Origin of the sequence: Stenotrophomonas sp. LMG 10879, from assembly GCF_002750935.1 — a bacterium.
In the GTDB taxonomy this organism is placed as follows: Bacteria; Pseudomonadota; Gammaproteobacteria; order Xanthomonadales; family Xanthomonadaceae; genus Stenotrophomonas; species Stenotrophomonas lactitubi_B.
Genome location: NZ_PEJT01000009.1, coordinates 107,896 through 165,566, shown reverse-complemented (window position 1 = coordinate 165,566; position 57,671 = coordinate 107,896). Strand labels below are relative to the sequence as shown.

Genomic DNA, 57,671 nt, shown 5'->3' with positions numbered 1-57,671 from the left:
CCGCCGATGCGCGGCCCCGGTACAATCGGGGCACCTGGGCGCGCGCTGCGCGCCCATAACATCATGTACCCGGGAGGGTGTTGTGGATTTCAGCTTTACCGAAGAGCAGTTGATGCTGCAGGACGTGGCGCGTCGCATCGCGCAGGAGAAGATCGCCCCGAGTGCGGAGCACCATGACCGTACGGGCGAGTTCCCGCTGGACAACATCCGCCTGCTGGGCGAGAACGGCCTGATGGGCATCGAAGTGCCGACCGAATACGGTGGCGCGGGCATGGACCCGATCGCGTACGTGCTGGCGATGGTGGAGGTCGCCGCCGGTGATGCTGCGCATTCGACCATCATGTCGGTCAACAATTCGCTGTTCTGCAACGGCATCCTGACCCATGGCAGCGAAGCGCAGAAGCAGAAGTACGTGCGTGCCATCGCCGAAGGCGAGGCCATCGGTGCATTCGCGCTGACCGAGCCGCAGTCGGGCTCGGATGCCACCGCGATGCGTTGTCGTGCGATCAAACAGGCCGATGGCAGCTATGTCATCAACGGCAAGAAGAGCTGGATCACCTCCGGCCCGGTGGCCAAGTACATCGTCCTGTTCGCGATGAGCGAGCCGGACAAGGGCGCGCGCGGCATCACCGCCTTCATGATCGACACCGACAAGGCCGGTTTCGGCCGCGGCAAGACCGAACCGAAGCTGGGCATCCGTGCCTCGGCCACCTGCGAGATCGAGTTCAACGACTACGTGGCGCAGCCGGAAGACGTGCTGGGCCAGGAAGGCGAGGGCTTCAAGATCGCCATGGGCGTGCTCGACGCCGGCCGCATCGGTATCGCCTCGCAGGCGATCGGCATTGCGCGTGCCGCCTATGAAGCGACCCTGGAGTACGTGAAGGACCGCAAGGCCTTCGGTGCGGCCATCGGTACCTTCCAGATGACCCAGGCCAAGATCGCCGACATGAAGTGCAAGCTGGACGCGGCGCTGCTGCTGACCCTGCGTGCGGCCTGGGTGAAGGGCGAGGGCAAGCGCTTCAGCAACGAGGCGGCCATCGCCAAGCTGACTGCTTCGGAAGCGGCGATGTGGATCACCCACCAGGCCGTGCAGATCCATGGCGGCATGGGCTATTCCAAGGAAATGCCGCTGGAGCGCTACTTCCGTGATGCCAAGATCACCGAGATCTACGAAGGCACATCGGAGATCCAGCGCCTGGTGATCGCCCGCAGCGAGACCGGGCTGCGCTGATCACCAACGGCCGCGCCGCTGCAATGGCGGCGCGGCAGTAGATCCACGCCATGCGTGGATGGTGTTCTGCCCGGATCGCGTACCTGCCTCTGGCCTCCCAGAATTCCTGCTGCTCTAATGCGTATCGTTTTTCTGGAGGTACCGCATGATCTACCGCGGCTGGGGCTTCATGACGCTGGTGACGCCGATCGCAGGCATCCTGTTGCTGGCGTATTTCTTCCCGCACGACGGCCCCAGGGGCAACATTCCGCTGCAGCAGGTGCTGCTGGGTGCGGGCATCGGCGCTGCCGTCAACGTGCTGCTGGGCCTGTGGCTGAACCGTGCGCCCCGGCAGAAGGGCGAGGCCGCGCCCCATCATTTCTTCTTCGCGCCGATGCAGTGGGTCGGATTGGTGATCGTTGCAGTGTGCGTGGTGACCGCCTTGCTGCGCTGACACGTCGCCTTGGCAAGCGCCAACCAAGGTTGGCGACTACCGGGCATGCCGCTGCTTTGGTAGATGCCAACCTTGGTTGGCATGAATTCAAAAGCAGCAAAAAAAAGGCCCCGGATCGCTCCGGGGCTTTTTTCATTTCAGCAACTCACCGCCGGATCAACGATCCGGGCGGTGGGCGCTTTCCGCATCACGCTGGCGGCCGAGGAATTCCTTCGACGGTTCATCCAGCTTGTCGCCCAGCATGCGGCGCACGACCACGAAGAACACCGGGATCATCAGCAGGCCGAGCAGGGTGGCGAACAGCATGCCGCCGATCACGCCGGTGCCGATGGCGTGACGCGAGTTGGCGCCGGCACCGGTGGAGATCGCCATCGGGATGACGCCCATGATGAACGCGAAGGACGTCATCAGGATCGGGCGGAATCGCAGGCGCGCCGCTTCGATGGTGGCATCGCGCAGGGTCTTGCCCGCCGCACGCTGCTCCACCGCGAACTCCACGATCAGGATCGCGTTCTTCGCGGCCAGGCCGATCACGGTGATCAGGCCGATCTTGAAGAACAGATCGTTCGGCAGGCCGCGCATCATCGACAGGGCGAGTGCACCCAGCACGCCGAGCGGTACCACCAGCAGCACCGCCACCGGAATCGACCAGCTTTCATACAGCGCGGCCAGGCACAGGAACACCACCACGATGGACAGCACCAGCAGCAGCGTCGCGGCGTTGCCGGCCAGGATTTCCTGGTAGGACAGGCCGGACCAGTCGTAGCCGAAGCCCGCCGGCAGGTCGTCGTTGACGATGCCTTCCATGGTCTGCATCGCTTCACCCGAGCTGGTGCCCGGTGCCTGCGAACCGACGATGTTGATCGCCGAGTAGCCGTTGTAGCGGCTCAGCGACGGCGGTGCCGAGACCCATTCGGACTTGACCACCGTGCTCAACGGGATCATCGCGTTGGTGCCATCGGCATTGGTGGTCAGGCTGGACGGGCTGTAGAAGCTCTTCAGCGATTCCTGGCCGGTGCGGTACGGACCATCGGCCTGCATGGTCACGCGCTTGATGCGGCCTTCGTAGAAGAAGTCGTTGACGTACACCGGGGCCAGCATCAGCTGGATGGTGCTGTACACGTCCGACACCGACATGCCCATCGATTGCGCCTGCACGCGGTCCACGTGCAACTGCAGCTGCGGGGCGTTTTCCAGGCCGTTCGGGCGTACACCCACCAGATGGTCCGGCTTCTGCGCGGCCTGGCCGAGCAGGATGTTGCGGGCCTGGGTCAGCTGCTCGTAACCAGCACCACTACGGTCCTGCAGCCACATGTCGAAGCCACCGAACTGGCCAAGGCCCTGCACGGTCGGCAGGTTGACCACGAAGATCTGCGCTTCCTTGATGCCGTAGAACGCGCCGTTCATGTTCTGGATGAATTCCGGAGCAGTGAACTTGCGCTCTTCCCACGGCTTCAGGCGGATGAAGCCCATGCCCACGTTCTCGCCGGAGCCGACGAAGCTGAAGCCGGCCACCTGCAGCATGCCTTCATAGCCATCCTGCTTTTCCAGGATGCCGCGCATCTGTGCGAACGCTTCGTTGGTCTGGCTCTTGGTCGAGCCCGGCGGCAACTGCACGATCGCCAGTGCATAGCCCTGGTCTTCTTCAGGCAGGAAACTGCCCGGCATGCGGGTGAACAGGAAGCCGCACAGCGCGGTCAGCACCACGAACAGGATCATCCAGCGTGGGGCATGGCGCACCGCGGAGGTGATGTGGCCCACGTAGGTGTGGCTGATCTTGTCGTAGTACTTGTTGAAGGTGCGGTAGACGATGTTCGGGTTGTCGTTGTGCGTCGGCTTGAGGAACGTCGCGCACAGCGCCGGGGTGAAGCCCAGTGCCAGGAACGCCGAGAACGCCATCGAGATGGCGATGGTCAGGGCGAACTGCTTGTAGATCTCACCGGCCGCACCGCCCTGCAGGGCCGAGGGGATGAACACCGCCGCCAGCACCACGGTGATCGCCACCACCGCGCCGGTGATCTGGGTCATCGCCTTCTGCGTGGCCGGCTTCGGCGCGAGGCCTTCCTCGGTCATGATGCGTTCGACGTTCTCGATCACCACGATCGCGTCATCGACCACGATGCCGATCGCCAGCACCATCGCGAACAGGGTCAGCTGGTTGATCGTGAAGCCGATCATCCACATGCCCAGGAACGTACCCAGCAGGGCCACCGGGATGACCAGGGTCGGGATCAGGGTGGCGCGGAAGTTCTGCAGGAAGATCAGCATCACCAGGAACACCAGCAACACTGCTTCGAACAGGGTCTTGACCACTTCCTGGATCGAGATCTTGACGAAGGTGGTGCTGTCGTACGGCGAGAACCAGGTGACGCCAGCCGGGAAGCTGGGCTGCAGCTCGTCCATCTTGCCGCGCACGGCCTCGGCCACGTTCAGGGCGTTGGCGCCCGGCAGCAGCTGGATCGCGAAGGCGCCGGTGGGCTTGCCGTTGTACTGGGTATCGAAGCCATAGTTGTTGGCACCGAAGGCAACGCGGGCGATGTCCTTCAGCAGTACGCGCGAGCCGTCAGCATTGGCGCGCAGGATGATGTTCTCGAACTCCTGCGGCGAGCTGAAGCGGCCTTCGGCCGATACCGTGGCAGTGAAGTGCTGGCCTTCCGGCGACGGGTCGGAGCCCAGCGCACCGGCAGCGAACTGCACGTTCTGCGCGCGTACCGCCGCCAGCACCTGGCTGGCCGACAGGCCATAGCCCTGCATCTTTTCCGGGTTGAGCCAGATGTTCATGGCGTACTCGGAGCCGAACTGCTGGGTGCTGCCGACGCCGGGGATGCGCGAGACCTGGTCGAGCACGCGCGAACCGACGATGTCGTTCAGCGCGTCACGGTTGATGGTCGGCGTATCGGACTGCAGCGCCACCACCATCAGGAAGCCTGCGTTGGCCTTGGCCACCACCACGCCCTGCTGGGTGACTTCCGAAGGCAGTCGCGGCGTGGCCAGCGAGACCTTGTTCTGCACCTGCACCTGGGCGATGTCCGGATCGGTACCGGTCTCGAAGGTCAGGGTGATCGAGGCGCGGCCGTTGGACGCGGACGAGGAGCTGAAGTACAGCAGGTGATCGATACCGGTCAGCTGCTGCTCGATCACCTGGGTGACCGACTTCTCCGTGGTGTCCGCGCTCGCGCCCGGGTAGGTGGCCGAGACGGTCACCTGCGGCGGGGCGATGTTGGGGTAGGACTCCACGCCGAGGTTGAGGATCGCGATCACGCCGCTGAGCGAGATCAGGATCGCCACCACCCAGGCGAAGACTGGATGTTCAATGAAAAATTTAGGCATGACGGAAGGTCCCGTTACTGCTTGTTCGATTCGGTGGCGGCCGGCTCGGCCTTGTCGGCCTGGTCAGCCTTGGCCGGTGCCTTGGCGTCGGCCGGAGCCGCGGCAGCCGCGCCCTGAGCAGCAGCGCCGGCGGCAGGCTTGCCGTTGGCATCCTGGCCCGGGGTCCACGGCTTGGCCGTGGCCGGCGTACCCTCCTTGACCTTCTGTACGCCGGCGACGACCACCTTGTCACCGGCGGCCAGGCCTTCGCTGACCAGCCAGTTGCCGTTCTGCGCGCCGTCGGTCTTTACGTTCTTGCGTGCGACCTTGCCGTCGGCGCCGACCACCATCACATAGCCGCCGGTGGTGTCACGCAGCAGCGCCTGCTGCGGCACCAGATAGGCGTTGTTGCGCTCGCCCAGGTTGGCCTGGAAGCTGACGAAGGCGCCCGGCAGCAGGATCTTCTGCGGGTTCGGCAGCACCGCACGCAGCGATACCGCGCCGGTGGCCGGGTCGACCGTGGTCGAGGAGAAGTCCAGCGTGCCCGGTTCGCTGTAGGTGCTGCCGTCGGCCAGCTTGACGTTGACCGTGGCCTTGCCGTCGCCGGACAGGGCCAGCGTGCCCTTGGCCTGCTGCGCACGCAGCTGGGTCAGTTCATCCACGCTCAGCGAGAAGTTCACGTACAGCGGGTCGAGCTGGTCCACGGTGGTCAGCAGGGTCACATCGCCCTGGCCGACCAGCGCGCCTTCGGTGACCTGCTGCTTGTTGGCCACGCCGCTGATCGGGGCGGTGACGTTGGTGTAGCCCAGGCTGATGCGGCTGCTGGTCACCGAGGCTTCGGCCTGCTTGACTGCGGCCAGCGCGGTGCGCTCGGCCGACTCGGCGTTGTCCAGGTCGGCCTTGGACACGAACTTCTGCGGTGCCAGCGAACGGGCGCGGTCAGCGGCGACCTTGGCGTTGGCGTAGGTCGCGCGGGCCGAAGCCAGCTGGGCTTCGGAGGCGCTGAGCGAGGCGCGCAGCGGTGCCGGATCGATCAGGAACAGGGTCTGGCCCTGCTTGACCTCGCTGCCTTCCTGATAGACGCGCTTGAGCAGCACGCCAGGTACGCGGGCGCGCACATCGGCGCTGCGGAACGGCGACAGGCGACCGACCAGCTCGCGCTGCAGCGGCAGGGTCTGCGGCTTGGCGTCGATCACGCCCACCTCCGGCGGTGGGGGCGTCGGCTGTTCCGGCTTCTTGCAGGCAGCTACGGCGACAGCAACGGCGCACGTCAAGGCAAGGGTGCGGAGTGGGGCGGTCATCAGGAGGAACTCCGGGGTTGGTTTGAAGACGGGGCCGGCGAGGGCTGCGGCGCGAACGCGCGCAGGAAGCCATCGACGGAGAACTCTGCCCAGCGCCGACGCAACGCAGCGTCATCACGATGGGGGGTATGGAAGCGCTGTTTGTCGAAATCCTGACCGGCGATCATGCTCAGCAGCAGTTCGGCCATGAAGTGCGGGTCGTCATGCCGCAGCAGACCGCGACTGCAAACGGTTTCAATCCATTCAGCAAGATGAAGCGTCAGCGCGCCGGCGCCATGCCGGTACAGCGTACGCGCCTCTTCGGGAAACTGTGCTGCATCGGCGGCGATCAGGCGGCAGGCCTGACCGACGTGGGGCTGGTTGAAGTGCTCCAGGAAGTCGGTGGCGAACTGCAGCAGGCTGCCACGCAGGTCGTCACCGCGGAGTGCACGCAGCATGGCCCCGGTCGCGTGACCGACGTGGCGCTGCATCACCCGCCGCAGCAGGGCCTGCTTGTTGCCGTAGCGCGAGTACAGCGTCTGCTTTGAACACCCGGCGTGCTGGGCGACCGCGTCCATGCTCATCTGCATGCCCTGCTGGGCAAGCAGTTCGCGCACGGCATCGAACACGCGCTCATCACGCGCGTCGAGGGCGACAGGAAGGTAGGCCGGATTCACGCGGTGGACTATACCGTCCAGTTCAGGATTGTGGAATCGCGCCGATGTTGCCGCATGTGTCTTCCGGTAACACGTTTTGCCGATCCTGTCGGCAACGCTGTGCGACCGCGATGCCCATACCGGTGCGAACTGAATAGGGCGTCTAAACCGCAGCAAACCCGAATCTGGTTATTCCGTCCTGCAGCAAGGCCTTTTCGTGCGGTAGGGCTACAATTTCATTTTCCCAACTGAGCAAGCGCGCCGCTCTGCCATGAAACCGCAAAAAACCGCAGCCAAGACCGTGAAAAACAAAAGCAAACCAGTTGAGTCGGAGGTCGCAGTGACCGCTGGTTTCTCCCTGGAGCCGGTGTACACGGCCTTGCGCAAGCGTTACCCCGCGGCCGCTCAGGCCGAGGCAGTGGCATTTGCCTCCAGCTTCTACAAGCGCATGGAGGCCGACGAGTTCCCCCATCACAGCGCTGAGGAATGGGCCGCGCTTGCCGCCGAAACGCTGGAATTCGCCCGCGCCCGCAAGTCCGGCAAGGCCAACGTCCGTGTCTTCAACCCGACGGTGAAGGCCAACGGTTGGGAATCGCCGCACACCGTGCTGCAGATCATCAACGACGACATGCCGTTCCTGGTCGACACCGTGACCATGTCGCTGGCCGAGCATGGCGTTGGCGTGCATGTGCTGGGTCACCCGGTGCTGCATTTCACCCGTGACAAGGCCGGCAAGCTGACCAAGGTCGGCGAGGGCCCGCTGGAATCGGTGATGCTGCTGGAGATCGACCGCCAGCCGGCCGAAGCCATGGCAGACATCGAGCAGGCCATCAACAAGGCGCTGGATGAAGTGCGTGCCATCGTGCGCGACTGGCAGCCGATGCAGGACAAGGCGCTGGCGCTGGCCGACGACCTCGGCAGCCGCCAGCTGCCGGTCGACGCTGCCTCGCGCAAGGAAGCACAGGAATTCCTGCGCTGGGCCGCCGACAACCACTTCACCTTCTTCGGCTACCGCGAGTACCGCGTCGAGAAGCAGGGCAAGGAAGACGTACTGGCACCGCTGAACGACACCGGCCTGGGCCTGATGCGCGGCAAGGACAAGTCGGCCGCACGTCCGGTCAAGACCCTGGCCGCCCAAGGCCTGAACACCACGTCCGGGTTGAAGGACGCGCTGATCCTGACCAAGACCAATGCCCGTTCGCGCGTGCACCGCGCCGGCTACATGGACTACATCGGCGTGCTGGAATTCGACGCCAAGGGCAAGATCATCGGCGAACAGCGCTTCCTCGGCCTGTTCACCTCCAGCGCCTACAACCGCCGCCCGTGGGAAATCCCGCTGGTGCGGCAGCGCTACGAACACGTGATGAAGCAGTCCGGCCTGGCCGGCTCCAGCCATAGCGGCAAGGCCCTGCGTCACATCCTGGAAACCCTGCCGCGCGAAGAACTGTTCCAGTCCAGCGAGGACGAACTGTTCCGCACCGCGATGGGCGTGCTGGGCCTGCAGGAGCGCGTGCGCAGCCGCCTGTTCCTGCGTCGCGACAAGTACAGCCGTTTCATTTCCGCGCTGGTCTACCTGCCGCGCGAGCGTTTCAACACCGACGTGCGCCTGCGCATCGAAGCGATGCTCAAGGAAGCACTGCACGGCGAGTACGTGGACAGCTCGGTGGTGCTGGGTGAATCGCCGTTGGCCCAGGTGCACCTGATCGTGCGTCCGAAGCCGGGCGAAATGCTCGACGTCGATACCGCCGAACTGGAGCAGAAGCTGGCCCAGGTGCTGCGCAACTGGCAGGACGATCTGCGCGAAGCGCTGGTCACCCGCCATGGCGAAGCCGAAGGCCTGCGCATTGCTGCGCGTATCGGCAAGGCGCTGCCGGCCGGTTACATCGAAGACAACAGCACCGCCGTTGCCGCCAACGATGTCAGCCAGCTCGATGCGCTGACCGGCCCGGACGACCTGCGCCTGAGCCTGCAGGCCGTGCCGCGCGAATCCGGCGATGGCCTGCGCCTGAAGCTGTATCGCCAGCTGGATGACATCCCGCTGTCGGACGCGCTGCCGATGATGGAAAACATGGGCCTGCGCGTGATCGCCGAGCGTCCGTACCGCCTGTCGGTGGACAACGCGCCGGTGTACGTGCAGGACTTCGAGGTCGAATCGACCGCTGGTGCGATCGATGCGGCCAGTGTCGACGAAGCCTTCGGTGAGACCTTCGCCCGCGTGTGGCACGGCGATGCCGAGAACGATGGCTTCAACCGCCTGGTGCTGGCGGCCGGCCTGCACTGGCGCCAGGTCGCCATGCTGCGTGGCTACTGCAAGTACCTGCTGCAGACCGGCGTGCCGTTCTCGCAGGCGTACGTCGAAGGAACCTTCACCCGCTACCCGCTGCTGGCACGCCTGCTGGTGGAACTGTTCGAAGCCCGCTTCGATCCGGCCACCGGTCATGAAAGCAAGGACGACATCGCCACCGGCCAGGCGCAGCTGAAGGCCCACCTCGACGTGCTGGCTGCCGGCGACGAGGCCACGCTGAAGGTGCTCAAGACCGTGGTCGACGCCCGCAAGGGTGACCGCGATGCGCAGATGCAGGCCGCGCGCGAAGCGCTGCTGAAGCTGATGGACCGCGTGTCGAGCCTGGACGAGGACCGCATCCTGCGTTCCTTCATGGGCGTGATCGATGCGACCCTGCGCACCAGCTATTACCAGACCGATGGCAACGGCCAGCACGGCCATGTCATCAGCTTCAAGTTCGATTCGGCCCTGGTGCCGGACCTGCCGAAGCCGCGCCCGTACCGCGAAATCTTCGTGTACGGCCCACGCGTGGAAGGTACCCACCTGCGCTTCGGTGCCGTCGCTCGTGGCGGCCTGCGCTGGTCGGATCGCCGCGAAGACTTCCGTACCGAAGTGCTGGGCCTGGTCAAGGCGCAGATGGTCAAGAACACCGTCATCGTGCCGGTCGGCGCGAAGGGTGGCTTCTTCGCCAAGATGCCGCCGGTGAACGGCGATCGCGATGCGATCTTCGCCAACGGTGTGGCCTGCTACAAGCTGTTCATCCAGGGCCTGCTGGACATCACCGACAACATCGTCAACAACAAGATCGTGCCGCCGGTGGATGTCGTGCGCCACGACATGGACGATCCGTACCTGGTGGTGGCCGCCGACAAGGGCACCGCGACCTTCTCCGACATCGCTAACGGCCTGGCCATCGCGCACGGCTTCTGGATGGGCGATGCGTTCGCCTCCGGTGGTTCGGTCGGCTACGACCACAAGGGCATGGGCATCACCGCGCGCGGCGCATGGGAGTCGGTCAAGCGCCACTTCCGTGCACTGGGCCGTGACAGCCAGACCCAGGACTTCACCGCGGTCGGCGTCGGCGACATGTCCGGCGACGTGTTCGGCAACGGCATGCTGTTGTCGCGCCACATCCGCCTGGTCGCTGCGTTCGACCACCGCCACATCTTCCTGGACCCGAACCCGGATGCAGCGACCACGTTCGTCGAACGTGAGCGTCTGTTCACCGTGCCGCGTTCGAGCTGGGCGGACTACGACGCCAAGCTGATCAGCAAGGGCGGCGGCGTGTATCCGCGCAGCCTGAAGTCGATCGAGATCACCCCGCAGGTGCGTGAGGTGCTGGGCCTGGACGAGAGCGTCAAGGCGCTGTCGCCGAATGACCTGATGAGCGCGATCCTGAAGGCACCGGTCGACCTGCTGTGGAACGGCGGCATCGGTACCTACGTCAAGGCCGCAAGCGAGCAGCACAGCGATGTCGGCGACCGCGCCAACAACGCCCTGCGCGTGAACGGTGGCGAGCTGCGCTGCAAGGTGGTGGGCGAGGGCGGCAACCTGGGCATGACCCAGCTGGGCCGCATCGAAGCCGCCCAGGCTGGCGTGCTGCTCAACACCGACTTCATCGACAACTCGGCCGGTGTGGATACCTCCGACCATGAAGTCAACATCAAGATCCTGCTCAACGATGTGGTGCGGGCCAAGAAGCTGACCGTCGAGCAGCGCAACAAGCTGCTGGCGTCGATGACCGACGAAGTCGCTGCGCTGGTGCTCAACGACAACTACCGCCAGAACCAGGCGCTGAGCCTGATGGAGCGGATGGCGGTCAAGCGCCTGGGTTCCAAGCAGCACTTCATCCGTACGCTGGAACAGCAGGGCCTGCTGGATCGCCAGATCGAGTTCCTGCCGTCCGATGCCGAGCTGTCCCAGCGCAAGGCGCGCGGCCAGGGCCTGACCCGTCCGGAACTGTCGGTGCTGCTGTCCTATTCCAAGCTGGTGGCGTTCGCCCAGCTGCTGGATTCGGACATCCCGGAAGATCCGTACCTGTCCAAGGAACTGCAGCGCTACTTCCCGACCCCGCTGCAGAAGAAGTACGCCGACGCGATGGAGCGTCACCGCCTGAAGCGCGAAATCATCGCCACGGCCGTGACCAACCAGACCATCAACCGCATGGGCGCCACGTTCCTGATGCGCATGCAGGAAGACACCGGCCGCACCATCGCCGAGGTCGCCAAGGCCTACACCATCAGCCGCGAAACGCTGGATGCACGCGCGCTGTGGGCGCAGATCGACGCCCTCGACGGCACCCTGCCGGAGTCGGTGCAGATCGATGCACTGGAAGTGATCTGGAAGCTGCAGCGTTCGTTCGTGCGCTGGCTGCTGTCGCGTCCGGGCCCGATGCCGGGCATCACCGAAGCGGTCAACCGCTACCAGGGTCCGTTCAACGACATCCGTGTTGCATCGGGTGTGCTGCCGGATTCGCAGCGTCCGACCTACGAAGCCCTGGTGGCCGAGTGGAAGGAAAAGGGCCTGCCGTCGGCACTGGCACAGCAGCTGGCCGAACTGCACTTCCTGGAGCCGGCGTTCGACATCATCGAACTGGCCCGTACCCGCAAGCTGAAGCCGGTGGATGTCTCCAAGATCCACTTCCGCCTCGGCGACGCCCTGCAGCTGCCGTGGCTGTTCGAGCAGATCGACGCGCTGGAGGTCAACGGCCGCTGGCACGCGGTGGCACGCGGCGTGCTGCGCGACGAACTGGCTGCACACCACCGCAGCCTGGCCGGCCAGGTGCTGGCCACCAAGGGCAGCACCGCTGAAGCCAAGGTGGCCGCATGGATCGGTCGTGACGACAGCAGCCTGCGCTTCACCCTGGCGATGCTGGCCGAACTGGCCGAGCAGAAGACCCTGGACTACCCGACCGTTTCGGTCGCAGTCCAGCGCCTGGGCCAGCTCGCCGCCCACGGCGCGTAAGTGATGTAGTGCCAGGCCATGCCTGGCATGCGTGAACCGGAACGGCCCCGCGAAAGCGGGGCCGTTCTGTTTCTGCCCTTGGCCTTTGCGACCACCTGACCCGACGCCGGCCGTGAACCTGCCGGTCATCCGCCCCACGGAGTCCAACTCCCGGCGCTCGGTTATGCTCTCCATCAAACCTCCCCGGATCCACCGATGAGCGACACTCCCCGCATCGCTTTCCTGGCCAGTACCACCGAACCGGCGCAGATGGCCCGCGCAGCGATGGTCTCGCGCTATGGCGACCACGCGCCCGACCAGGCCGACGTGCTGTGTCCGCTCGGTGGCGATGGCTTCATGCTGCAGACCCTGCATCGGCACGGACACCTGGGCAAACCGGTATTCGGCATGAAGCTGGGCACGGTGGGTTTCCTGATGAACCAGTACCGTGGCGACGACGACGTGCACGCGCGTATCGCCCGCGCCGAGCCGGCCCACCTGCGCCCGCTGGAAATGGTGGCGCTGACCGAATCGGGCACCACCACCGGGTCGCTGGCCTACAACGACGTCTCGCTGCTGCGCCAGACCCGGCAGGCGGCGCATATCGGCATCGACCTCAATGGCCAGGAGCGGGTGGGCGAACTGATCGGCGATGGTGTGCTGGTGGCAACTCCGGCCGGAAGCACCGCCTACAACTACTCGGCGCATGGACCGGTGCTGCCGCTGGGCTCGCACACCATCGCCCTGACGCCGCTGGCCCCGTATCGCCCGCGGCGCTGGCGCGGCGCCATCCTCAAGGCCGACACCGAAGTGCGCTTCCGCGTGCTCGATCCCTACAAGCGTCCGGTCAGCGTCACCGCCGATTCGCACGAGACCCGTGATGTGGTCGAAGTGACGATCCGTGAGTCGCGCGAGCACCGGGTGACCCTGCTGTTCGACCCGGAGCACAACCTGGAAGACCGGATCCTGAGCGAACAGTTCGTTTTTTGACGACAATAGGCGGCCGGCCCTGCCGACCGCTTGAAGGACCCCACCGATGGGCGACAACTCCCCCCGTTTGCTGACCGTCGCGGTGACCTCGCGTGCGCTGTTCGACCTGGAAGAAAGCCATGCGCTGTTCGAGAGCGATGGCGTGGCCGCCTATGCCGAGTACCAGCGCCAGCACGAGGACGACATCCTCGGGCCGGGCGTGGCCTTCCCGGTGGTGCGCAAACTGCTGGCGCTGAACCAGGGCGCCAGCCCCGAGAACCCGCGCGTGGAAGTGATCCTGCTGTCGCGCAACTCGGCCGATACCGGCCTGCGCATCTTCAATTCCATCCAGCACTACGGGCTGGGCATCATCCGCGCGACCTTCACCGCCGGTGAGCCGACGTGGCCGTACGTGAAGCCGTTCGGCACCGACCTGTTCCTGTCGGCCAACCCGGAATCGGTGCGCAGCGCGCTGCGCCATGGCATCGCCGCGGCGACCATCCTGCCCAAGCCGCCGGGCGAGACCGCTGCCGCTGCCGCCGACCAGATCGACATCACCCGCCCGGCCGGGCAGCTGCGCATCGCCTTCGACGGTGATGCGGTGATCTTCGGTGACGAGAGCGAGCGCATCTCGCGCGAGCAGGGCGTGGAAGCCTTCGGCCGGCACGAACGCGAGCGTGCACGCGAGCCACTCAGTGGCGGTCCGTTCCGTGGTTTCCTCTCTGCGCTGCACACGTTGCAGGAAGTATTCCCGGCTGGCGACAGCGCGCCCATCCGCACGGCGCTGGTGACCGCGCGTTCGGCACCGGCGCACGAGCGGGTGATCCGCACCCTGCGCGAATGGGGCGTACGCCTGGACGAGGCGCTGTTCCTCGGTGGTCGGCACAAGGGCCCGTTCCTGCAGGCGTTCGGTGCCGATATCTTCTTCGACGATTCGCAGCACAACATCGACAGTGCGCGTGAACACGTGGCGGCCGGCCATGTGCCGCATGGGGTCGCCAACGAGGGCTGAAACCATGGCCGGTGGGTGCCAACCGTTGGTTGGCACTGCCATGCATCGGCGCCCACCAAGGTGGGCGTCTACCAGAGCACTATGCCCCGGTAGTTGCCAACCTTGGTTGGCACTTCTTTGTATCGGCGCCCACCAAGGTGGGCATCTACCGATCAAGGCGTGGCCGACATCCCCAACTGCAGGTCCACCACTTTCCAGCGCAGGCCCTGCGGTTCCAGCACTACCTTCAACGGTGGCTGGCCGGGGCCGCGATCGACGTCGACCACGAAGCGGTCCAGCGCTTCGAAGTGGTGTTCGGCGTTCTTCAGCGGTCGCGCCGGTTCGGTCGTGCCGAAGGCATCGCCACCCTGCAGTTCATTGCGGCCGCGCTTCCACAGCACGTGGCCCTGCAGCATCGCGCCGATGCCGGTGGGGGTGACCATGGTGTCCACCGCGGCGCCGCCCAGTTGGTCGCCCAACCCGTACAGCAGCGCGCCGAAGGGGCTGGCAGCCACCTCGGGGCCGGCCTGGCGCACCAGGTAATCATTGAGCTGGGCGCGCAGGCTGGTGCGCACGCGTGGGAAATCCACGTAGCGTTCCAGGCGCGCGGTGTCGCGTTGTTCGATGGTCTTGGACAGGCCATGCACGGTCAGGTAGGGGCCGCCGAACCACCAGGCGGCCACGCCCATGACCAGCAGGATTACGAGCGCAATGAGTTTCTTCATGCCGCACAGACTGCCGCAACTGCGGCAGTACCGGGTGAAGACTCAATGACTGGGCGAGCCGCGGCCATCTCCGAATGCGTCGATCAGCAGCTGGCGTTCGGCCACGGTCAATGCGTCCAGTTGCGTGGCCAGTACTTCGTCCAGGCTCTGGATGCGGGTGGTGCCGAGGATGCCGCTGGCCACGCCAGGATGGCCCAGCGCATAGGCGAAGGCGGTCTGGGCGGGACGCTGGCTGTGGATCGCCGCTACCGCCCTGCGCATCTGGCGTGCGCTGCGCATCAATTGACGACTGCTCGGCTTGAGCCAGGCGCGGGCCAGGTACCAGGCGTCGGCCAGGCGTGGCAGGCGTGGCCGGGCGGGCAGGAGATGTCCCTGTGCCAGCACCGTACCCGCCAGCACACCGATGCCGACTGCCTGCAGCTGGTCGATCAGGGGCTCGCGGTCCTGCTGGAGGGCGTTGTAGTCAAGTAGAGCCACGTCGAAGAGCGTCGGGTTGGCGATCATCCAGCGTAATGTCGACGCGGAATGCGTGTTGATGCCGGTGTGCCGGATCAGACCGCGTTCCCGCAGGCGCTGCAGGGCGGCCAGCAGGTCGTCGTTGATGTCGTGCTCGCTGGCACCGTGCAACTGATAGATATCGAGATAATCAAGGCCGAGATTGCGCAGCGAGGCCTCGCAGCTGGCGGTGATCGCCACGGCCGAGAAGTTGCGCTGCTCGGCGCCGCTGATGCCGGCCTGGCCGGTCAGCGTGCCGCCCTTGCTGGAGATGACCAGTGAATGGCGCGGATAGCGCGCCAGCAGGGGACGCAGGATCCGGCCCAGACGTGGCTCAGCATGGAAGCCCGAGTAGTTGTGGCCGGTATCGAGCAGGTTTACGCCATGTGCCAGTGCGTGCTCGACCACATCGGCTGCCGTCGCCTCGGAGAAACGGTGGTGTCCCCAGAAACCGGAGCAGCCCAGGCCGATCGGCGAAACGGCCAGGTCCGTGCGGCCCAGCGTGCGACGTTGTCGCGCCAGTGCCATCAGAACTCCAGATCCAGCGCAGCGCACAGGTAGTCGACGAACGGGCCCAGCGCCGCCAGGTCCTTGCCGAGCGTGGACAGCAGGCGCGGGCCGGTCATCGTGGCATCGTCCAGCGAACGCCACATCACCCAGTTGCGGTGCTTGAGGTCATCGATGAATTCGAAGTCGGCCGGAAAACCACGGGGCGGGCGCACCAGCTTCTCGGTTTCCTCGAAGTCGAAACGCTTGCGCAGCGCCGGTGCATGCGCGGCTGCCTTCCAGCTGCCGGGGTTGTCGAGGATGAAGTGGCGGACGCGGCGCTGGGTATCCGGTTCGGGATGCCACAGCCCGGCGCCGACGAAGCTCTCGCCCGGTTGCAGGTGCACGTAGAACGAGGGTGCAGCCACTTCGCGGCGGCGCTCATGGAACAGGCGTGCACCCTGCCAGGTTTTGTACGGCGACTTGTCATGGGAGAAGCGCGCATCGCGGTGGATGCGGAACAACGAACCGCCCACGCCACGGGTGTCTGCGCGGAAGTGGTCGCTGACCTCGGTCAGCGCCGGCTGCAGGTCACCCAGCAGGCGCAGGAACGGCTGCCGAACGTGGTCTTCATACTGCTGGCGATGGTCGTTGAACCAGGTCTTGTCGTTGTGCAGCGCCAGGCTGCGCAGGAACTTGAAACTGGCATCGGAGAAATAGGTGCTCACAGGTCCTCCTGCAGGTGCTGGCCCCAGTCACGCAGCGATTGCAGCAGCGCGGCGCGGCGGGCGTCGTCGGGTGCGTCGGCCGCCAGCGCGTCGAGCTGCTGCTGGTACTGGGCCAGGTTGAGTTCGCCCAGGCCTTCCTCGCCGAACAGGCGCTGGCGGCGATAGGCCTTCCAGCGCTCGTGCTCTTCCGGTGCGAGGCTGCCGGGATGATTGCGGGCGCGATAGCGGAACAGCAGTTCGGGCAGGCGCGGATCGCGGAAGCGGCCTTCCAGCGCTGCCAGCTGCTCGGCCGGCGTGGTCCGTGCCAGTGCCAGCAGCGGTTTGTCACCGGCACCGAGGAAGCCGTCGTACAGCGAAGCGTCCACATCGGACACGCTCGCCGCGCGCGGCTGGTTGTAGACCTGGCGCGCCTTCTCGGCCAGCTGTGGAGCAAACGCGCGCAGTCGTTCGACCTTGGCTTCGATCGCCGCCACGTCCAATCCGAGTCGTGCGTGGTCATCGGCGCGCAGGTGGTTCCAGGCGACCAGCGCCGGCACCTTGTTCAGGTGTACTTCCTTCAGCGGTACCCGGGCGACGCCTTCGGGCAGTTCGCTGGCACGCAGGTACAGGCGCTGGGCGATCACCTCGGCGGGTAGTTCCAACAGGTCATCGATGTCGCCATCGAGGTCGAACACGATCACCCTGTTGTTGATGGTCGGATGTACCGCCAGCGTCAGCACCGGCGCCGCGCACAGGCGACTGGCCGGATAGCGCATGGAAATGTGCAGCACCGGCTTCAACGCGGTGATGTCGAGCAGGCTGCCGACGAAACGCTTGTCGCGCAGCTTCAACGCGTAGTCCCACAGGCGCGGCTGCGACTGCTTGAACAGGCGCGCCATGCCGATCGTGGCGCGCACGTCCGACAGTGCTTCGTGGGCATCGCCTTCGCGCACGCCATTGGCCTCGGCCAGGTGTTCGAGTTTGAACGACGTGGCGCCGTCCTCGCGCTTGGGCCAGTGGATGCCCTCCGGACGGATGGCATGCATCAGCCGCAGCATGTCCAGCAGGTCCCAGCGCGAATTACCGTTGCGCCACTCGCGTTCGTACGGGTCGTGGAAGTTGCGGAACAGGCCGTAGCGGATGAACTCGTCGTCGAAGCGCAGGGTGTTGTAACCCAGCGCGCAGGTGCCGGGGCGCGACAGCTGCTCGTTGATGCGATCGAATGCTTCGGCTTCGCTGATGCCTTCGGCCAGCGCCTGCTGCGGGGTGATGCCGGTGACCATCGTGGCCATCGGCGAGGGCAGCAGATCGTCGGCCGGGCGAACAAAGAAGCTGACCGGCGTGTCGATTTCATTGAGATCGCTGTCGGTGCGGATCGCCGCGTACTGGGCGATGCGGGTACGGCGCGGATCCTGGCCGAAGGTTTCCAGATCGTAGAACAGGAAGCTGTCGGCCATCAGTGCGCGCCCTCCAGCACCGGCAGCCGCGCATGGATCTGCGCCTCCAGTGCATTCCAGTCGATGTTGTCCAGCGTATCGTGGCCAGCGGTGGCGGTGATCAGCATCTCGCGCTGGATGTCGGTGCGGCGCAGTGCCTCGGCATAGGGCGTGTGCAGGAAGGTCACCATCGTGTAGTGCGGCACGAAGCGCGTCGGCCAGCGCTGCTGCAGCTCCTGTTCCAGCTCACGCTGCAGCAGGAAGGCCGGATCGGCCACCCGGTCGCGCATTTCCAGATAGTTCTCCAGCGCCATCTGCTGGATCGCACGCGCGTTCGGTTTGCGTTCGGCTTCGAACGCCGCGAACGCACCCTGCAGGTCGTCCGCCTCCATCAGATGGCGGGCCAGTGCCACGCAGTCCTCGAACGCACAGTTCATGCCCTGGCCGTGGAACGGCACCATCGCGTGCGCAGCATCGCCGATCAGCACGGCGCGGTCCTGCTGGTGCCAGCGTTCCAGGGTGAGCGTGCCGAGCAGGCCCGGCGGATGCTGCTCCCAGTCCGCACGCAGGTTGGGAATCAGCGGCAGGGTATCGGCGAACTCGCGCGCGAACAGTGCTTCCGCCTGGGCGCCGGTGTTGACCGTAGCGAAGCTCGGATCGCCCTGGTTGGGCAGGAACAGGGTGACGGTGAACGTGCCCTCGTGGTTGGGCAGGGCGATGCACATGTAGTGGCCACGCGGCCAGATGTGCAGCGCATTGCGCTCGATACGGAAGCCGCCATCGTCGGTGGGCGGGATCTCCAGTTCCTTGTAGGAATGGTCGAGGAAGGCAATGTCCTCGCCCAGCGGTTCGCGCCGGTTCATCGCTGCACGCAGCGCCGAGCCTGCGCCGTCGGCACCCACCAGCGTATCGAAGCGGATATCGTGCGGACTGTCGTCACGATCATCGATGAAGCGCGCGTAGCCTGCATCGAAATCGACCGTGTGCAGGCGCCGGTGGAAATGCACGGTGGCACCAGCCTGCTCGGCCAGTTCCAGCAGTGTGGTGTTGAGGTCGCTGCGATGGATCGACCAGATCACTTCGCTGTCGTCGCGACCGTAGCGCTGCAGTTGCGGCGCGCCGTCGCGCGGATGCACCATGCGCCCGCGCATCATCACCGCGCGTGCCATCACTTCCTCTTCCACGCCGGCCTGGCGCAACGCGTTGCGTCCGCGCTCGGCCAGGGCCAGGTTGATCGAGCGGCCGCTTTCGTAATCGGCGATGCGTGGATCGCCACGGCGTTCGTACAGGGTGATGCGCCAGCCCTGCCGTGACAGCAGGATGGCCAGCAGGGATCCGGCCAGGCCGGCGCCGACAATGCTCAGCGAGCGGGATGCATGTGCGATCAACGAACTGTCCAGCAGTAGGGGAGGGCGGCTTACAGGCCGGCCCAGGCTTCCACTTCCTCGACGAAATGGTGCACGTCCAGGTAGCGGTTGTAGAGCGGAGTGGGTGAGATGCGGATGACGTCCGGCTCGCGCCAGTCACCCAGCACGCCGATGGCACGCAGGTGCTCGAACAGGGCGCGCCCACGCTCGCGGCCGCCGATCACCCGCAGCGACAGCTGGCAGCCGCGGCGCTCCGGCTCGGCCGGGGTGACGATCTCCAATACCTGCGGCAGGCGCGCGCGTACCAGTGCGTCGAGCAGGCCGGTCAGTGCCAGCGACTTGCTGCGCAGCGATTCCATGCCGGCACGTTCGAACAGGTCCAGCGACGCACGCAGCGGCGCCAGGCCGAGGATCGGCGGATTGCTCAGCTGCCAGCCCTCGGCACCGACTGCGGGCTGGAACTGCGGCGCCATCTGGAAGCGGGTGGCCTCGTCATGGCCCCACCAGCCGGCAAAGCGCGGCAGCGTGGTGTCGCGATGATGGCGCTCGTGCACGAAGGCACCGGCCACGGCGCCCGGGCCGCTGTTGAGGTATTTGTAGTGGCACCACACGGCGAAGTCCGGGGCGACGTCATGCAGGCGCAGCGGCAGGTTGCCGACTGAGTGCGCCAGATCGAAGCCGATGCGCGCACCCTGCAGGCGTGCGGCGCGGGTGATCGCATCCAGGTCGAAGGCCTGGCCGCTGCGGTACTGCACGCCAGGCCACAGCACCAGCGCCAGGCGCGGACCGTGCGTGGCGATCGCGCGTTCGATCGCGGTCATCGAGATCGTGCCGTTGGCTTCATCCGGCTGCACTTCCACCAGACAGTCTGCCGGGTCGAAGCCATGGAAGCGGATCTGTGCTTCCACTGCATGGCGGTCAGTCGGGAACGCGCCGGCTTCCATCAGGATCACCGGGCGTTCGGCCGTCGGCCGGTAGAAGCTGACCATCATCAGGTGCAGGTTCACGCTCAGTGTGTTCATCGCCACGACTTCGCTGGGCAGGGCGCCGACGACGCGCGCCAACTGTGCGCTGACCAGTCGGTGGTACGACAGCCATTGGGTCGGTCCGGTGAAGTGGCCTTCCACCGCCAGTTCGCCCCACTGCTTCATCACTTCCTGCACCGCCGCCTGCGCGCCGCGCGGTTGCAGGCCCAGCGAGTTGCCGACGAAGTAGGTCTGCTCACCACCACCGTGGCGCGGAATCAGGAATTCCTGCCGCAGCGGCCGCAGCGGATCGGCGGCATCAAGGGCAATGGCGTGGGTGCGGCTGAGCAGGTCGGACATGGTCGGGCAACAGGCTGCAACGGGGCTGTCAGTGTAGCGCCTGGCATGGCGTAGCCGGTGGCGGGGAAGCATGCATGCCGCCAAGCCTGTAGAGCCGAGTCCATGCTCGGCTACGTGGGCCCACAGCCGAGCATGGGCTCGGCTCTACAAGGGCGGATTGTCAGCCAGCCCGCGCTGGTGCCGGCAACGGATCCACGTGGCCGCACTCGCTGCAGGTGCGCAGTTCCAGGCTGGCCTGGTAGCGCGCGAACACCTTCGGCAGGTCGGTTTCGATGTTCTGCAGCGTGAAGTACTCTTCGTACAGCTTGTGGTTGCAGCGCTCGCAATGCCAGATCACGCCATCGCGTTCATGCGGCAGGCGCTTGCGTTCCACCACCAGGCCGACGCCGCCGGGTGGGCGCCGCGGTGAGTGCGGCACCTTGCCCGGCAGCAGGAAGATTTCGCCAGCGCGGATCGGGATATCGCGCACCGCGCCATCCTCCTGCACCTTCAGCACCATTTCGCCTTCCAACTGATAGAACCACTCCGGTCCTTCGTCGTAGTGGAAATCGGTGCGGCTGTTCGGTCCGCCGACCACCATCACGATGAAATCGCCGTTGTCGATCATCTTGTTGCCGACCGGCGGCTTCAACAGATGCCGGTTTTCCTCGATCCAGCCCAGCAGGTTGATGGGGGAGGCAAGCATGGGGATGTCCGTGGGAGGAAGGGTCAGTCGCGCCGGCCGTGGCGCGGAACGTAGGACAGGGCCTTCTCATACGCAGGCTGCAGGTCTTCCGGCGCGCCCACGTCGATGCCCATTTCGCGCACGCGGCCATCCTTCAGGCTGTACACCCAGCCGTGCACCATCAGCTTCTGGCCGCGTGCCCAGGCGTCCTGCACGATCGTCGAGCGGCAGGCGTTGACCACCTGCTCGATCACGTTCAGTTCGCACAGGCGTGCATGCTTCAGCTCCGGCTCCTCGATCGCGTCCATGATCGCCGCGTGCTTCTGTGCCACGTCACCGACATGGCGCAACCAGTTGTCGGCCAGGCCCACCCGCGTGTTGTTCAAGCTGGCGTGCACGCCGCCGCAGCCATAGTGGCCGACGATCAGGATGTGCTTCACCTTCAGCTGGTCCACGGCGTACTGGATCACGCTGAGGCAGTTCAGGTCGGTGTGCACCACCACGTTGGCTACGTTGCGATGCACGAACACTTCGCCCGGAGCCATGCCGATGATCTGGTTGGCCGGCACGCGCGAGTCGGAGCAGCCGATCCACAGGTATTCCGGATGCTGCTGCTTGGCCAGCTGATGGAAGAAGTCCGGGTCTTCCTTCTCGATCCGGTCCGCCCAGTCGCGGTTGTTCTGCAGCAGCTTGTGGATGTCTTTCATGTTCGGGGTCCCTGACGTCGGGTGGGGGCAAGGCGCGGCCGTTCTGGTCGCGTCGTCGCGGGAAACAGGGCGCTCAGCTGCCTGCGGCGGCTTCGTCGCGATACCGGCGCATCCACTGCGCCAGTTCGGTGGAATGGGGATTGTCCAGGCGTTCCAGCTCGGCCATCACCGCCTGCTGGTTGGCCTCGGGGTGGTTCTGGCTCAGCTTCAACGTCAGCTGCACCTGTTCGACGGTGAAGCGGAAGCCGATGATGCCGCGCAGCTGGCGGCGGTGGTCGTCGCGCTGGGGTTCGAACTTCCACGCCTGACCGACGCTGGCTTCGAAGCGGTCACCGGTATCGCTGACCAGCTGGGCCAGGGCATCGGTATCATCGAAGGTCTGCAGCTGGCCGCGCAGCTCGGCGGCGGCGTAGTTCCAGGTAGGCACCCGCGCGGCAGGCTCCTTGTCCGGGTACCAGCTGGCCGAGATATAGCCATGCGGCCCGTCCACCAGCACCTTGGCCGCACCGCTGTGGCGTGCCTGCGGGTTGGCGCGGGCCCAGTGGCCGCGCAGCTCGATGTGGTCGCCGTCGCGCCGGTACAACACCGGCAGCCGGGTCAGTTCAGGCAGGCCGTCGCCACCGGCGGTGAGCACGGTGACGAATGGATCACGCGCCAACAGGCGATCCAGCCACTGCAGGTCGGTCTGTGCGAAAGCGCGCGGGGTGAACATCGGTTGGCCTCAGGCGCGGCTGCCGAGCGACTGCACCATGCGTCCGCGCAGGCCTTCGTCGCTGCCCGCTTGCGGTGGCTGCACTTCATGCAGCGAGAAGCCGCGTACCAGCGCATCTTCTTCGTCCAGGCCGTCGTACTCGACGAACTCGGCGTCGAACAGCTGCGAGCGGGCGGTGTCTTCGCTGTCGTAGCTCAGCGTATTGCCATCGCTGTCCAGCACTTCGGCGGTGCCGGCCTCGCGGATGCGCAGGCGTGCCCAGATCAGGGTGTTGCCGAGGCTGGCCAGCCACCAGCTGTCGCGGACGTGGGAAAGGTCGTTCATGTGTGTCTTACCAGAGCGAGGCCAGCCAGAGCAGGGCAGCCATGCCCAGTCCGGCCAGCAGGGTCAGCAGCGATACCCAGGCGGGCGTCGCCAGCCCGGACAGCGAGCGGTCCGGCTGGGTGCGGTACTCGCGCCGCAGCAGCCAGCCCAGCGCATCGGGCTTGAGGAAGGCGCCACTGCCGAAGCGCTGCGCCAGCGCCGGATGGCGATCGCGCACATGCACCAGGGTCAGCGGCCAGAAGATCACGAAGGCACTGAACCCGGCCACTGCCACGCCGACGAAACACAGGGCGAAGAACAGGGTCATGGGGGCAGTACCTCCGTGGTCGGGCGTGTGAGCTTAGAAGTCCGCGCTGCCCGGGGCGCGCGGGTAGGGGATCGCATCGCGGATGTTGGACAGGCCGCAGACGTAGACCACCAGGCGCTCGAAGCCCAGGCCGAAGCCTGCGTGCGGCACCGAGCCGTAGCGGCGGAAATCGCGGTACCAACTGTAATGCTCGCGATCCAGGCCGAACTGCGCCATGCGTGCATCCAGCACATCCAGACGCTCTTCGCGCTGGCTGCCACCGATGATCTCGCCGATGCCCGGGGCCAGCACGTCCATCGCGGCGACGGTCCTGCCGTCATCGTTCAGGCGCATGTAGAAGGCCTTGATGTGCTCGGGGTAGTTGGTCACCACCACCGGGCGGCCGACGTGTTCCTCGGTCAGCCAGCGCTCGTGCTCGGTCTGCAGGTCCAGGCCCCATTCGACCGGGAAGTCGAACTTCTTGCCGGACTTCTGCAGCAGGGCGACCGCATCGGTGTAGTCGATGCGCTCGAACGGCGCGTTGATGAAGTCTTCCAGCTTGGTGATCGCGTTCTTGTCCACGCGCTCGGCGATGAAGGCCAGGTCGTCGCCGCGCTCGTTGAGCACCGCGCGGAACAGGTACTTCAGGAATTCTTCGGCCAGGCGTGCGTCTTCGGCCAGGTCGGCGAAGGCGATTTCCGGCTCGATCATCCAGAACTCCGCCAGGTGGCGGGTGGTGTGGCTGTTCTCGGCGCGGAAGGTCGGGCCGAAGGTGTACACCTTGCTCAGCGCCAGGCAGTAGGCCTCGACGTTCAGCTGGCCGGACACGGTCAGGAAGGTTTCCTTGCCGAAGAAGTCGCGGCTGAAGTCGATCCCGCCCTGGGCATCACGCGGCAGGTTCACCATGTCCAGGGTGGACACGCGGAACATCTGGCCGGCGCCTTCGGCATCGGAGGTAGTGATGATCGGGGTGCTGATCCAGTTGAAGCCGTTCTCGTGGAAGAAACGGTGCACGGCCTGGGCCAGGCAGTTGCGGATGCGGGTGACTGCGCCGAACAGGTTGGTGCGCGGGCGCAGGTGCGCCACTTCACGCAGGAACTCCGGCGTCATCGGCTTGGGCTGGATGGGGTAGGTGAGCGGGTCTTCGACCCAGCCGACCACCTCGACCGCGCTGGCCTGGATCTCGAACGACTGGCCCTTGCCCTGCGACTTCACCAGGGTGCCGGTGGCCACCAGCGAGCAGCCGGTGGTCAGGCGCTTGATCTCGTCGAAGTTGGCCAGCGCGTCGCCGGCCACGACCTGGATCGGGGCGAAGCAGGAGCCGTCGGTCACATTCACGAAAGCCAGATTTGCTGAACCGCGCACCGTGCGCACCCAACCGCGTACCGTGACTTCGCCACCTTCCGGGATCTTCCCGGCAAGCGCATGTTCAACGCTGACCACCGTCATGACTTGAATCCTCTGCTGATCGACTCGATCTCTGAACACGGGAGTTTACCGGTTGCAGCGTTCTGCTTGCGAGGCATTTCTGCGGTCATCGGCTCCCTATAATGTCCCGGTACCTCTGGAGTGATCCACCATGGCTGTCAGCCTGACCCCTATTGCCTTCGAGCGCGTGCAGCGCTTCGTCGCCCAGACCCCCGGCGCGCTGGGCCTGCGCTTTGGCGTGACCAAGACCGGCTGCTCCGGCTGGGGCCACATCACCGACCTGGCCCGCGACGAGCGCGCGGACGACACCGTGTTCGACCAGGACGGGGTGAAGATCTACGTCGACGCCAAGAGCCTGGCCCTGGTGGACGGCACCGTGATCGACTTCGGCAAGCACGGCCTGAGCGAGACCTTCACGTTCAGCAACCCCAATGCCACCGCCGAGTGCGGCTGCGGCGAGAGCTTCACCACCGACGCCGACAAGGCCTGAGGCCCGCTTGGGTAGATGCCGACCTTGGTCGGCACGGTCGTTGGGGCGCCCCAGGCCCTGGTCAGCGGCGGTTGCGCCAGGCAGCCCAGACCAACAACGCGCCGCCCGTCATCAGGCAGGCCGCTGCATGGGCGCCTGGCAGCCCTGTGGCGTCGTGCAGAAGATGCATCAGCAGTGCCGCCACCAAGCTCAGAAAGCCCAGGGCCGTAGCGCCGCTGATCGGGCCGTTTCCCACACGGAACAGGCGGCCATTGTCGCGGTTGATCCAGTCTCGGATTCGTGTGAGGCGGTCCATGGCTGGACGTTAGCGCAGAGGATCCACGGATGGAACGACCGGTTTTTGCCTATTCTCCCAACGCCTACGCGATCTCCTTCGAGGAGGTGGCGGGTGTCTGCGATTGCTGTGGCGAGCCGCGGGCGCTGCGCTACCTGTGCACGTTCTATTGTGCCGGCGATGCGCCGGGCTATCTGTGTCCCTGGTGCATCGCCAACGGCCGGGCGGTTGAACGTTTCCAGGGCGATTTCATCGGCTGGAGCGACATCGAGGGCGTATCGCCGGACCCGGCCGATCCGCCACCGACCATTCCCCGCGAGCAGTTGCTGGAGATCTGCGAGCGTACCCCGGGTTACTTCTCCTGGCAGCAGCCGGTCTGGCTGACCCACTGCAATACTCCTTGTGCGTTCCTGGGCTATGCCGGCAGCGATGACCTGGCGCCGATCCTGGCCGAGGTCCGGCCCGACGTGGCGGCGGTCAACCCGCGTAATGCCGACTGGGTGCTGCAGCACCTGACACGCGAGGGGCAGATGGTCGGTTGCCTGTTCCAGTGCCTGCAGTGTGGCCAGCACCGCCTTCATGTTGATCTGGCGTAGTCCAGGTTGTTGAATTTCAAGGAAATTTATTGGATTTCGGGGTGCTTCCTGGGGCCCCTCATTGGCCCCTGAAGGTCCGTACCTTGTTCACGCGCCCCATCTGCGCCATAATGCGCGGCTTCCTGCCTCCCTGGCAGGATCCCTTGCCCCACCGCGGTATCAACGGCGGGGGGCTGTCCGGCCGCAAGGCCACATCCGAAAGGTAGAAAAACATGAGTCGTCATTACGAAATCGTGTTCATGGTCCACCCGGACCAGAGCGAGCAGGTCCCGGCCATGATCGAGCGCTACAAGTCGCTGGTCGAGAACGGCAACGGCACCATCCACCGTCTGGAAGACTGGGGCCGCCGCCAGCTGGCGTACCCGATCCAGAACCTGGTGAAGGCGCACTACGTGCTGCTGAACATCGAAGTCGACCAGGCTGTTCTGACCGAACTGACCGAGAGCTTCCGCTTCAACGACGCCGTGCTGCGCAACCTGGTCATCAAGCGTGACGAGGCTGACACCGAGCAGTCGCTGATCATGAAGAGCAAGGACGAGAAGGGCGACAAGCCCGAGCGTGGTGAGCGTCGTCGTCGTGATGACGAAGAAGGCGAAACCACCCCCGCCGCTGACAACGATGCCGGCGACGACGCCGCTTCGGCCGCCTAAGGAGCACTGACATGTCCAAGTTCTTCCGTCGCCGCAAGTTCTGCAAGTTCACGGCCGAAGGTGTCAAGGAGATCGACTACAAGGATCTCAACACCCTGCGCCAGTACCTGACCGAGAACGGCAAGATCGTGCCGAGCCGCGTCACCGGTACCAAGTCGAAGTACCAGCGTCAGCTGGCGACCGCCGTCAAGCGCGCTCGCTTCCTGGCCCTGATTCCGTACACCGACAACCACGACGTCTGATGCCGGCGGGGCAGCCTCGCGCTGCCCCCGCTGTGCCAGCTATTCGGACAGCCTTTGTTGCGGGGCCCGCGCCTCGCTAACGAATAACTTATCTGGAGCAATACCATGCAGCTGATCCTCCTGCAGAAAGTCACCAACCTCGGCAACCTCGGCGACCTGGTCGACGTGAAGCCGGGCTACGGCCGTAACTTCCTCGTGCCGCAGGGCAAGGCCGTTCCGGCCACCGAGAGCAACAAGGCCGAGTTCGAAGCCAAGCGCGCCGAATACGAAGCCAAGGCCCAGTCCATCCACGCCGACGCTGAAGCCCGCAAGGCCAAGCTGGAAGGCGCGAGCGTGACCGTCGCCGCCAACGCTTCGACCGAAGGCAAGCTGTACGGCTCGGTCGGCGCGCGCGAAATCGCCGATGCCTTCACCGCTGCTGGCCTGCCGCTGAGCAAGAGCGAAGTCATCCTGGGCGAAGGCGCCTTCCGCAACATTGGCGAGTACGAAGTCCTGGTGCACCTGCACGCGGACGTCGAGACCACCGTCAAGGTCGTGGTTGAAGCCGAAAAGGCCTGATCCCACGCCGCAAGGCCTGGTATCACCAGAACGGGCGCCCGCAAGGGTGCCCGTTTTTGTTTTGGGCGAAGGCGACCCGGCCGGGCCGGTGCTTGGCGGGTGACGCATGTGCCGGCGGATTCAGGATGAATCCATGAATATCAACACGTTGCTCTCATTTTCCGGACACGGGTAGGTGTCCCGGGCGGCCTGCGGCGACGCCGGAGAGCAGGAGCGGGGGTGAGCGCGGAGCTTCCTCCCCCGGTCATCCCGCCCGTGGAACATTCGCCCCGCTATACTCATTCCATTGCGTCACCCTTGGCCCTGTTGAATTCTTTTGAAATCAAGGGCTTGAGGTGCTGGCTGACCTGACATCCACTATGGTGGCGGCCGTAAGGCCCTTGCCCGGAACCCAATCACGCCATGCGTCTTTCCACGATCAAGCTGTCCGGCTTCAAGTCCTTCGTCGATCCGACCACGCTGCACCTGCCGACCAACATGACCGGCGTGGTGGGCCCCAATGGCTGCGGCAAGTCGAACATCATCGACGCGGTGCGCTGGGTCATGGGGGAAAGTTCGGCCAGCCGCCTGCGTGGTGACTCGCTCACCGACGTGATCTTCTCCGGCTCCAATGCCCGCAAGCCGGTTTCGCAGGCCACCGTCGAGCTGATCTTCGACAACTCGGATCACACGATTTCCGGCGAGTACGCCTCGTTCAACGAGATCTCGGTCAAGCGCACCGTCAGTCGCGACGGCAGCAGCAACTACTACCTCAACGGCACCAAGTGCCGCCGTCGCGACATCACCGACCTGTTCCTCGGCACCGGCCTGGGCCCGCGCAGCTACTCGATCATCGAGCAGGGCATGATCAGCCAGATCATCGAGGCGCGCCCGGAAGACCTGCGCGTGTACCTGGAAGAGGCCGCCGGCATCTCCAAGTACAAGGAACGCCGCAAGGAGACCGAGACCCGCATCCGCCACACCCGCGAGAACCTGGACCGCCTTGGCGACCTGCGCGAGGAAATCACCAAGCAGCTTGAACACCTCAAGCGGCAGGCCAAACAGGCCGAGCAGTACCAGACACTGCAGGAAGAGCGCCGGGTCAAGGACGCCGAGTGGAAGGCGCTGGAATACCGCGGCCTGGATGGTCGGCTGTCCAAGCTGCGCGAAGGCCTGTCACAGGAAGAAACCAAGCTGCAGCAACTGATCGCCGACCAGCGTGACGCCGAGGCGCGGATCGAGACCTCGCGTGTGCGCCGCGAGGAGGCCGCCGACGCGCTCAACGCCGCGCAGGCCGAGGTCTACCAGGTGGGCAGCACGCTGGCCCGTCTCGAACAGCAGATCCAGCACCAGCGCGAACTGTCGCAGCGCCTGCACAAGGCGCGCGATGAAACCCGCCAGGCACTGGCCGAACTGGGCCAGCACATCAGTGGTGACGAAGCCAAGCTGCTGGTGCTGCGCGAAGCGGTCGATGCGGCCACCCCGCAGCTGGAAGCGCTGCAGGAAGAGAACGAGATCAAGCAGGAAGGCCTGCGCGAGGCCGAAGCGCGGTTGTCCGATTGGCAGCAGCGTTGGGAGCAGCACACGTCGCAGAGCTCGGAAGCCTCGCGCGCCGGCGAGGTCGAGCGCACCCGCGTGGACTACCTGGACAAGCAGATCCTTGACGCCGATCGTCGCCGCGAAGCGCTGGCGGCCGAGCGCGCAGGCCTTGACGTGGATGCGCTGGATGAAGTCTTCGAACAACTGCATCTGCAGCACGACACGCAGAAGACCGCGCTGGATGAGCTGACCGAACAGGTCGAGGAGCGCAAGCACGGTGTCGCCGCCGTGCAGGAGCAGCAGCGCAGCGGCCAGAACGAACTGGCCGAACTGCGCAAGCAGGTCAATGGTCTGCGCGGGCGCCTGTCCTCGCTGGAAACCCTGCAGCAGGCCGCACTCGGCCAGGAGCAGGGCGCGGCGGTGGCCTGGCTGAAGTCGCGTGGCCTGGATTCGGCCGCACGCGTGGGCGAGCGCCTGGATGTCGATGCCGGTTGGGAAAACGCGGTGGAAAGCGCCCTCGGCCAATTGATCGAAGGCGTTCTGGTCGATGACCCCGCCAGCCTGGTCGACGCGCTGGGCGAGCTGGGCGAAGGCCGCATCGCGCTGGTCGCCAATGACGGCGCGGACCTGAAGGTCGCGCCGACCTCGCTGGCGGCACGCGTGCGCGGCCCGGCGCCGATCCGTCGCCTGCTTGCGCGACTGCACGGCGCGCGCGACCTCGCCGAAGCCAACGCGCTGCAGGCCAGCCTGCCTGAGGGCGATTCCATCATCACCCAGGGCGGCGAGCGTCTGGGCGAGGGCTGGGTGCGCGTATCGCGCTCCGGCGCCGCCAAGCAGGGCGCGTTGCTGCGCGAACGCGAAATCAACGAGCTGCGCGAGCAGATCGAGCAGCTGCAGTCGCGCGAAGCCGAACTGGAAGAACAGCTGGCCGGTTTCCGTGAGCACCTGCTGGCCGCCGAACAGCAGCGCGAGGATGCGCAGCGGGCGCTGTACCTGGCGCACCGCGCGGTGTCCGAACTGGCCGGCCAGCTGCAGGGCCAGCAGGGCAAGGTCGAGGCGGCACGTACGCGCATCGACCGCATCGAAGGCGAGCTCAGCCAGTTGCTGGAGACCCTGGACATCAATCGCGAACAGGCGCGGGAAGCGCGTTCGCGGCTGGAGAATGCGGTCAACAGCATGGGCGACCTGGAGTCGAACCGGCAGGGCCTGGAGGGCGAACGCCGTCAGTTGACCGAGGCGCGTGATCTGGCCCGCGACGCCGCCCGCGCGGTACGCGAGCGTTCGCACGCGTTGGCCCTGACCCTGGAATCGCAGCGCGCCCAGGTGGCCTCGTTGAGCCAGGCGCTGGAACGCATGAGTACCCAGCGTAGCCAGCTGGATTCGCGCCTGGGCGAACTGCATTCGCAGCTGGACGAAGGCGATACACCGGTCGAGTCACTGCAGGCCGAGCACCAGAACGCGTTGGAAGAGCGTGTGCGTGCCGATCGCGTGCTGACCGAGGCGCGCACGCTGCTGGACGGCATCGACGCCGAGCTGCGCAATTACGAGCAGACCCGCCACCAGCGCGACGAGCAGGCGTTGTCCCAGCGCGAGCGCATTTCGCAGCGCAAGCTGGACCAGCAGGCATTGGTGCTCAGTGCCGAAACCCTGCAGGGCGCAGTGGAGAAGGTCGGTTTCGTACTGCAGGATGTGATCAACACGCTGCCCGAAGACGCGCGCCTGGGCGACTGGGAACAAGCCGTGCACCAGATCGATGGCCGCATGCGCCGGCTGGAGCCGGTCAACCTGGCCGCGATCCACGAATATGGCGAAGCCTCGCAGCGCTCGGAGTATCTGGACGCCCAGCACGTGGATCTGACCACGGCGCTGGAGACCCTGGAAGATGCGATCCGCAAGATCGACCGCGAGACCCGCGGCCGTTTCAAGGACACCTTCGATCGGGTCAATGCCGGTGTGCAGGCCCTGTATCCGCGCCTGTTCGGCGGCGGCCACGCCTACCTGGAACTGACCGGCGAAGACCTTCTCGACACCGGTGTGACCATCATGGCGCGCCCCCCGGGCAAGCGGGTATCGAGCATCTCGCTGCTGTCCGGTGGCGAAAAGGCGATGACCGCCGTGGCGCTGGTGTTTGCGATCTTCCAGCTCAACCCGGCGCCGTTCTGCCTGCTGGACGAGGTGGACGCGCCGCTGGATGAAGCCAACGTCGGCCGCCTGGCCAACATGGTCAAGGAAATGAGCGAGAAGGTGCAGTTCCTGTTCGTCAGCCACAACAAGGCCACGATGGAAGCAGCGCACCAGTTGTCGGGCGTGACGATGCGCGAACCGGGCGTCAGCCGCCTGGTCAGCGTGGACCTGGAAGAAGCCGCGCGATTGGCGGGCGCGGCCTGACGTGCCATCCTAGTTACCTGAATGAACTAGCCGGAGAACCTAACGAATGTCCGACACGGCACTGTTGCGCATCGGCATCCTGGCCGCCGGCCTGCTGTTGGTCGCTGCGATCTTCCTGTTTGGCCGTCCCAAGAAGAAGCCCCAGGGCCGTCGTCTGGACAGCGCCGAGCCGACCAGCGGCGAGCGCCGCGAGCCGGTGCTGGGCGAGGATGGCGTACCCGTGGCCGACGCCCGCGTCGAGCCTGGCATGGGCGAGACGGTCGAGCAGGCCGAATTGGGGCTGCCCGATGTTGATGGCGCGGCGAGCGACCTGGGCAAGCGCGCGACCCAGGATTTCGACAAGATCGTTTCATTGTTCGTGGCCGCCCGCGCCGGCGAACAGCTGCGTGGCGAAGACATCGTCGTGGCCGCGGAAAAGACCGGCCTGGTGTTTGGCCACATGAATGTGTTCCACCGGCTGGTCGAGGGGCATCCCGAACGCGGCCCGATCTTCTCGATGGCCAGCATCATGAAGCCGGGCAGCTTCGACATGGGCAACATCCGCGCCATGGAAACCCCGGCCATCGCCTTCTTCCTGACCCTGCCGGCGCCGCTGACCGCGCTGGACGCCTGGGAGAAGATGCTGCCGACCGTGCAGCGCATGGCCGAGCTGCTGGATGGCGTGGTACTGGATGACGGCCGCAACGCGCTCGGTCGCCAGCGCATCGCCCACATCCGTGATGAGCTGCGCGCCTATGACCGCCAGCACCAGGCCCCGCCGCTGACCAAGACGCCGCGCTGGTAAGCGCAGCAGGTCCTGGCGTGCCGACCAACGGTCGGCACCCACCAGACCCGTAGATCCACGCCATGCGTGGATGGGGGCACTCAGGTTCTGCCAGTAGTAGATCCACGCCATGCGTGGACGGGCGAACCAAGGTTCGCCCCCACCAACCGGGTCAGGCCGGTACGCCCGCCACCTTCGCGAACGCGCTGCGGAAGCGCACCATCTCTTCCTCGGTGCCCACGGTCACGCGCACGCGCTGCGGCCAGATCGGCCAGCTGCGGCCGATCACCACGCCGTTGTCCGCCATGGCCTTGGCGAAGGCAGCGCCGTCACGCCGCACATCCACCACGAAGCAGTTCGCTTCCGTTGGCAGGCAGTGGAAGCCACGCTTGCCCAGCCAGGCGATGGTGGTCTGCCGGGCCTTGGCATTCTGCAGGCGTCGCTGCGGAACCAGTTGCGGGTCACGCAGGCTGGCCAGTGCCGCCGCAAGCGCAGGCACCGGCAGCGGATTCTCGCCCAGGCTGGCCAGCTCGCGCAGGCGCTCGGGATGTGCCGCCGCCACGCCAAGACGCAGGCCGGCCATGCCGTACAGCTTGGAGAAGGTGCGCAGCACGATCAGGTCGTCGCGCCGGGCCACCTGTGCAATCAGGCTGGGCTGTTCGCTGTACTGCAGATAGGCCTCGTCCAGCAGCACGCGGGTGCCGACCGGCTTGTTGGCCAGCAGCCAGGCCAGCTCGTCGGGGGGACTGATCGAGCCGGTGGGGTTGTTGGGATTGCACACGTACAGCAGGCCGGTCGGTCGCGCGTGTGCGGCGGCCACCATCGCGCGCAGGTCGTGCGCACCATCGCTGCGCAGCGGCACCTTCTGCACATGAGCGCCGCGCGCGGCTGCCATCTCGCCCAGCGTCTCGAAGGTCGGGTCGGCCACCACCAGGCCCGCCTGCGGGCCGGTCCACAGCGTCGCCGCGCGGTTCAGCGGCTCGCTGGAGCCCGGATACAGGCGCACGTGGTCGGCGGGAATGCCGGCCTGGGCGATGAAGGCATCGCGCACTTCCCCGGCCAAGGCGAAGCGGTAACGCCCGCAGCTGGCGATGCTGTCGCGCGCCGCCTGCTGTGCGGCGGGCGAGGGGCCATACGGGCACTCGTTGAAATTCAGCAGTACCGCGCCTTCATTGGCGGTTGGCGGGGCCACAGTTGCTGGCTGTGCCAGGGCAGGCCGAGGCAGGCCGCTGCTGGCAAGAGCGAGACCGGCGCCGGCCAGTTGCAGGAAGTGGCGGCGGGAGGCGGGCAGGGTCACAGGCGCGGTTCCTGAAGGGCTATCGACGCACGCTAGCGCTGGCAGTGATTGCCGGCAAGCGGTTGTCCAGAGTCGAGCCGCGCACACCTGCTGTTAGCCGCCCGTTGAGCCTGGCTCGACGCTGCAGACAGGGCCTGACGCGCAGGCGCGGTAGAATTCCCGGCCATCCCAGAACCCGCGGATTCCGATGAGCCCCAGCCCCGCCGAACGTGCCGAAGACCTGCGCCGGCAGATCGCCCAGGCCAATCGTGCCTATCACGAGCTGGATGCGCCGGAGATCCCCGACGTCGACTACGACCGTCTGGTGCGTGAGCTGGAGGCGCTGGAGCGCGAGCATCCCGATCTTGTCCGTGCCGACAGCCCGACCCAGCAGGTGGGCGCCCGGCCGTCGGGACGCTTCGCCGAAGTTACCCATGCAGTGCCGATGCTGTCGCTGTCCAATGCCTTCAGCGATGAGGAAGTCGCCGACTTCGTGCGCCGCATTGATGAGCGTCTGCGCCGCGGCACCCTGCGTTTTTCCGCCGAACCGAAGATGGACGGCCTGGCGATCAGCCTGCGTTACGAGGACGGCCATTTCGTGCTGGGCGCCACCCGTGGCGATGGCAGCACCGGCGAGGACGTGACTGCCAACCTGCGCGAGATCGGCGACATCCCCAAGCGTCTGAAAGGCAAGGATTGGCCGGATGTGCTGGAAGTGCGCGGTGAGGTCTACATGGCCCGCGCCGACTTCGAGGCCTACAACGAGCGCGCGCGCCTGCATGGTGGCAAGGTGCTGGCCAATCCGCGCAACGCCGCCGCCGGTTCGCTGCGCCAGCTCGACCCGAAGATCAGCGCGCAGCGCAGGCTCAGCTTCTTCACCTACGGTACCGGTGAAGTACAGGGCGGTGAGTTGCCCGATACCCATTCAGGCACGCTGGCACAGCTGCGCGAATGGGGCTTCCCGGTCAGCGACCTGTGCAAGGTGGTGGAAGGCAGCGACGGCCTGTTGGCCTATTACCGGGACATCGGCGAGCGTCGCGACAGCCTGGCATTCGATATCGATGGTGTGGTCTACAAGCTCGATGATCGCGCCGGCCAGCAGACCATGGGCTTCGTTTCGCGTGCACCGCGCTGGGCCATCGCGCACAAGTTCCCGGCGCAGGAACAGAGCACTACCCTGGAAGCCATCGAAATCCAGATCGGCCGCACAGGTGCTGCCACCCCGGTGGCACGTCTCGCGCCGGTCGCGGTGGCTGGGGTGATCGTCTCCAACGCCACCCTGCACAACGCTGACCAGATCGCGCGGCTGGACGTGCGCGTGGGCGACAGCGTGATCGTGCGACGTGCCGGCGATGTGATCCCGGAAGTGGTCAGCGTCATCCTCGATCGCCGCCCTGCGGGCACTACGCCCTGGCAGATGCCGACCAGCTGCCCGGTATGCGGCTCGGAGATCGTGCGCGAGGAAGGCGCTGCTGCCTGGCGCTGCTCGGGCGAGCTGTCCTGCCCGGCACAGCGCAAGGAAGCCATCGCCCATTTCGCCTCCCGACGTGCGATGGATATCGACGGCCTTGGCGACAAGTACATCGAAACCCTGGTGGACGCCGGCATCGTCAAGAGCGTGGCCGATCTGTACCGCCTCAGCCGTGACCAGCTGCTGCACCTGAAGCTGGTGCTGGATGCTGAAGACCCATCGGCACTGGCGGCCAGTCTGAAACTGCACCTGCCGGCCGAAGGCAGCGGCGCAGTGCTCAACGCCGTGTTGAAGCTGGATGGCAACGATGCGGGATGGCGCGCGCAGGCACTGGCGCAGCCGGCCGCCTTCGAATGGAACACGAAGAAGATCGCCACCAAGTGGGCCGACAACCTGATTGCTGCGATCGACGCCAGCCGTGACGCGACGCTGGAACGACTGCTGTTCGCACTGGGCATCGAGCACGTCGGCGAAAGTACCGCCAAGGCGCTGGCACAGTGGTTTGGCGATCTGGCGTTGATCCGCCGTTTGCCGTGGCCATTGTTCAAGCGCGTTCCGGATATCGGTGGCGAGGTGGCGCGCTCGCTGGGCCACTTCTTCGAACAGGAGGGCAACCAGCAGGCCATCGATGCACTGCTGCAGGTGGGGCAGGTACGCATCAGTGACGTGCATCCGCCGAGCGCAAAGCTGCGCGAAGGTCTTGACCTGGCGCAACTGCTGGTTGAAGCAGAGATTCCCGGCATCACCCGCCTGCGCGCCGAGAAGCTGGTCGCCGCACTGCCCAGCGCGCAGTCGGTGTTGGACGCCGAGCACGGCCAGTTCGTCAACGCCGGCCTGCCCGATGACACCGCGCGCGGCGTCGCCGACTGGCTGGACAGCGAGGGCCATGGCGCGATGCTGCTGGCAGCCGAAGTGGAGATGAAGCACATCCTGGCCAGCGCACCGGCCTTGGCCGAAGTGGTGGCCGGGCCGCTGGACGGGCAGACGGTGGTGCTCACCGGCACGCTGGCCCAGCTCAATCGCGATACCGCAAAGGAGCGCCTGGAGGCGCTGGGCGCCAAGGTGTCCGGCAGCGTGTCGAAGAAGACCAGTTTCGTGGTGGCCGGCACCGAGGCGGGTTCCAAGCTGGACAAGGCGCAAGCGCTGGGCGTTCCGGTGTGGGATGAAGAGCGACTGCTGGCCTACTTCGCCGAACACGAATGATGAATCGGCCGGGTGCGCAGGCGCCCGGCACGCAACCGCAAAGGAACACTGATGCAGACCGCTCCGCTGGATTTCCGCCTGGCCACCCGTGCCGACGAGGAACTGCTGATCGCGCTGATGCGCGATTTCTACGCCGAAGACAAGATCGAATTCGACGATGCGCGCGTGCGCCGTGGCGTCGATGCGCTGCTGGCCGATCCGCGCAACGGCGAAGTGCTGCTGTGGCTGGATGAGGCCGCAGCTGTCGTTGGCTATGCGGTGATCGCGATGGGCTTCAGCCTGGAGCAGGGCGGCCATTTCATGCTGCTGGACGAGCTCTATCTCAGCCATCGCGCGCGAGGCCGTGGCCGTGGCAAGCGGGCACTGGCCATCTGCGAACAGCGCGCGCGGGGGCGCGGGGTCAGCCGGCTGCGGCTGGAGGTCAACCATCACAACGAACTGGCGCGTCGCCTGTACCTGGCCAGCGGCTACATCGACGACACCCGCGATCTGCTGACCCTGCCGCTGGACCATCCGCGCCCGGAGGGCATCCTGTGAGCGAGGCGCTGCTGCGCAGCCTGCAACAGCGCGCCACCCTCAATGCGCTGGTGCGGCGCTTCTTCGCCGAGCGCGGCGTGCTGGAAGTGGAAACGCCGATCCTGTCGGTGGCGGGCAACACCGAGCCGAACATCGACAGCTTCCACACCGATTTCAGCGGCCACGTCGATGCGGGCGGTCGCCGCCGCTGGCTGCGCACCTCGCCGGAGTTCCCGCTCAAGCGACTGCTCGCTGCCGGCGTGGGCGACTGCTATGAGCTGGGCCGGGTGTTCCGCAACGGCGAAGCGGGCGGCCGCCACAATCCCGAGTTCACCATGCTGGAGTGGTATCGGGTTGGCTGGGACCACCATCGGCTGCTGCAGGAAACCGCAGAACTGGTGGTGCAGGCGCTGGCGCTGGTGGGGCGCAGCGCGACGTTGCGTGTGCTGAGCTATCGCGAACTGTTCCAGCGGCACGCAGGCGTGGACCCGTTCGATGCCGATGAGGCAGCGCTGCGCGCCGCGCTGGGCGAAGTGCACATCGATCCGGTGGGCCTGACCCGCGATGACTGGCTGGATCTGTTGATGACCCACCGTATCCAACCGCATTTCGATGACGCGGTCATGACCGTCGTCCACGACTGGCCCGCCAGCCAGGCGGCACTGGCGCGCATCCGCGCCGGCACACCGCCGTTGGCCGAGCGTTTCGAGCTGTACCTGGGCACGGTGGAACTGGCCAACGGTTATCACGAACTGAACGATGCGGCTGAACAACGCGCGCGTTTCCAGCATGACCTGCAGCGCCGTCATGCACGGGGGCAGGTGCAGCCCGCGCTGGATGAAGCGTTGCTGCGTGCACTGCCTTCAATGCCGGCCTGTGCCGGCGTTGCCGTTGGCATTGATCGCCTGTTGATGGCGATGCACCGTACACCGCGCATTGCAGATGTACTTGCATTCGATTTCGCCCACGCATGACCCGACGATTTTCCATGGACCTGGCAGGCTGAACGAAAACGCGCTTTGTCGCGCTTGATTCAGCAAGCACGATGATGCTCTTATCACAGCCGATACCGCACACTTGCGTCGTGGTTCATCCATTCATGGGGAAGGTTTTGGTCAAGTGGTTCGCGGTCGTAGCGGCACCGATGTACTCCGTGGCGATATGGGGTGGCCTGCTTCCGTCGACCGCATCGGCGCAGTCGATTGGCTATGACAGCGAAGTAGTGACCTGCGAATCCCGCGACATGGGCTGGGTGCACTGTGATATCGATGTCAGCAACGGCGTCGACCTGATCCGCCAGTTGTCCAGCAACAGCTGCATCCGTGGCAGCGAGTGGGGCACCGACCGCAGTGGCGTGTGGGTGACCCTGGGCTGCCGTGCCGAGTTCCGCGCGCGCCCGGCCGAGACGGATGCAGCGGCGCCGTCGACCGAGGGTCGCAAGCGTCTGGTGCGGCGGGTGGTGCGCTGTGAGTCCAACGGTCGCCCGCAGAGTTGCCCGGTGCGCCTGGATGGTGCGCCAGTGCGGTTGCTGCGCCAGCTGTCGGTGCTGCCGTGCCGGGAAGGGCAGGGCTGGGGCTACAAGCGCAATGAGGTATGGACCACCCGGGGGTGCCAGGGTGACTTCGAGGTGGCCGACGAGCAGGGCCGTTTCGTCGACATGCCGCGCCGGCTGACCTGCGAATCCAAGTCCAAGAAGCGCCGCTTCTGTGGCGCCAGCATCTCCACCAGCGCCACCATCTCCGACCAGCTTTCCAGTACCCCGTGCGAGGAAGGCAGCACCTGGGGCTGGAACCGCAACGGCATCTGGGTCGACGGCGGCTGCCGCGCCGAGTTCTCGGTGAACTGAGTCCCGACGGGTCCCTCCGCGCGTGGCGTGGCCCTACAATGGGCCCATGAATACCGCCACCGACCTCGACTACGCCCGCTACGACCACATCCGCCCGATCCTGTGGACCGGCGATACCCTGCAACTGCTTGACCAGCGCAAGCTGCCGTTCGTGGTCGAGCATGTGGCCTGCCATGACAGCGATGAGGTGGCCGCCGCCATCCACGCCCTGACCGTGCGCGGTGCGCCGGCCATCGGCATCGCTGCCGCCTGGGGGGTGGTGCTGGCCGCACGTGATGTACAGGCCGCCGACGGCGCGCATGCCCTGCAGCAGCTGGAACCGGCACTGCAGCGGCTGAACGCCTCACGCCCGACCGCGGTGAACCTGGCCTGGGCGCTGGCACGCATGCGACGTTGCCTGGGTGCCGCCGGTGCCGACTGGAAGGCGCTGCTGGAGGCCGAGGCACAGGCCATCGCCGAAGAAGACCTGGCTGCCAACCGCCATATGGGTGCCCTCGGTGCGGGCCTGATCGAGGCCGGCAGCGGCGTGTTGACCCATTGCAATACCGGTTCGCTGGCCACCGCCGGCTTCGGTACGGCGCTGGGCGTGATCCGCGCCGGCATGGCCCAGGACCGCATTGCCCGGGTGTTTGCCGGCGAGACCCGGCCGTGGCTGCAGGGTGCGCGCCTGACCGTGTGGGAGCTGCAGCAGGACGGCATTGACGCGACGCTGATCGCCGACTCGGCCGCCTCCCACCTGATGAAGACCGGTGCCGTGCAGTGGGTGATCGTGGGCGCCGACCGGATCTGCGCCAACGGCGATACCGCCAACAAGATCGGCACCTACCAGCTGGCCATCGCGGCCCGCCACCACGGGGTGAAGTTCATGGTCGTGGCACCGTCCTCGACGGTGGACATGGATACCGTGGACGGCAGCCAGATCGAGATCGAGCAGCGTGATCCGGGCGAACTGTACGGCGTGGGCGGCACCCGCACCGTGGCCGAGGGCATCGCCGCCTGGAACCCGGTGTTCGATGTCACCCCGGGCGAGCTGATCGATGCCATCGTGACCGAGCGGGGGGTGATCCTGAACCCGACCGCAGAGAACATGCGCGCCGCCTTCGGCGGCTGACGCGGGCGCGGTCGAGCATGTCTGTAGAGCCGAGCCCATGCTCGGCTCAGCCGGGGAATCCACTACAGCCGAGCATGGGCTCGGCTCTACAGGGGCTGCTGACCCCCTAAGTTCCTGATTTGTGCCGGTAAAATCACCGTAAAAGCAGGCGGAAAACGGCCCCGTGTGGTAGAATCCAGCGGTTGAATCGAGGTTCCGGCACGACCGCCCCCGGGTGGATGCGCCGGACTGGACCGCTACCAGACAACGGAACCCGAATGGCAGAAACCGCCAAGGAAATCATCCAGGTCAACCTGGAAGACGAGATGCGCAAGAGCTACCTCGATTACGCCATGAGCGTGATCGTGGGGCGCGCGCTGCCAGATGCGCGCGATGGCCTCAAGCCGGTGCATCGTCGTGTGCTGTTTGCGATGAATGAACTCAACGCGCACAGCAACAAGCCCTACTTCAAGTCGGCACGTATCGTCGGTGACGTCATCGGTAAGTACCACCCGCATGGCGACCAGTCGGTGTACGACACGCTGGTGCGGTTGGCACAGCCGTTCTCGCTGCGTTACATGCTGGTCGATGGCCAGGGTAACTTCGGTTCGGTCGACGGCGACTCCGCCGCGGCGATGCGATACACCGAGGCGCGCATGTCGCGGCTCGCGCATGAGCTGATGGCGGACATCGACAAGGAAACCGTCGATTTCCAGCCGAACTACGACGAAAAGGAACTGGAGCCGACGGTCATGCCGACCCGGTTCCCGAACCTGCTGGTCAATGGTTCGGCCGGTATCGCGGTGGGCATGGCGACCAACATTCCGCCGCACAACCTCACCGAATCGATCAATGCCTGCATCGCGCTGATCGACAATCCGGAAATCGATATCGACGGCCTGATGGAGTTCATCCCGGGCCCGGATTTCCCGACCGCAGGCATCATCAACGGCACCGCCGGCATCATCGCCGGCTACCGCACCGGCCGTGGCCGCGTGCGCATCCGTGCCAAGGCCGATGTCGAAGTGGCCGACAACGGCCGCGAATCGATCATCGTCACTGAAATTCCTTACCAGGTGAACAAGGCGCGTCTGATCGAGAAGATCGCCGAGCTGGTCAAGGAAAAGAAGATCGAAGGCATCAGCGAGCTGCGCGATGAGTCCGACAAGGACGGCATGCGCATCTACATCGAAATCAAGCGCGGCGAGTCGGCCGAGGTTGTGCTCAACAACCTCTACCAGCAGACCCAGATGGAGTCGGTGTTCGGCATCAACATGGTGGCGCTGGTCGATGGCCGCCCGCAGTTGATGAACCTCAAGCAGATGCTGGAGGCCTTCGTCCGCCACCGTCGCGAAGTGGTCACCCGCCGCACCGTGTTCGAGCTGCGCAAGGCGCGGGCCCGTGCCCACGTGCTGGAAGGCCTGACCGTTGCGCTGGCCAACATCGACGAGATGATCGAACTGATCAAGACCTCGCCGAACCCCACCGAGGCACGCGAGCGCATGCTTGCGCGCCTGTGGGAGCCGGGCCTGGTCGGCTCGATGCTCGGCGCCGCCGGTGCCGAAGCCTCGCGTCCCGATGACCTGCCCAAGGGTGTGGGCCTGATCGAAGGCGGCTACCAGCTGACCGAGATCCAGGCGACCCAGATCCTGGAAATGCGCCTGCACCGCCTGACCGGGCTGGAGCAGGACCGCCTGACCGAGGAATACAAGCAGCTGCTGGAAGTGATCGCCGGGCTGATCCACATCCTGGAAGATCCCGACCGCCTGCTGCAGGTGATCCGCGAAGAGCTGATCAACGTGCGTGCCGAGTTCGGTGACGAGCGCCGTACCGAGATCCGCCACAGCGAAGAAGATCTGGACATCCTCGACCTGATCGCCCCGGAAGACGTGGTGGTCACCGTCTCCCACGCCGGCTACGTGAAGCGCCAACCGGTGAGCGTGTACCGCGCGCAGCGCCGTGGCGGCCGTGGCCGCAGCGCGGCGTCGACCAAGGAAGAGGATTTCATCGAACAGCTGTGGCTGGTCAACACGCACGACACGCTGTTGACCTTCACCAGTTCGGGCAAGGTGTTCTGGCTGCCGGTGTACCAGCTGCCCGAAGCCGGTTCCAACGCCCGCGGTCGTCCGATCATCAACTGGATTCCGCTGGAGCCCGGCGAACGCGTGCAGGCCGTGTTGCCGGTGCGCGAGTACGCCGATGGCCAGTTCGTGTTCTTCGCCACCAAGAACGGTACGGTCAAGAAGACCCCGCTGGGCGAGTTCGCCTTCCGTCTGGCCCGCGGCAAGATCGCGATCAACCTCGACGAAGGCGATGCCCTGGTCGGCGTCGGCCTGACCGATGGCGAGCGCGACATCCTGCTGTTCGCCTCCAACGGCAAGACCGTGCGCTTCGGTGAAGACAAGGTCCGCTCGATGGGTCGTACCGCTACCGGCGTGCGTGGCATCAAGATGCCGGCCGGCGAGGAAGTGGTCAGCCTGATCGTGGCCGAGAGTGCTGGCGGCGTCGAGGATGAGAGCGAGGACGACAACGGTGTCGAGGAAGCCATCGCCACCGGCGACGCGGTGATCGAAGGTGCCGACGACGCCAACCTGCGGTACATCCTCACCGCCACCGAAAACGGCTACGGCAAGCGCACCCCGCTGCCGGACTACCCGCGCAAGGGGCGTGGCACCCAGGGCGTCATCGGCATCCAGACCACCGAGCGCAATGGCAAGCTGGTTGCCGCGGTACTGATGGGGACCGACGATGAAGTCCTGCTGATCTCCGACGGCGGCACTCTGGTGCGTACGCGTGGCTCGGAAATCAGCCGCGTCGGCCGCAACACTCAGGGCGTGACCCTGATCCGCCTGTCCAAGGACGAGAAGCTGCAGGCGGTGGAGCGCATGGATGCCTCGATCGATGAGGACGAGGACGAGGTGGCTGCCGCCACCCCGGCCGCGACCGACGGCGCACCGGCTGCTGCCAGCAGCGAGGACGCCGCGCAGGAGTGATCCTGCCGCGATGCTGAGGTACCCGACGACGCCGGCCTTGTGCCGGCGTCGTCGTGTCTGCGCTCGAAAATACGCACGCACTTCACGGTGACGGTGGCATAAGGGCGCATGCTGCCCCCGGAGATCGTCGATGTCCGCCACGCCGCAGTCCGCTTCCGTCGCCACGCCCACCTCCCGCCACCCGCTCATCACCGTCCTGGCCCTGTTGCTGATCGTGCTCGGCCTGGTCGTCGGCGGGCTCGGTGGCTGGCTGGCCAGCCTCGGGGGCTCCTGGTACTACGCCATCGCCGGCCTCGGCCTGCTGGTCTGCGGCATCCTGCTGTGGGGCAATCGCCGTAGCGGTGCGCTGCTGTATGCACTGGTCTTCCTCGGCAGCCTGCTGTGGACCTGGTGGGAGTCGGGCAGCGAGTACTGGCGCTGGGTGCCGCGGCTGGGCCTGGTGACGGTGCTCGGCATCATCCTGGCGTTGCTGGCGCCGACCCTGCAGGCGCCGGTATCCAGGCGCCTGTCGCGCAGCGTGGCGGCCGTGCTGATGCTGGTGTTCGTGGCCGCCTTCGGCCTCGCGTTCGCGCCACATGGCGTGATTGACGGGCACCAGCCGTTCCCGGAGCCGGCGGTCAGCGCCGGGCTCGATCCGACCCGTGACACCACCGGTCTGCAGCCGGCCGACCAGCCGGCGGAGGGCGACTGGCCGGCCTGGGGGCGCAGCAATGCTGCCACCCGCTATTCGCCGCTGCAGCAGATCACCCCTGAAAATGTAGGCACCCTGCAGCTGGCGTGGCAGTTCCGCACCGGCGACCTGCCCAAGAAGCGCTGGGGTGCGGAAACCACGCCACTGAAGATCGGTGATCGGGTGTACCTGTGCACCGCACGCAATCAACTGATCGCCCTCGATGCCGGCAGCGGCAAGGAACTATGGCGGTTCGATCCAAAGGTGAAGGATGCCTCGATCCCGTACACGGCCGCCTGCCGTGGCGTGTCCTATTACGAACAGCCCAGCGCACCGGCCCTCGCCGATGCCGCACTGGCTGACGTGGCCGCCGATCTGGCGCTGCCCGCACCGCCGCCGACCCGTATCAGCCGGAGCGCGGCGCCCGGCAGCCGCGCAGCGTGCAGTGCACGCATCATCGAAGGCACCCTGGACGGCCGCCTGATCGCGGTGGACGCCGACAGCGGTCGCCCCTGTGCGAATTTCGGCAACAACGGTCAGGTCGACATCACCCTGGGCATGGGCGAGGTGCCACCGGGTTACGTCTCGATCACATCGCCGCCCGCGATCGTCCGCGGTGTCATCGTCACCGGCCACCAGGTACTGGACGGCCAGCGCCGCGACGCGCCTTCCGGCGTCATCCAGGCCTACGATGCGATCAGCGGCAAGCTGCGCTGGGCGTGGGACATGGACCAGCCCGAGCGCAGCGGTTTGCCACCGCGTGAGCAGACCTATACGCGTGGCACACCGAACATGTGGACCACCGCGACCGGTGATGAAGCACTGGGCCTGGTGTACCTGCCGATGGGCAATGCCGCGGGCGACTACTGGAGTGGCTCGCGCACGGAAAACCAGAACAGGTACGCGACCTCGCTGGTCGCCATCGATGTAGCCACCGGCAAGCCGGTCTGGCATTTCCAGGCGGTGCGCAAGGACGTCTGGGATTACGACCTGGGTTCGCAGGCCAGCCTGATCGACTACCCGACGGCATCGGGCAAGGTGCCGGCAATCCTGCTGCCCACCAAGCAGGGCGACATGTACATCCTCGACCGTCGCAACGGCCAGCTGCTGACTCCGGCCGAAGAGCGCAAGGTGCCGCAGGGCGGTGTAGAGCCCGAGCAGCGTGCCGCCAGCCAGCTGTTTTCGCTGTACCACACGCTGCGGCGCGATGATGCGCTGACCGAGCGCGACATGTGGGGCATCACCCCCATCGACCAGGTGGTCTGCCGCATCCAGTTCCGCAAGGCGCATTACGAGGGGTTCTACACGCCGCCGAGCAGCGATCACCATTCCATCGAATACCCCGGCTACAACGGTGGTTCGGACTGGGGCAGCGTGGCCATCGATACGCGGCGCGGCGTGATCGTGGCCAACTACAACGACATGCCCAACTACAACCAGCTGGTGCCGCGTGCCGAGGCTGATCGCAAAAGCTGGCTGCCACGCGAGCAGATGCGTGCTGACAAGGGCGGGGCCGAAGGAGCAGGGGATCCGCAGGTGGGGACGCCCTATGGCATCGACGTCAATGCCGGTTGGCGGCTGCCGTTCACCGGCCTGCTGTGCAAGCAGCCACCCTATGGCGGCATCCGTGCGATCGACCTGCGCAGCGGCAAGCTGCTGTGGGACCGGCCGTTCGGCAGCGCACGCGGCAACGGCCCGTTCGGCATCCGCTCCGGCCTGCCCATCGAAATCGGCACGCCGAACAATGGCGGTTCGGTGGTGACCGCCAGCGGCCTGATCTTCATCGCCGCAGCGACCGACGACCTGCTGCGAGCCATCGACCTGAAGACCGGCAAGGAGCTGTGGCATACCAAGCTGCCGGCGGGCGGCCAGGCCAACCCGATGGTGTATGAGCAGGGCGGGCGGCAGTACGTGGTGATCATGGCCGGTGGGCACCATTTCATGGAGACGCCGGCGGGGGATTATGTGATGGCGTATGCGTTGCCGGAATAGCGTCGGCGATCCGTGGGCGGCTGGTGGGAGCTGACCGCCGTCGCCGAAGTTGCGTGGGTGAGCGTGCACGATCCATCATCGGAACAGGACGGGGTTGGCCAAAGCCCCCAAGGAAGGAAACGCATGCTTAACTCTGAACGCCTGCCGGGGCGTGCCACTCGATTGCTGGCTGGGCTGCTTCTGCTTGGCCCTTGCCTGTGGGCAACCGCGCAGGCCTCGCCCCCGCCCGCCGTACGCAAGCTGCCCAGCGGCGCCGAACTGATCGCCGGCGATGCGCGCTTCCTGAGCCCCGCCTATGCGCCGTGCATGGCGAGCGCAGGCACGGTGGCGGACGCTCGCCGTCGCTGTGTCGATGCTGAATTCAAGGTGCACGACGATGCGCTCAATGTCGCCTACAGCGCGGCGCGCTCCACGATGGCAGCCGGTGATCAGCAGCTACTTCGCGATCTGCAGCGGCAATGGCTGCGCCAGCGCGACAGCCGTTGCCCGGAGGGCGGCAATGCCGCTGCCCAACTGGATGCACAGCAGTGCCGTACGCACATGACCCTGCTGCGTGCCCGCCAGCTGCAGGATGGAGGTGCGGCGGCGCTGGTCGCTGAAGCGAAGGCCGCCCCCGCACCCCGCCAGGTCGCCACCCATACCGCGGATGCCGCGCCTGATAGGCAGGGCAGGATCGTCCTGCAGCCCGGCGAGGGCAGGATCACGCCTGCGCTGCAGGTGGTCTTCCAGGTGGCCGACTGCAGCGGCACCGGCAACGTGACAACCTGCCAGGTGCGGAGCATGGGCGTGACCCGTGGCGGCCGAAAGGTTGCAGTCACGGGCGTGCAGCCACGCCTGACCCGCGCCGGTGCCAATGCCCATGCTGCGGCCGCGGTGCTGCTGACCGCTTCTGACTTCAACGGCGATGGCTTGCCAGATCTGCAGGTGTGGCAGGACAACAACGGAGTCTACAACGTTCCCGTCCACGCGTTCTACCTGTTCGATGCCAAGGGCAACCGCTACGTGCGTGCCAGGGCATTGGAAGACGCCATCGGCGGACGTGACATCGACCATATCGACAACGGACGGTTCGTCCTGCGCGGCAAGGTCAGCCCGTGCGAGCGGGAGGACAAGGTCATCCAGCTGCGCGGAACCGAGCCACGCACGCTGCTGATGCGCCGCTATGACACCTGCAAGGGCGAGGCCCCTACCGAATCGGACCTGCTGAAGTAGGTCTTCCCCCGACGAACGGATGCGTACCGGAACTGGAGAGCTGAAGGATGAGCGAAGGCTATGGAAAGGGTGGGTCAGGCTTCGGCCTGACCCGGGACCAGTCGGTCGAGATGATCGTCCGTACCTGCATCGACAATGGCATTACCGACCACCGGCAGATTGCCTATGTGCTGGCCACAGCGCAGCACGAATCGCGCGATTTCGCCGCGCCCGAGGAAGACTGGGGCAGGAAGCAGGCGGTGGATCTGCGCTACTTCGGCGGTGAAGAGTATTTCGGCCGTGGCTTTGCCCACCTGACCCACGTCAACAACTACGAGCGGCTGGGCGAGGCGCTGGGAATGGGCCGCGAACTGGTCGAGCATCCGCAGCGGGCGGCCGAAGCGGAAATCGCCACCAAGGTGCTGGTGGTGGGGATGCGCGATGGCATGTTCGGCGCGCGGCTGTCCGACAACGTCAACGCCAACCATGTCGACTACCGGCAGGCGAGGGCCTCGGTTAATGGCGGTGAGCTGAACAACGGCAGCCCCCATCCAGACACCATCGCCACGCTCGCCACCGGATGGGAAGCGCAGGTCGCCGGCCTGGTCCAGCGCGTGCAGCAGCCGGGCTTCCAGATGCCGGTGCCGATCCATCAGGGGCCCGCTGGTGCGATGGACCTGCACCGTGGTGACGCCAACCAGCAGGTGCTGGAAGCACAGCAGTACCTGCAGCGGCTGGACATCCGCAACAACGCCAATGCCGCGATCAAGCCCGACGGTGACTTCGGTTCATCGACCGAGCAGGCCGTGCGCCGCTTCCAGACCGAACGGGGCATCAATCCGGCCAATGGCCGCATCGACGATGCATTGCTGGAGCGCATGCGCGCCGACACGCTGGCGGTCGATCCGGACTTCAAGCGCCGGACGGTGACCGACCTGACCGGGCCACTGGCCGACGGTAACCTGCGCCCAGGTGAGAAGGGCGAGCCGGTGTTCGAGATGCGCCGCCAGCTGGAGGCGCTGGGGTACCTTGCCGAACCGAACCCACGTGCCGAGCGCGATGCGCGCACGTTTGATGCCGGCATGCAGGCGGCCATGCGCGACTTCCAGCAGGACTACGGCCTGCCCCTGCGCCCGGGCAACACCATTGATGAAGATGCGCGCCGGCAGTTGAACGACGCAGCGGTGGCGCGGGAGTTTGCCCCCACCACCGAATTCGACCGCGCGGAGAACTGGCCGCCGCAGCGTCCGCCCTATACGCGGGCGGAGTTCCAGCCGGAGCAGGTACAAGCGCGGCAGCAGGCTGCGGCGAATCCACCGGTCGCTGGCCCCGCCGCACAGGAACAGCTGCCGCAGCGCAGTGGCGTGGAGTCGCTGTCAGCCAAGGACGCAGCGCTGTTCGAGCTCATCCGCCAGGGAGTGCCCGGAGCCATCGGCGATGAGCACGTCATGCAGGCCGTGCTGGAGTCCAAGCGCAATGGCATCGACGACGCCGGGCGCGTCGACCGGGTAATGATGGCCGGAGATCGCCTGTGGGTCGCCGGGATGATTCCCGGTGAACGCGCCAGTGTGGATACGGCGCAGCCCGCACGTTCGATGGACGACATGGTGAGCGATCTGGCCGGTGACAACCGGCAGCGCGAGCAGCAACTCGCCCTCGACAGCCGCCAGCACGAGAACCGCGGGCCGTCACTGGCTTGAGACGGCGGCAGCGACGTGCCCGTGGTGGGTCCGTCGCTGCCGCCAGGGTGTTACAGCGTCACCACCACCTTGCCGATCTGCTCGTTCGATTCCAGGTAACGGTGCGCGTCCTGGATCTGTGCGAACGTAAACACCTTGGCGATCAGCGGCGCCAGCACGCCCTTGTCCAGGCCATCGACGATGAACGCCTTCGCACGCGCCAGCGCCGCATCGTCGGACACGATTTCCGAGTACAGGTAGCCCTTCAGTGTCAGCGACTTGCCCAATACGTTGAACAGCGGGAACGGCGTCGGCTCGCTGCTCAGCGCGCCATATTCCAGCAGGATGCCGCCGCGTGCCATCGCCTCGGTGAGCGGCACGAACTGCGGGCCGCCGATGGGATCGAACACCACGCGTGCGCCAGCACCTGCGGTGATGCGGGCGACTTCGGCCACCAGGTCCTGCTCCTGGGTGGCGATGACATGGGCAGCACCGGCATCGAGCAGCGCCTGGCGCTTGCCCGGGCCACGGGTTACCGCAATCGGCGTTGCACCCACCGCGTTGGCGATCTGGATGGCAGCCAGGCCAACGCTGCTTGACGCTGCAGTGATGATGACGAAATCGCCGGCACCCAGCTTGGCCTGCTCCAGCAGCGCGCCCCAGGCGGTGACGTACTGCATCCACACCGCAGCGGCCTGCTCGAAGCCCAGCGACGGCGGATGCTTCACCACCAGTCGCGCCGGCACGTTGGCCAGCTCGCCATAGGTGCCCCAGCGGGCGATATCCAGCGGCGGCACGACGCTGACGGCATCGCCTGCAGCGAAGCCGGTCACCGCGCTGCCTGCGGCCTCAACCAGACCCGCCGCTTCATAGCCCAGCCGGCTCGGGAACTCTGCCTGCTGCAGATAGGCACCGTTGCGGAACATCACCTCGGCGCGGTTCAGGCCGATGGCCTTGACCCGGATCTGGATCTCATCGGCGGCAGGAGCGGGTACGTCGATATCGTCAACGCGCAGCACATCGGCGTCGCCATAGGCGTGGATGCGGACAACCTGGGTCATGGGGGTCTCCAAAGGGAACGCCGGCTGGTGGCCGGGCAGGGGGAACAGAGCGCTACTGTGCGCGTGGCCGGCGAACGATAGAAGGGGTAATCTGGCGTTTCATTGGAAAACAATAGTTTGCAATGGACCTGATCGTACCCCTGCGCAGCTTCGCCAAGGTGGCCGAGGTTGGCTCGTTCGCCGCCGCTGCCGAGGCACTGGACCTGTCGCCGCAACTGGTCGGCAAGCATGTGCAGACGCTGGAGCAGCATCTGGGCGTGCGCCTGCTCAACCGCACCACGCGCAAGCAGAGCCTGACCGACTTCGGGCAGGCGTACCTGGCCCGCGCCCGGGTCATCCTGGAGGAAGTGGAGAGTGCCGAGCAGCTGGCCGAGATCGCGCGCGGGCGACCGATGGGCCGGCTGCGGATCAGTGCGCCAGTCACCTTCGGCGTGCATGCGCTGGGGCCTGCGGTGGTGGCCTACATGCAGCAGTATCCCGACGTGCAGGTGGATCTGAACCTGTCCAACAGCCTGGTCAACGTGGTTGAAGACGGCTACGACCTGGTGTTCCGCACCGGTGATCTCGCCGACAGCGGCCTGGTCGCGCGCCGTCTGGGGCCGTACCCGCTGGCCCTGTGCGCTGCCCCCGGCTATCTGGCCGCACGGCCACCGATCGTCCACCCGCAGGACCTGAGCCGGCACGAATGCCTGGGCTTCGCCCACACGGTGATCCGTACGCGGTGGAGCTTCCATGACCCGCAGGGCGGCGTGTTGACCGTGCCGGTCTCCAGTCGCTTCATGGTCAACCAGGCCGAGCCGCTGCTGACCGCTGCGGTCGGTGGGCTGGGACTGATCCTGCAGCCATTCGAGATGATGTCCGCCGCTCTGGCCAGCGGCGACCTGGTGGAGGTGCTGCCTCGATTCGTGCCGGTGTCCACCTCGATCAACCTGCTGTATCCCCGCCATCGCCAGGTGACGCCGAAGCTGCGCAGCTTTCTGGATTTCTGCGTGGCGCGCTTCACCGAACAGAGCATGGCGCGTGAGCGTTGATCGAAGCGTGCGCAGCGGGTGGTGGCGTCGCTCGTTTACGATGGCGTCTTGCTACGCCTGCAGAGGATCTGCCATCACTCTATTGCATCTTTCCGCGTCCTGTTCTGTCCGCCTCGGATGCCGCGCCGGCTTGCTGCTGCTGATCGGCAGCGTCGGCACTGCCGGCGCACAGACGCCCGCCGCTGCGATCGCGGAGTGGGAGTTGCACGGCCGCGCCGAAGGCCTGGCCCGGCCCGATACCGTCTGCCAGGATTTCCTGCAGGCGATGGGCCGAAAACCTGCCGAGCTGGAATACGTCGGCTGCACGCAGGACGATGCTTCCTACCTCCAGCCGATGGAAGCGCGGTATCGCGTCAGCGGCGCGTCGGCGGCGGGTGTTGAAGCCTATCTGCAGCAGACCTTCGGCATGCCGCCATTGACGTACGTCTGTTGTGGCTGGAGCAACGGCGCACCTTATTTCTGGCGCCAGCAGCCGGGCAGCGTGAATTACCAGATCGGCATGGGCGTGGAATCGCTGCATCATCCGCGCGGGCAGTGGAGCGCGATTCCCTACTTCGCGGTGACCGTTGCGGTGAACCGGAAAAGCCCGTGATGGCGTACGTTTGAGCACCGACCAAAAGGTGGTGGATGCCAAGCCGTCGACGGCCTTCAGCGGCTGGGCGTTGAACGCGGTCAAGGCGATGCGCTTCGCCGCCACGGACAGCAACACCGAGCGCACGCCGATCCGCAGCGAAATGACCGCACGCTGGGGCGGCGGCAAGTAGTGCGCTAGGTCGGCACCCGCACCATCTTCGCCATCAGGTGTTCGACCACGCCCGCCGGGTCCGCCGTGCGGCCCACATGTGTGCTGGACATCTGCACCACCGAGCTGCGCTTGGCGGTGAGGAAATGGAAGCGCGCGCGCGCGGGCAGCTGCGCGATCGGGCCGGCGTCGGCATCGCCCCGGCAGATCGCCACGATGGCATCCAGCCACGGCTGCAGCGCTTCAATATCCAGCGCCGGCGCGAAGGCCTGCAGGCGCGCAGCGTCGACCTCGATCGCCGCTTCCAGGTGACGTGCGCCCGGGCAGGACACGATCACGCCGACGTTGATGAACTCCTCGCGTTCCACCCGCGGTACCACGCGGATGACCGCATAGTCATACGTGTGCAGCGTGGGCACGGATGGCCTCCTGCACGAACACCGCACGCACCTTCAGGCGATGCTTCAGGTAGTTGATGTAGCCCTTCCGGTAAGACTGGGGGCTGTCGAAGGCTGGCTCATCGACCAGCCAGCTGTCCGGCACCAGGCCGACGATGCGCTCGATTTCCGCATCCGGCAGGCGCGCGGCCAGTTCGGCATCCACCTCGGCGATACGGCTGGCGAACGACAGCAGCACGTGGTCGCGGATCAGCACGAAGGGCTTCTCGCAGGCATCGCCGGCGTTGGCCCAGTCGTGATGGAAGTACATCGCCGCACCGTGGTCGATCAGATACAGCTTGCGATGCCACACCATCAGGTTCGGATTGCGCGTGGTGCGGTCGACGTTGCTGGTGAACGCATCGAACCAGACGATGCGCGAGGCCAGCTCGGCGTCCACCGGCATCGCCGCCGGGTCGTAGTTGATCGCGCCGGGCAGGTAATCCAGGCCCAGGTTCAGGCCTTCGCTTGCGCGGATCAGATCCTGGATCTCCGGGTCGGGCTCGGTGCGGGCGAACTCGCTGTCCAGCTCCACGAACAGGATCTCCGGAATCGGCAGGCCCACCGCGCGTGCCATCTCGCCCGCGATCAACTCGGCAATCAGCGCCTTCGGCCCTTGGCCGGCACCACGGAACTTGAGCACCGCCATACCGTCGTCGTCGGTCTCGACCACGGCGGGCAATGAGCCACCTTCCCGCAAGGGGGTGATGTAGCGGAGGGCATGGACGGTACGCATGTGCGCATTCTAGCGTGGCCCACGCGTGGGTTGCGCCGGGCGATGCCCGGCGCCGCCCGTGTCCTCAATGCGACAGCGCGCTGCGCTGCTGCTCCTGCACCTGCTGGCGTGTCTGTTCCTGCGAGGCGTGTTCGGCTTGGCGCTGGTTGACGAGGGCGAGGCTGTCCAGGCTTTCCTGCACCGGCCGCTGCGCGGCTTCAGCCGTAGCTGCCGATGCGCGCAGCGACGCAGGATCATCCAGCGCGCCCTTCACCACGAACACGTTCTGTGCCGCGGCGACATGTCCCGCCTGGCGGCTGAGCACCACATGATCCACGCGGTCCAGGCCGTTCTCGCGGGCCAGCAACAGCAGGCTTGCGCTCAGGCGTTCACTGGAGGCGTCGAAGCTGCGGCCGTTGGCGGCATCCAGCTCTGCCACCTTGCCGCGGATCTGGTCGTGCAGTGCACGGTCGTTGCCGCCCGCCAGCGGCGCAGCGTGGGCCTCGACCGAGGGAGTGGCGGTCGCCTGAGCGGTGATGGGCACGTGGGCGTAGGTGCCCTCGGTGTGATCGAAATAACGCAGCGTGGACGGCGAAGTGCTGGTATCGAAGTAGGGCTGTCGTGGCGGCGTGCCTTTACCCAGAGAGAGGCCGTTCTGTTCCAGCAGGCTTTCCTGCAGGCCCAGCTGTGCCATGTTCACCGACATCCTGCTGATGCCATCGGGTGCCGGATTCCTGGCCTCTTCCTCGCAGGCGCGGCTGATGGCAGAGGCAGCGTAGAAATTCTGGTAGTCAGAATTGCCATTGGGCCCCAGCCCGGACGACACGCCTTCGTCGTAGTAGTGCTTGCCCATGCCCTCGATATTGGCAGCGGTGGCGGTCATGCTCAGGTCTGCGTTGAGCGTCAGGTCCGGATGCGCGGCGTAGGTCATCGGCGGCCCGGGCTGCACGCGCACGAACTCGTTTGCACGGGTACTTGCGTTGTATACATCCTCCAGCGTGGCGTCCGGGTTGGCGGTCTTGACCATGCCGACCAGTGCATTCCAGCCCTCGATGTTCGCCGATGCCTCGTCGCGCCGGTTGGCTGCGAGCAGGGTGCCGATGGCCTGAGTGTAGTCGTGGGTCGAATCGCGCGCGGCAATGTCTGCAATATCGGATTCAAACTGCTCGTAGGCCCGTTCGGTCGCTGCATCATTGAGCCCATGCTGGATCTCATGGCCCAGGACGAACGTCAGCTCTGCAGCATCGTGTTTGTCCGGGGCTGCCAGCGTGGACAGACTGGATGCCGGCAGGCGGATGGCCTTTGCGCCGCTGACGTACTCGCCGCCCACATTGCTGTCGGCGGGCAACAGCTCGAAGCGCTGCAGATGACCGGCGGTGATGGCCAAGTCGACCTGGGTTGCCAGCGCCGGAGAATTGGCAATGGCCTTGCGAAGGTTGTCGACCTGATCGGCCGTTACATCGGGTTTTCCTGCAAATTCGGTCAGCAGGCGTTCCGTATCCGCTGAAAGCGTAGGCATGGTGCGGTGCTCCTTACTGCACGGTCACAAGGCGGACGCAGGCATGCGCCGGCTCGCCAGATGGGGTTTGGTTCTCAGCCATCGTGTCGACCTTGATGGTCAGATCCGGACGATCGAAACGGTCATGGATGACCCGGCCGTGCTCGCCGCGGATGGTTTCGCGCTTGAAGCCAGCAGCCTGCAGACCCGAGGCGAACTGGTCGAAATCGACCTGGCAGATCGCCGACGCGTTGGCTTTGCGGTCGGTGGTGGTGTCGATGAAATTGAGATCGAGACGCGCATCGGCGGCACCAGCGTTCTTGACCTCCAGGCCGTAGCTCCACTCTGGAGTAAGCGTGCCACCGTAGCCGAAATGCCCCGGGCCGAAACGCTGCGCGGGCGTCTGCATCGCCTGCGATACCCGTTCAAGGGTCAGTTCACGGGTAGAGGTGGTGTCCTTGATCAGATCCAGCAAGCGCAACAGCAGTTGGTCTGCGCTGAGTGCAGACGGCGCTGCGGCGTCGGAGGCGGTCGATGCCATGGTAACGGGTCCTTGAGAAGTCGACGAACGATCAGTCGCGTGTGTGCAGGCGCAGAGCGAGGCCGAACATAGGGCGATTGCCCACGGCCGTGTGAATGCGTACCCAAACATAAGCGTTCCCTGCATGTTGAGCGCTGACCCTAGGTCGGGTCAGGTGAATCACAGGTTAAATGTAATTGACGATTGCTGGAATCGGGGCAGGGTGCGTTCGGCTCAGGTACTTGCTGCAAGCGGAGTGGCCCTGGGCCCGGATGCCACGGAACTTCTTCACTTCGCCATTCCGTCAGCGGTGGCAGCATCCAACCGTGTAGACGATCAAGCGCAGGCGTGGCCTTGCGTAGCGGGTGTCCCTGCCGCTTTCCCGCGACCGGCACTTCGCAACTCGTATCCGGCACATTGCGCAGCGTTGAAGGTGGTCCTGCGAGGCCACTCCCCCGGCAAGGAGGCCCGCGATGCACTGTCTTGTTCACGCGTACCCCTACCGCATCAGCGACCGGCCTGTTGCCCAGGCCAAACGCGCTGGTGTCGGCGAACATGCTGAAACCGCTGCTGCGGTTCATGCAGCGTCAGACAGAATTCTTCCGTGAGTTGAGCACCGATGGTTGGCTCTGCATCCCGCAGTGCGCAGAGCCACTACATGCATGCGAGTCGCCCCACGACGCTGCTTTGTTCGCAGCACTGGGCGCGCATCTCGTCCACGATGTCCACGCAGGCTTCCGAGGTGCACGATGAGCAACGAATCGAGAGGAGCCCTGCCGCCCCTGGATCTGGATGATGCCAAGGCCGCGCAGATGATTGGCAAGCTGGTACTGGTGGGCGTTACCCGTTTTGGTGGCGATGGCCAGGTGCAGGGGCTGGAGCAGTTTGCCGGTACCGTGCTGAGGGTCAGTGCCGAAGAAGGGCTGGTGCTGGCCGATGGCGATGACGGCCATGAGCGCTACCTGCCGCCGATGCTGGACCAGTACCTGCCGGCCGCGCCGGGCGAGTACCAGTTGCGGTCCAGCGGGGTGACGGTGATCGATCCCGATTATCTGTCCACCTGGGAGCTGCACGCACGGCAGTAACCGAGGGGTATCCAGGGAAGGGGCCGGGCCATGCAGGGCCACGCTTTGCAGGATGGGGCGACTAGCCCTTCCGGCCCATTTGCCGGTGGGCCGGGGGTGTTAGATTCGGCCCATGCCCGCAGTGCGGGTACCCAACTCACTCCCAGGGGAAAAGGATGCTCATCCGTCGTACCTCTCTGGCGGCGGCCGTTGCCGTTGCCACGCTCGGCCTGCTGGCCGCCGGCCCGGCCTTCGCCGACTACGCCAAGCCGCCGGAACATCTGCTCAAGGTACTCAAGGCCCCGCCGCCGCCAGCACCGAACATCGACCCCAGCGGGCAGCGGCTGCTGCTGACCACCGCGCAGACCTATCCGTCCATCACCCGCGTGGCGCAGCCGTACCTGAAACTGGCCGGCGTGCGCCTGGAACCGAAGAACCGCAGCCGCCACGACACCCCCGGCGGCTACGGCATTCCGGCCTGTGTGGCCGACTTCACCCTGGTCGAGATTGCCAGCGGCAAGAGCACCAAGGTCAACCTGCCGCAGGGCTGCGCAGGGGCCGCGCAGTGGTCGGCCGATGGCAGCCGTTTCGCCTTCCAGAATGCGGTCGATACCAGCGTGCAGCTGTGGGTGGGCGACGCCGCCACCGGCCAGGTGAAGCAGGTGCCGAACGTGCAGCTGAACCCCATTTTCGGCAGCACCGTGCAGTGGCTGGGTGGCGGCCAGAGTCTGCTGGTGAAGCTGGTGCCGGCCAACCAGGGGCCGGCGCCGTCCAACGGCGGCACGCCCACCGGTCCGGACGCGCAGGAATCGCTGGGCAGCAGTGGCGAGAGCAGCACCTATGAAGCGCGCGACACGCTGACCAGCGTGCACGATGAAAAGCTGTTCGCCTATTACGGTGCCTCGCAGCTGGCGGTGGTCGATGCCGCTGCCGGCAGCGTGCGCCCGGTTGGCCAGCCGGCGCTGTACAACGATGTCAACGCCGCACCCGATGGCGTGCATGTGCTGACCGAAACCCTGAAGGCACCGTTCTCGCATGCGGTGACCTACCAGCGCTTCGCCAACGATGTGGCCGTGCTGGACCTTGGCAATGGCCGCAACACGGTGCTGGCAAGCCTGCCGCTGGCCGATCGCGTGCCGGTACACGGCGTGCCGGAAGGCCCGCGCGGTTACGACTGGCGCTCCACCGATCCGGCCACCCTGGTCTATGCCGAAGCGCTGGACAAGGGCGACTGGAAGGTGAGCGTGCCGCATCGTGATCGCGTGCTGATGCTGAAGGCGCCGTTCACCGGGAAGCCGGTGGAAATCGCTCGCACTGCGCAGCGTTTCGAGGGCTTTGCGTGGTCGGCCGACCCGGCTGTGTCGTTCCAGTTCGAGAACGACGAGAACCGCCACTGGATGCAGACCCGCATCGTCGATGTGGACCAGCCGAAGAAGGAAGGGCGACTGCTGTGGGACATGTCCAGCGATGAGCTGTATGGCAACCCGGGCAACCTGGTGTTCAAGCGCCTGCCCAGCGGTGCGCCGGTGGTGCGCCAGGAGGGCAACACCGTGTTCCTGCGCGGGCAGGGTGCGTCGCCGCAGGGCGACCGTCCGTTCCTGGACGCGCTCAACCTGGATACGCTGAAGAGCGAACGCCTGTTCCGCAGCGATGCGGATGCCTATGAGCAGGTCATCGGTTTCAGTGCCACGCCGGGCCATCTGGTCACCTGGCACCAGTCGGTGATGGACCCGCCGAACGCGTTCGTGCGTCTGCTCGGTGAGCGCATCGCCGATGCCAAGGCCGGCGAAGCGCAGTTCGAGTCCAGGCCCACCGCGTTGACCAAGCTGGTCGACCCGACCCCGGAAGTGCGGCAGATCCAGAAACGCCTGGTGACCTACAAGCGAGCCGATGGCGTGGACCTGTCGTTCACCCTGTACACGCCGCCGGGCTACAAGGAAGGCCAGCGCGTACCGGCGATCCTGTATGCGTACCCGGCCGACTTCGCCAATGCCGCGCAGGCCGGGCAGGTGTCCGGTTCGCAGCAGACCTTCACCCGTCTGCAGCCGTACCGCCTGATGCTGCTGGCCGGCTACGCGATCATCGACAACGCCTCGTTCCCGATCGTCGGTGACCCGAAGAACGCCTACGACACCTATCTGGAACAGCTGGAAGCTGACGCCAAGGCGGCGGTGGACAAGGCGGTGGAACTGGGCGTGGTCGATCGCAACCGCATCGGCGTGACCGGCCACAGCCATGGTGGCCTGATGACTGCCAACCTGATCGCCCACACCGACCTGTTCAAGGCCGGCGTGGCGACCAGTGGTTCGTACAACAAGACCTTTACCCCGTTCGGCTTCCAGAACGAGCGCCGCTCGGTGTGGCAGGCGCAGGATGTGTACCTGAAGGCCTCGCCGTTCTTCTACGCCGACAAGATCAAGCTGCCGCTGCTGCTGGTCC

The 57,671-nt window shown here is 66.1% G+C and carries 48 protein-coding genes (1 of these 48 running past the window's edge); 26 read left to right on the top strand and 22 right to left on the bottom strand.

The genetic code is table 11. The features are described from left to right. The first annotated feature begins 82 nt into the window (after positions 1–82). Positions 83–1,231 carry an acyl-CoA dehydrogenase family protein gene (locus CR919_RS15530; RefSeq protein WP_099820780.1) on the top strand — a complete coding sequence of 383 codons (1,149 nt, stop codon included), beginning with the start codon at positions 83–85 and terminating at the stop codon, positions 1,229–1,231. A 145-nt stretch (positions 1,232–1,376) separates the two neighbouring features. Beyond that, a complete protein-coding gene (locus CR919_RS15525) occupies positions 1,377–1,664 on the top strand; it encodes a hypothetical protein (protein WP_099820779.1) in 288 nt (95 codons plus the stop codon). Between the two features lie 156 nt (positions 1,665–1,820). On the opposite strand, the gene CR919_RS15520 is transcribed toward CR919_RS15525, so the two are convergent. From CR919_RS15520 to CR919_RS15510, 3 genes are read right to left on the bottom strand one after another with little or no spacing between them, the layout of a single operon-like run. Then, positions 1,821–4,994 carry a multidrug efflux RND transporter permease subunit gene (locus tag CR919_RS15520; protein WP_025876842.1) on the bottom strand — a complete coding sequence of 1,058 codons (3,174 nt, stop codon included), beginning with the start codon at positions 4,992–4,994 and terminating at the stop codon, positions 1,821–1,823. Positions 4,995–5,008: 14 nt separating this feature from the next. After that, positions 5,009–6,274 carry an efflux RND transporter periplasmic adaptor subunit gene (locus CR919_RS15515; protein WP_099820778.1) on the bottom strand — a complete coding sequence of 422 codons (1,266 nt, stop codon included), beginning with the start codon at positions 6,272–6,274 and terminating at the stop codon, positions 5,009–5,011. Continuing rightward, positions 6,274–6,930 carry a TetR/AcrR family transcriptional regulator gene (locus CR919_RS15510; protein WP_025876846.1) on the bottom strand — a complete coding sequence of 219 codons (657 nt, stop codon included), beginning with the start codon at positions 6,928–6,930 and terminating at the stop codon, positions 6,274–6,276. Before CR919_RS15510 ends, CR919_RS15515 begins: the two co-directional genes overlap by 1 nt. 250 nt (positions 6,931–7,180) lie before the next feature. Between CR919_RS15510 and CR919_RS15505 the strand changes: the two genes are divergently transcribed. From CR919_RS15505 to CR919_RS15495, 3 genes are all read left to right on the top strand, one after another. Then, positions 7,181–12,157, top strand: a complete 4,977-nt coding sequence (locus CR919_RS15505; protein WP_099820777.1) for an NAD-glutamate dehydrogenase domain-containing protein — start codon at positions 7,181–7,183, stop codon at positions 12,155–12,157. Positions 12,158–12,352: 195 nt separating this feature from the next. Beyond that, a complete protein-coding gene (locus CR919_RS15500) occupies positions 12,353–13,126 on the top strand; it encodes an NAD kinase (protein WP_089236114.1) in 774 nt (257 codons plus the stop codon). Between the two features lie 46 nt (positions 13,127–13,172). Then, positions 13,173–14,117 (top strand): 5'-nucleotidase, encoded by a 945-nt coding sequence (locus CR919_RS15495; protein ID WP_033831508.1) that lies wholly within the window; start codon positions 13,173–13,175, stop codon positions 14,115–14,117. 152 nt (positions 14,118–14,269) lie between these two features. On the opposite strand, the gene CR919_RS15490 is transcribed toward CR919_RS15495, so the two are convergent. The 12 genes from CR919_RS15490 to asnS all read right to left on the bottom strand — a co-directional run bounded on the left by CR919_RS15490 (position 14,270) and on the right by asnS (position 24,779). Next, the gene (locus CR919_RS15490; protein ID WP_099820776.1) at positions 14,270–14,821 is read right to left on the bottom strand and encodes a DUF2939 domain-containing protein; all 552 of its coding nucleotides are present in this window, start codon (positions 14,819–14,821) and stop codon (positions 14,270–14,272) included. 42 nt (positions 14,822–14,863) lie between these two features. Next, complete coding sequence (locus tag CR919_RS15485; RefSeq protein ID WP_099820775.1) at positions 14,864–15,844, bottom strand: aldo/keto reductase; 981 nt, start codon at positions 15,842–15,844, stop codon at positions 14,864–14,866. Beyond that, entirely contained in the window at positions 15,844–16,530 is a 687-nt protein-coding gene (locus tag CR919_RS15480) for a DUF2461 domain-containing protein (protein WP_099820774.1), read from the bottom strand. Before CR919_RS15480 ends, CR919_RS15485 begins: the two co-directional genes overlap by 1 nt. Beyond that, positions 16,527–17,966, bottom strand: coding sequence for an exodeoxyribonuclease I (gene sbcB, locus CR919_RS15475; protein WP_099820773.1), 1,440 nt, complete (start codon positions 17,964–17,966; stop codon positions 16,527–16,529). The genes CR919_RS15480 and sbcB overlap by 4 nt, the downstream gene beginning before the upstream one ends. Further along, positions 17,966–19,333, bottom strand: coding sequence for an NAD(P)/FAD-dependent oxidoreductase (locus tag CR919_RS15470; protein WP_099820772.1), 1,368 nt, complete (start codon positions 19,331–19,333; stop codon positions 17,966–17,968). Before CR919_RS15470 ends, sbcB begins: the two co-directional genes overlap by 1 nt. Positions 19,334–19,362: 29 nt before the next feature. After that, on the bottom strand, positions 19,363–20,637 hold the full coding sequence (gene kynU / locus CR919_RS15465) for a kynureninase (RefSeq protein WP_099820771.1): 1,275 nt from the start codon (positions 20,635–20,637) through the stop codon (positions 19,363–19,365). Between the two features lie 160 nt (positions 20,638–20,797). After that, positions 20,798–21,322, bottom strand: coding sequence for a 3-hydroxyanthranilate 3,4-dioxygenase (locus CR919_RS15460; RefSeq protein ID WP_099820770.1), 525 nt, complete (start codon positions 21,320–21,322; stop codon positions 20,798–20,800). Positions 21,323–21,345: 23 nt separating this feature from the next. Continuing rightward, the gene (can, locus tag CR919_RS15455) at positions 21,346–22,008 is read right to left on the bottom strand and encodes a carbonate dehydratase (protein WP_099820769.1); all 663 of its coding nucleotides are present in this window, start codon (positions 22,006–22,008) and stop codon (positions 21,346–21,348) included. A 73-nt stretch (positions 22,009–22,081) separates the two neighbouring features. After that, positions 22,082–22,720: an FMN-binding negative transcriptional regulator gene (locus CR919_RS15450; protein WP_099820768.1), complete on the bottom strand. Its 639-nt coding sequence runs from the start codon at positions 22,718–22,720 to the stop codon at positions 22,082–22,084. Between the two features lie 9 nt (positions 22,721–22,729). Next, the gene (locus CR919_RS15445) at positions 22,730–23,044 is read right to left on the bottom strand and encodes a hypothetical protein (protein WP_025876872.1); all 315 of its coding nucleotides are present in this window, start codon (positions 23,042–23,044) and stop codon (positions 22,730–22,732) included. Between the two features lie 7 nt (positions 23,045–23,051). Then, entirely contained in the window at positions 23,052–23,351 is a 300-nt protein-coding gene (locus tag CR919_RS15440; protein WP_006376524.1) for a hypothetical protein, read from the bottom strand. A gap of 33 nt (positions 23,352–23,384) precedes the next feature. Further along, positions 23,385–24,779, bottom strand: coding sequence for an asparagine--tRNA ligase (gene asnS / locus CR919_RS15435; protein WP_099820767.1), 1,395 nt, complete (start codon positions 24,777–24,779; stop codon positions 23,385–23,387). Between the two features lie 130 nt (positions 24,780–24,909). Between asnS and CR919_RS15430 the strand changes: the two genes are divergently transcribed. Further along, the gene (locus CR919_RS15430; RefSeq protein WP_033831500.1) at positions 24,910–25,248 is read left to right on the top strand and encodes an iron-sulfur cluster assembly accessory protein; all 339 of its coding nucleotides are present in this window, start codon (positions 24,910–24,912) and stop codon (positions 25,246–25,248) included. 61 nt (positions 25,249–25,309) lie between these two features. On the opposite strand, the gene CR919_RS15425 is transcribed toward CR919_RS15430, so the two are convergent. Then, entirely contained in the window at positions 25,310–25,543 is a 234-nt protein-coding gene (locus CR919_RS15425; RefSeq protein ID WP_099820766.1) for a hypothetical protein, read from the bottom strand. Positions 25,544–25,572: 29 nt separating this feature from the next. Between CR919_RS15425 and CR919_RS15420 the strand changes: the two genes are divergently transcribed. The 6 genes from CR919_RS15420 (at position 25,573) to zipA (ending at position 32,258) form a co-directional block, all read left to right on the top strand. Then, on the top strand, positions 25,573–26,118 hold the full coding sequence (locus tag CR919_RS15420; protein ID WP_099820765.1) for a CbrC family protein: 546 nt from the start codon (positions 25,573–25,575) through the stop codon (positions 26,116–26,118). Between the two features lie 212 nt (positions 26,119–26,330). Next, positions 26,331–26,768 carry a 30S ribosomal protein S6 gene (gene rpsF / locus CR919_RS15415; RefSeq protein ID WP_025876882.1) on the top strand — a complete coding sequence of 146 codons (438 nt, stop codon included), beginning with the start codon at positions 26,331–26,333 and terminating at the stop codon, positions 26,766–26,768. An 11-nt stretch (positions 26,769–26,779) separates the two neighbouring features. Further along, positions 26,780–27,010, top strand: coding sequence for a 30S ribosomal protein S18 (gene rpsR, locus CR919_RS15410; protein WP_002804494.1), 231 nt, complete (start codon positions 26,780–26,782; stop codon positions 27,008–27,010). Positions 27,011–27,115: 105 nt separating this feature from the next. Beyond that, the gene (rplI, locus tag CR919_RS15405; RefSeq protein WP_099820764.1) at positions 27,116–27,568 is read left to right on the top strand and encodes a 50S ribosomal protein L9; all 453 of its coding nucleotides are present in this window, start codon (positions 27,116–27,118) and stop codon (positions 27,566–27,568) included. Positions 27,569–27,970: 402 nt separating this feature from the next. Next, positions 27,971–31,474: a chromosome segregation protein SMC gene (smc, locus tag CR919_RS15400; protein ID WP_099820763.1), complete on the top strand. Its 3,504-nt coding sequence runs from the start codon at positions 27,971–27,973 to the stop codon at positions 31,472–31,474. Between the two features lie 46 nt (positions 31,475–31,520). Continuing rightward, complete coding sequence (gene zipA, locus CR919_RS15395; protein ID WP_099820762.1) at positions 31,521–32,258, top strand: cell division protein ZipA; 738 nt, start codon at positions 31,521–31,523, stop codon at positions 32,256–32,258. A 151-nt stretch (positions 32,259–32,409) separates the two neighbouring features. On the opposite strand, the gene CR919_RS15390 is transcribed toward zipA, so the two are convergent. Beyond that, the gene (locus tag CR919_RS15390; protein ID WP_099820761.1) at positions 32,410–33,534 is read right to left on the bottom strand and encodes a pyridoxal phosphate-dependent aminotransferase; all 1,125 of its coding nucleotides are present in this window, start codon (positions 33,532–33,534) and stop codon (positions 32,410–32,412) included. 181 nt (positions 33,535–33,715) lie between these two features. Between CR919_RS15390 and ligA the strand changes: the two genes are divergently transcribed. The 9 genes from ligA to CR919_RS15345 all read left to right on the top strand — a co-directional run bounded on the left by ligA (position 33,716) and on the right by CR919_RS15345 (position 48,185). Further along, entirely contained in the window at positions 33,716–36,187 is a 2,472-nt protein-coding gene (gene ligA / locus CR919_RS15385; protein WP_207761045.1) for an NAD-dependent DNA ligase LigA, read from the top strand. A gap of 51 nt (positions 36,188–36,238) precedes the next feature. Beyond that, positions 36,239–36,724, top strand: coding sequence for a GNAT family N-acetyltransferase (locus CR919_RS15380; protein ID WP_025876917.1), 486 nt, complete (start codon positions 36,239–36,241; stop codon positions 36,722–36,724). Next, the gene (gene epmA, locus CR919_RS15375; RefSeq protein ID WP_099820759.1) at positions 36,721–37,677 is read left to right on the top strand and encodes an EF-P lysine aminoacylase EpmA; all 957 of its coding nucleotides are present in this window, start codon (positions 36,721–36,723) and stop codon (positions 37,675–37,677) included. The genes CR919_RS15380 and epmA overlap by 4 nt, the downstream gene beginning before the upstream one ends. 137 nt (positions 37,678–37,814) lie before the next feature. Beyond that, positions 37,815–38,549: a DUF3011 domain-containing protein gene (locus tag CR919_RS15370; protein ID WP_099820758.1), complete on the top strand. Its 735-nt coding sequence runs from the start codon at positions 37,815–37,817 to the stop codon at positions 38,547–38,549. Between the two features lie 46 nt (positions 38,550–38,595). Next, a complete protein-coding gene (mtnA, locus tag CR919_RS15365; RefSeq protein ID WP_099820757.1) occupies positions 38,596–39,660 on the top strand; it encodes an S-methyl-5-thioribose-1-phosphate isomerase in 1,065 nt (354 codons plus the stop codon). Between the two features lie 257 nt (positions 39,661–39,917). Continuing rightward, complete coding sequence (gene gyrA / locus CR919_RS15360; RefSeq protein WP_099820756.1) at positions 39,918–42,632, top strand: DNA gyrase subunit A; 2,715 nt, start codon at positions 39,918–39,920, stop codon at positions 42,630–42,632. 130 nt (positions 42,633–42,762) lie between these two features. Then, a complete protein-coding gene (locus CR919_RS15355) occupies positions 42,763–45,294 on the top strand; it encodes a membrane-bound PQQ-dependent dehydrogenase, glucose/quinate/shikimate family (RefSeq protein WP_099820755.1) in 2,532 nt (843 codons plus the stop codon). Between the two features lie 123 nt (positions 45,295–45,417). Further along, complete coding sequence (locus CR919_RS15350) at positions 45,418–46,506, top strand: lysozyme inhibitor LprI family protein (protein ID WP_099820754.1); 1,089 nt, start codon at positions 45,418–45,420, stop codon at positions 46,504–46,506. A 47-nt stretch (positions 46,507–46,553) separates the two neighbouring features. Beyond that, positions 46,554–48,185 carry a peptidoglycan-binding protein gene (locus tag CR919_RS15345; protein ID WP_099820753.1) on the top strand — a complete coding sequence of 544 codons (1,632 nt, stop codon included), beginning with the start codon at positions 46,554–46,556 and terminating at the stop codon, positions 48,183–48,185. 50 nt (positions 48,186–48,235) lie between these two features. Here the strand turns inward: CR919_RS15345 and CR919_RS15340 are convergent, their stop codons facing one another. Beyond that, the gene (locus tag CR919_RS15340; RefSeq protein ID WP_099820752.1) at positions 48,236–49,225 is read right to left on the bottom strand and encodes a zinc-dependent alcohol dehydrogenase family protein; all 990 of its coding nucleotides are present in this window, start codon (positions 49,223–49,225) and stop codon (positions 48,236–48,238) included. A gap of 122 nt (positions 49,226–49,347) precedes the next feature. On the opposite strand from CR919_RS15340, the gene CR919_RS15335 reads away from it, so the two are divergent. From CR919_RS15335 to CR919_RS21230, 3 genes are all read left to right on the top strand, one after another. Further along, positions 49,348–50,256 carry a LysR family transcriptional regulator gene (locus CR919_RS15335; protein ID WP_099820751.1) on the top strand — a complete coding sequence of 303 codons (909 nt, stop codon included), beginning with the start codon at positions 49,348–49,350 and terminating at the stop codon, positions 50,254–50,256. 130 nt (positions 50,257–50,386) lie between these two features. Further along, complete coding sequence (locus CR919_RS15330; protein WP_238379164.1) at positions 50,387–50,848, top strand: DUF4952 domain-containing protein; 462 nt, start codon at positions 50,387–50,389, stop codon at positions 50,846–50,848. Positions 50,849–50,858: 10 nt separating this feature from the next. Continuing rightward, positions 50,859–51,020, top strand: coding sequence for a hypothetical protein (locus CR919_RS21230; RefSeq protein WP_165787277.1), 162 nt, complete (start codon positions 50,859–50,861; stop codon positions 51,018–51,020). Between the two features lie 4 nt (positions 51,021–51,024). Here CR919_RS21230 and CR919_RS15325 read toward each other — a convergent pair whose 3' ends face one another. The 4 genes from CR919_RS15325 to CR919_RS15310 all read right to left on the bottom strand — a co-directional run bounded on the left by CR919_RS15325 (position 51,025) and on the right by CR919_RS15310 (position 54,189). After that, positions 51,025–51,417: a DUF3037 domain-containing protein gene (locus CR919_RS15325; RefSeq protein ID WP_099820749.1), complete on the bottom strand. Its 393-nt coding sequence runs from the start codon at positions 51,415–51,417 to the stop codon at positions 51,025–51,027. Continuing rightward, complete coding sequence (locus CR919_RS15320; RefSeq protein WP_099820748.1) at positions 51,395–52,171, bottom strand: HipA family kinase; 777 nt, start codon at positions 52,169–52,171, stop codon at positions 51,395–51,397. Before CR919_RS15320 ends, CR919_RS15325 begins: the two co-directional genes overlap by 23 nt. Positions 52,172–52,235: 64 nt before the next feature. Next, positions 52,236–53,669 carry an XVIPCD domain-containing protein gene (locus CR919_RS15315; protein ID WP_099820747.1) on the bottom strand — a complete coding sequence of 478 codons (1,434 nt, stop codon included), beginning with the start codon at positions 53,667–53,669 and terminating at the stop codon, positions 52,236–52,238. 13 nt (positions 53,670–53,682) lie between these two features. Continuing rightward, entirely contained in the window at positions 53,683–54,189 is a 507-nt protein-coding gene (locus CR919_RS15310) for a hypothetical protein (protein ID WP_243380234.1), read from the bottom strand. 728 nt (positions 54,190–54,917) lie between these two features. Here CR919_RS15310 and CR919_RS15305 point away from each other — a divergent pair. Both CR919_RS15305 and CR919_RS15300 read left to right on the top strand, forming a co-directional pair. Beyond that, on the top strand, positions 54,918–55,253 hold the full coding sequence (locus CR919_RS15305; RefSeq protein ID WP_025876944.1) for a hypothetical protein: 336 nt from the start codon (positions 54,918–54,920) through the stop codon (positions 55,251–55,253). A gap of 155 nt (positions 55,254–55,408) precedes the next feature. Further along, on the top strand, positions 55,409–57,671 hold the 5' portion of the coding sequence (locus CR919_RS15300) for a prolyl oligopeptidase family serine peptidase (RefSeq protein ID WP_099820745.1). It continues 200 nt past the right edge of the window; only the first 2,263 of its 2,463 coding nucleotides appear in the window; it begins with the start codon at positions 55,409–55,411; its stop codon lies beyond the right edge, outside the window.

Bases quoted from the DNA above. Each gene is read 5' to 3' on its own strand.
- CR919_RS15445 (WP_025876872.1), bottom strand. From the start codon at position 23,044: ATGAACGACCTTTCCCACGTCCGCGACAGCTGGTGGCTGGCCAGCCTC.
- CR919_RS15355 (WP_099820755.1), top strand. From the start codon at position 42,763: ATGTCCGCCACGCCGCAGTCCGCTTCCGTCGCCACGCCCACCTCCCGC.
- kynU (WP_099820771.1), bottom strand. From the start codon at position 20,637: ATGTCCGACCTGCTCAGCCGCACCCACGCCATTGCCCTTGATGCCGCC.
- CR919_RS15490 (WP_099820776.1), bottom strand. From the start codon at position 14,821: ATGAAGAAACTCATTGCGCTCGTAATCCTGCTGGTCATGGGCGTGGCC.
- CR919_RS15350 (WP_099820754.1), top strand. From the start codon at position 45,418: ATGCTTAACTCTGAACGCCTGCCGGGGCGTGCCACTCGATTGCTGGCT.
- CR919_RS15380 (WP_025876917.1), top strand. From the start codon at position 36,239: ATGCAGACCGCTCCGCTGGATTTCCGCCTGGCCACCCGTGCCGACGAG.
- CR919_RS15345 (WP_099820753.1), top strand. From the start codon at position 46,554: ATGAGCGAAGGCTATGGAAAGGGTGGGTCAGGCTTCGGCCTGACCCGG.
- CR919_RS15340 (WP_099820752.1), bottom strand. From the start codon at position 49,225: ATGACCCAGGTTGTCCGCATCCACGCCTATGGCGACGCCGATGTGCTG.
- CR919_RS15520 (WP_025876842.1), bottom strand. From the start codon at position 4,994: ATGCCTAAATTTTTCATTGAACATCCAGTCTTCGCCTGGGTGGTGGCG.
- CR919_RS15525 (WP_099820779.1), top strand. From the start codon at position 1,377: ATGATCTACCGCGGCTGGGGCTTCATGACGCTGGTGACGCCGATCGCA.
- CR919_RS15320 (WP_099820748.1), bottom strand. From the start codon at position 52,171: ATGCGTACCGTCCATGCCCTCCGCTACATCACCCCCTTGCGGGAAGGT.
- rplI (WP_099820764.1), top strand. From the start codon at position 27,116: ATGCAGCTGATCCTCCTGCAGAAAGTCACCAACCTCGGCAACCTCGGC.
- CR919_RS15305 (WP_025876944.1), top strand. From the start codon at position 54,918: ATGAGCAACGAATCGAGAGGAGCCCTGCCGCCCCTGGATCTGGATGAT.
- CR919_RS15310 (WP_243380234.1), bottom strand. From the start codon at position 54,189: ATGGCATCGACCGCCTCCGACGCCGCAGCGCCGTCTGCACTCAGCGCA.
- CR919_RS15500 (WP_089236114.1), top strand. From the start codon at position 12,353: ATGAGCGACACTCCCCGCATCGCTTTCCTGGCCAGTACCACCGAACCG.
- rpsR (WP_002804494.1), top strand. From the start codon at position 26,780: ATGTCCAAGTTCTTCCGTCGCCGCAAGTTCTGCAAGTTCACGGCCGAA.
- can (WP_099820769.1), bottom strand. From the start codon at position 22,008: ATGAAAGACATCCACAAGCTGCTGCAGAACAACCGCGACTGGGCGGAC.
- CR919_RS15460 (WP_099820770.1), bottom strand. From the start codon at position 21,322: ATGCTTGCCTCCCCCATCAACCTGCTGGGCTGGATCGAGGAAAACCGG.
- CR919_RS15515 (WP_099820778.1), bottom strand. From the start codon at position 6,274: ATGACCGCCCCACTCCGCACCCTTGCCTTGACGTGCGCCGTTGCTGTC.
- CR919_RS15425 (WP_099820766.1), bottom strand. From the start codon at position 25,543: ATGGACCGCCTCACACGAATCCGAGACTGGATCAACCGCGACAATGGC.
- CR919_RS15315 (WP_099820747.1), bottom strand. From the start codon at position 53,669: ATGCCTACGCTTTCAGCGGATACGGAACGCCTGCTGACCGAATTTGCA.
- CR919_RS15420 (WP_099820765.1), top strand. From the start codon at position 25,573: ATGGAACGACCGGTTTTTGCCTATTCTCCCAACGCCTACGCGATCTCC.
- CR919_RS15450 (WP_099820768.1), bottom strand. From the start codon at position 22,720: ATGTTCACCCCGCGCGCTTTCGCACAGACCGACCTGCAGTGGCTGGAT.
- sbcB (WP_099820773.1), bottom strand. From the start codon at position 17,966: ATGGCCGACAGCTTCCTGTTCTACGATCTGGAAACCTTCGGCCAGGAT.
- CR919_RS15440 (WP_006376524.1), bottom strand. From the start codon at position 23,351: ATGACCCTGTTCTTCGCCCTGTGTTTCGTCGGCGTGGCAGTGGCCGGG.
- CR919_RS15485 (WP_099820775.1), bottom strand. From the start codon at position 15,844: ATGGCACTGGCGCGACAACGTCGCACGCTGGGCCGCACGGACCTGGCC.
- CR919_RS15505 (WP_099820777.1), top strand. From the start codon at position 7,181: ATGAAACCGCAAAAAACCGCAGCCAAGACCGTGAAAAACAAAAGCAAA.
- smc (WP_099820763.1), top strand. From the start codon at position 27,971: ATGCGTCTTTCCACGATCAAGCTGTCCGGCTTCAAGTCCTTCGTCGAT.
- rpsF (WP_025876882.1), top strand. From the start codon at position 26,331: ATGAGTCGTCATTACGAAATCGTGTTCATGGTCCACCCGGACCAGAGC.
- CR919_RS15335 (WP_099820751.1), top strand. From the start codon at position 49,348: ATGGACCTGATCGTACCCCTGCGCAGCTTCGCCAAGGTGGCCGAGGTT.
- zipA (WP_099820762.1), top strand. From the start codon at position 31,521: ATGTCCGACACGGCACTGTTGCGCATCGGCATCCTGGCCGCCGGCCTG.
- gyrA (WP_099820756.1), top strand. From the start codon at position 39,918: ATGGCAGAAACCGCCAAGGAAATCATCCAGGTCAACCTGGAAGACGAG.
- asnS (WP_099820767.1), bottom strand. From the start codon at position 24,779: ATGACGGTGGTCAGCGTTGAACATGCGCTTGCCGGGAAGATCCCGGAA.
- CR919_RS15430 (WP_033831500.1), top strand. From the start codon at position 24,910: ATGGCTGTCAGCCTGACCCCTATTGCCTTCGAGCGCGTGCAGCGCTTC.
- CR919_RS15495 (WP_033831508.1), top strand. From the start codon at position 13,173: ATGGGCGACAACTCCCCCCGTTTGCTGACCGTCGCGGTGACCTCGCGT.
- mtnA (WP_099820757.1), top strand. From the start codon at position 38,596: ATGAATACCGCCACCGACCTCGACTACGCCCGCTACGACCACATCCGC.